Annotated in this window: 53 protein-coding genes and 7 tRNA genes (2 of these 60 cut by a window edge); 43 read left to right on the plus strand and 17 right to left on the minus strand. The window is 64.1% G+C overall.

The features are described from left to right. A protein-coding gene (locus CGLY_RS08025; RefSeq protein ID WP_038548369.1) for a DEAD/DEAH box helicase crosses the window boundary here: on the plus strand, positions 1–1526 show its 3' portion. It extends 205 nt beyond the left edge of the window; 1526 of the gene's 1731 nt are visible here — the last part of the coding sequence; its start codon lies off the left edge, out of view; the stop codon is at positions 1524–1526. A 41-nt stretch (positions 1527–1567) separates the two neighbouring features. Then, entirely contained in the window at positions 1568–1942 is a 375-nt protein-coding gene (locus CGLY_RS08030) for a hypothetical protein (protein WP_038548371.1), read from the plus strand. Positions 1943–2082: 140 nt separating this feature from the next. On the opposite strand, the gene CGLY_RS08035 is transcribed toward CGLY_RS08030, so the two are convergent. Continuing rightward, a complete protein-coding gene (locus tag CGLY_RS08035) occupies positions 2083–3741 on the minus strand; it encodes an RNA polymerase sigma factor (protein WP_038548374.1) in 1659 nt (552 codons plus the stop codon). A gap of 102 nt (positions 3742–3843) precedes the next feature. Then, positions 3844–4632 carry a polyphosphate--glucose phosphotransferase gene (ppgK, locus tag CGLY_RS08040; protein WP_038548378.1) on the minus strand — a complete coding sequence of 263 codons (789 nt, stop codon included), beginning with the start codon at positions 4630–4632 and terminating at the stop codon, positions 3844–3846. A 68-nt stretch (positions 4633–4700) separates the two neighbouring features. On the opposite strand from ppgK, the gene CGLY_RS08045 reads away from it, so the two are divergent. Both CGLY_RS08045 and CGLY_RS08050 read left to right on the plus strand, forming a co-directional pair. Then, positions 4701–5636, plus strand: coding sequence for an inositol monophosphatase family protein (locus CGLY_RS08045; protein ID WP_038552008.1), 936 nt, complete (start codon positions 4701–4703; stop codon positions 5634–5636). Positions 5637–5932: 296 nt separating this feature from the next. Next, complete coding sequence (locus CGLY_RS08050) at positions 5933–6232, plus strand: DUF4193 domain-containing protein (protein ID WP_038548381.1); 300 nt, start codon at positions 5933–5935, stop codon at positions 6230–6232. A 110-nt stretch (positions 6233–6342) separates the two neighbouring features. On the opposite strand, the gene CGLY_RS08055 is transcribed toward CGLY_RS08050, so the two are convergent. After that, positions 6343–6879, minus strand: coding sequence for a DUF3093 domain-containing protein (locus CGLY_RS08055; protein WP_081803834.1), 537 nt, complete (start codon positions 6877–6879; stop codon positions 6343–6345). A 66-nt stretch (positions 6880–6945) separates the two neighbouring features. Between CGLY_RS08055 and dut the strand changes: the two genes are divergently transcribed. From dut to dxs, 5 genes are all read left to right on the plus strand, one after another. Then, entirely contained in the window at positions 6946–7404 is a 459-nt protein-coding gene (gene dut / locus CGLY_RS08060; protein WP_038548384.1) for a dUTP diphosphatase, read from the plus strand. A 79-nt stretch (positions 7405–7483) separates the two neighbouring features. Then, the gene (locus CGLY_RS08065; RefSeq protein ID WP_038552014.1) at positions 7484–8278 is read left to right on the plus strand and encodes a DUF3710 domain-containing protein; all 795 of its coding nucleotides are present in this window, start codon (positions 7484–7486) and stop codon (positions 8276–8278) included. Next, a complete protein-coding gene (locus tag CGLY_RS08070) occupies positions 8275–8916 on the plus strand; it encodes a DUF3159 domain-containing protein (RefSeq protein ID WP_052539891.1) in 642 nt (213 codons plus the stop codon). The genes CGLY_RS08065 and CGLY_RS08070 overlap by 4 nt, the downstream gene beginning before the upstream one ends. Continuing rightward, positions 8913–10208 (plus strand): class I SAM-dependent RNA methyltransferase, encoded by a 1296-nt coding sequence (locus tag CGLY_RS08075; protein ID WP_038548387.1) that lies wholly within the window; start codon positions 8913–8915, stop codon positions 10206–10208. The genes CGLY_RS08070 and CGLY_RS08075 overlap by 4 nt, the downstream gene beginning before the upstream one ends. 199 nt (positions 10209–10407) lie before the next feature. Then, positions 10408–12336: a 1-deoxy-D-xylulose-5-phosphate synthase gene (gene dxs, locus CGLY_RS08080; protein WP_052539894.1), complete on the plus strand. Its 1929-nt coding sequence runs from the start codon at positions 10408–10410 to the stop codon at positions 12334–12336. Here the strand turns inward: dxs and CGLY_RS08085 are convergent, their stop codons facing one another. Together CGLY_RS08085 and CGLY_RS08090 are read right to left on the minus strand one after the other, a co-directional pair. Further along, complete coding sequence (locus tag CGLY_RS08085; RefSeq protein WP_038552021.1) at positions 12337–13629, minus strand: ribonuclease D; 1293 nt, start codon at positions 13627–13629, stop codon at positions 12337–12339. 10 nt (positions 13630–13639) lie between these two features. Then, a complete protein-coding gene (locus CGLY_RS08090; RefSeq protein WP_038548390.1) occupies positions 13640–14311 on the minus strand; it encodes a DUF3000 domain-containing protein in 672 nt (223 codons plus the stop codon). Between the two features lie 78 nt (positions 14312–14389). Here CGLY_RS08090 and hemE point away from each other — a divergent pair, with 78 nt between their 5' ends. From hemE to hemQ, 3 genes are all read left to right on the plus strand, one after another. Further along, on the plus strand, positions 14390–15571 hold the full coding sequence (gene hemE, locus CGLY_RS08095; protein WP_081803835.1) for a uroporphyrinogen decarboxylase: 1182 nt from the start codon (positions 14390–14392) through the stop codon (positions 15569–15571). Positions 15572–15576: 5 nt separating this feature from the next. Next, a complete protein-coding gene (gene hemG / locus CGLY_RS08100) occupies positions 15577–16992 on the plus strand; it encodes a protoporphyrinogen oxidase (protein ID WP_038548392.1) in 1416 nt (471 codons plus the stop codon). A 102-nt stretch (positions 16993–17094) separates the two neighbouring features. After that, entirely contained in the window at positions 17095–17814 is a 720-nt protein-coding gene (gene hemQ / locus CGLY_RS08105; RefSeq protein ID WP_038548395.1) for a hydrogen peroxide-dependent heme synthase, read from the plus strand. Between the two features lie 13 nt (positions 17815–17827). Here hemQ and msrB read toward each other — a convergent pair whose 3' ends face one another. From msrB to CGLY_RS08145, 8 genes are all read right to left on the minus strand, one after another. Next, positions 17828–18259, minus strand: coding sequence for a peptide-methionine (R)-S-oxide reductase MsrB (gene msrB, locus CGLY_RS08110; protein WP_038548398.1), 432 nt, complete (start codon positions 18257–18259; stop codon positions 17828–17830). Between the two features lie 5 nt (positions 18260–18264). Then, positions 18265–19623, minus strand: coding sequence for a glycosyltransferase family 87 protein (locus CGLY_RS08115; RefSeq protein ID WP_227590426.1), 1359 nt, complete (start codon positions 19621–19623; stop codon positions 18265–18267). A 132-nt stretch (positions 19624–19755) separates the two neighbouring features. Next, positions 19756–19831 (minus strand) — tRNA-Gly (locus tag CGLY_RS08120). A 47-nt stretch (positions 19832–19878) separates the two neighbouring features. Next, positions 19879–19950: transfer RNA gene (locus CGLY_RS08125), tRNA-Val, on the minus strand. Positions 19951–19993: 43 nt separating this feature from the next. Continuing rightward, a tRNA-Gly gene (locus CGLY_RS08130) sits at positions 19994–20069 on the minus strand. A gap of 47 nt (positions 20070–20116) precedes the next feature. Then, positions 20117–20188 (minus strand) — tRNA-Val (locus CGLY_RS08135). Positions 20189–20196: 8 nt separating this feature from the next. Next, positions 20197–20268: transfer RNA gene (locus CGLY_RS08140), tRNA-Cys, on the minus strand. Positions 20269–20337: 69 nt separating this feature from the next. Continuing rightward, positions 20338–20410: transfer RNA gene (locus tag CGLY_RS08145), tRNA-Gly, on the minus strand. Between the two features lie 346 nt (positions 20411–20756). Here CGLY_RS08145 and CGLY_RS08150 point away from each other — a divergent pair. The 12 genes from CGLY_RS08150 (at position 20757) to CGLY_RS08205 (ending at position 31178) form a co-directional block, all read left to right on the plus strand. Beyond that, positions 20757–20828: transfer RNA gene (locus tag CGLY_RS08150), tRNA-Val, on the plus strand. A 168-nt stretch (positions 20829–20996) separates the two neighbouring features. Continuing rightward, positions 20997–21653, plus strand: a complete 657-nt coding sequence (locus CGLY_RS08155; protein ID WP_081803836.1) for a copper resistance CopC family protein — start codon at positions 20997–20999, stop codon at positions 21651–21653. A 117-nt stretch (positions 21654–21770) separates the two neighbouring features. After that, positions 21771–23849: a threonine--tRNA ligase gene (thrS, locus tag CGLY_RS08160; protein ID WP_038548400.1), complete on the plus strand. Its 2079-nt coding sequence runs from the start codon at positions 21771–21773 to the stop codon at positions 23847–23849. After that, positions 23809–24384 (plus strand): HIT family protein, encoded by a 576-nt coding sequence (locus CGLY_RS08165; protein WP_052539897.1) that lies wholly within the window; start codon positions 23809–23811, stop codon positions 24382–24384. The genes thrS and CGLY_RS08165 overlap by 41 nt, the downstream gene beginning before the upstream one ends. A 62-nt stretch (positions 24385–24446) precedes the next feature. After that, positions 24447–25205 carry a phosphatidylinositol phosphate synthase gene (gene pgsA, locus CGLY_RS08170; RefSeq protein ID WP_081803837.1) on the plus strand — a complete coding sequence of 253 codons (759 nt, stop codon included), beginning with the start codon at positions 24447–24449 and terminating at the stop codon, positions 25203–25205. Then, complete coding sequence (locus CGLY_RS08175) at positions 25198–26145, plus strand: phosphatidylinositol mannoside acyltransferase (RefSeq protein WP_038548407.1); 948 nt, start codon at positions 25198–25200, stop codon at positions 26143–26145. The genes pgsA and CGLY_RS08175 overlap by 8 nt, the downstream gene beginning before the upstream one ends. Next, positions 26145–27299, plus strand: coding sequence for a glycosyltransferase family 4 protein (locus CGLY_RS08180; RefSeq protein WP_038548410.1), 1155 nt, complete (start codon positions 26145–26147; stop codon positions 27297–27299). The genes CGLY_RS08175 and CGLY_RS08180 overlap by 1 nt, the downstream gene beginning before the upstream one ends. Next, on the plus strand, positions 27296–27772 hold the full coding sequence (locus tag CGLY_RS08185) for a LemA family protein (RefSeq protein WP_038548413.1): 477 nt from the start codon (positions 27296–27298) through the stop codon (positions 27770–27772). The genes CGLY_RS08180 and CGLY_RS08185 overlap by 4 nt, the downstream gene beginning before the upstream one ends. A gap of 102 nt (positions 27773–27874) precedes the next feature. After that, on the plus strand, positions 27875–28783 hold the full coding sequence (gene pdxS / locus CGLY_RS08190; RefSeq protein ID WP_038552034.1) for a pyridoxal 5'-phosphate synthase lyase subunit PdxS: 909 nt from the start codon (positions 27875–27877) through the stop codon (positions 28781–28783). Next, complete coding sequence (locus CGLY_RS08195; RefSeq protein ID WP_081803838.1) at positions 28784–29686, plus strand: acyl-CoA thioesterase; 903 nt, start codon at positions 28784–28786, stop codon at positions 29684–29686. It abuts the gene before it with no gap. A gap of 63 nt (positions 29687–29749) precedes the next feature. Then, positions 29750–30343: a pyridoxal 5'-phosphate synthase glutaminase subunit PdxT gene (gene pdxT, locus CGLY_RS08200; protein WP_052540800.1), complete on the plus strand. Its 594-nt coding sequence runs from the start codon at positions 29750–29752 to the stop codon at positions 30341–30343. 82 nt (positions 30344–30425) lie between these two features. Then, positions 30426–31178 (plus strand): YebC/PmpR family DNA-binding transcriptional regulator, encoded by a 753-nt coding sequence (locus CGLY_RS08205; protein ID WP_038548416.1) that lies wholly within the window; start codon positions 30426–30428, stop codon positions 31176–31178. Positions 31179–31196: 18 nt separating this feature from the next. Here the strand turns inward: CGLY_RS08205 and CGLY_RS08210 are convergent, their stop codons facing one another. Beyond that, on the minus strand, positions 31197–31640 hold the full coding sequence (locus tag CGLY_RS08210) for a DUF3817 domain-containing protein (RefSeq protein WP_038548419.1): 444 nt from the start codon (positions 31638–31640) through the stop codon (positions 31197–31199). A gap of 198 nt (positions 31641–31838) precedes the next feature. Between CGLY_RS08210 and ruvC the strand changes: the two genes are divergently transcribed. The 9 genes from ruvC to CGLY_RS08255 all read left to right on the plus strand — a co-directional run bounded on the left by ruvC (position 31839) and on the right by CGLY_RS08255 (position 42424). Next, on the plus strand, positions 31839–32339 hold the full coding sequence (ruvC, locus tag CGLY_RS08215) for a crossover junction endodeoxyribonuclease RuvC (RefSeq protein WP_052539900.1): 501 nt from the start codon (positions 31839–31841) through the stop codon (positions 32337–32339). Beyond that, positions 32336–32953, plus strand: a complete 618-nt coding sequence (gene ruvA / locus CGLY_RS08220) for a Holliday junction branch migration protein RuvA (protein WP_038548422.1) — start codon at positions 32336–32338, stop codon at positions 32951–32953. The genes ruvC and ruvA overlap by 4 nt, the downstream gene beginning before the upstream one ends. 21 nt (positions 32954–32974) lie before the next feature. Next, complete coding sequence (ruvB, locus tag CGLY_RS08225) at positions 32975–34042, plus strand: Holliday junction branch migration DNA helicase RuvB (RefSeq protein ID WP_038548424.1); 1068 nt, start codon at positions 32975–32977, stop codon at positions 34040–34042. Positions 34043–34070: 28 nt separating this feature from the next. Further along, positions 34071–34505, plus strand: coding sequence for a preprotein translocase subunit YajC (gene yajC, locus CGLY_RS08230; protein ID WP_038548427.1), 435 nt, complete (start codon positions 34071–34073; stop codon positions 34503–34505). 159 nt (positions 34506–34664) lie between these two features. After that, positions 34665–36494: a protein translocase subunit SecD gene (gene secD / locus CGLY_RS08235; RefSeq protein WP_038548431.1), complete on the plus strand. Its 1830-nt coding sequence runs from the start codon at positions 34665–34667 to the stop codon at positions 36492–36494. Positions 36495–36496: 2 nt separating this feature from the next. Next, positions 36497–37738 (plus strand): protein translocase subunit SecF, encoded by a 1242-nt coding sequence (gene secF, locus CGLY_RS08240; protein ID WP_038548434.1) that lies wholly within the window; start codon positions 36497–36499, stop codon positions 37736–37738. A gap of 15 nt (positions 37739–37753) precedes the next feature. Continuing rightward, on the plus strand, positions 37754–39571 hold the full coding sequence (locus tag CGLY_RS16745) for a periplasmic substrate-binding domain-containing protein (protein WP_052539902.1): 1818 nt from the start codon (positions 37754–37756) through the stop codon (positions 39569–39571). Continuing rightward, positions 39568–40110 carry an adenine phosphoribosyltransferase gene (locus tag CGLY_RS08250; protein WP_038548436.1) on the plus strand — a complete coding sequence of 181 codons (543 nt, stop codon included), beginning with the start codon at positions 39568–39570 and terminating at the stop codon, positions 40108–40110. The genes CGLY_RS16745 and CGLY_RS08250 overlap by 4 nt, the downstream gene beginning before the upstream one ends. 43 nt (positions 40111–40153) lie before the next feature. Continuing rightward, a complete protein-coding gene (locus CGLY_RS08255) occupies positions 40154–42424 on the plus strand; it encodes a RelA/SpoT family protein (RefSeq protein ID WP_038548439.1) in 2271 nt (756 codons plus the stop codon). 89 nt (positions 42425–42513) lie between these two features. Here CGLY_RS08255 and CGLY_RS08260 read toward each other — a convergent pair whose 3' ends face one another. Beyond that, on the minus strand, positions 42514–43353 hold the full coding sequence (locus CGLY_RS08260) for a peptidylprolyl isomerase (protein ID WP_038548441.1): 840 nt from the start codon (positions 43351–43353) through the stop codon (positions 42514–42516). A gap of 134 nt (positions 43354–43487) precedes the next feature. Between CGLY_RS08260 and CGLY_RS08265 the strand changes: the two genes are divergently transcribed. The 5 genes from CGLY_RS08265 (at position 43488) to CGLY_RS08285 (ending at position 50815) form a co-directional block, all read left to right on the plus strand. Continuing rightward, entirely contained in the window at positions 43488–44150 is a 663-nt protein-coding gene (locus CGLY_RS08265; RefSeq protein WP_038548444.1) for an MBL fold metallo-hydrolase, read from the plus strand. A gap of 31 nt (positions 44151–44181) precedes the next feature. Beyond that, a complete protein-coding gene (gene hisS, locus CGLY_RS08270) occupies positions 44182–45483 on the plus strand; it encodes a histidine--tRNA ligase (RefSeq protein ID WP_038552049.1) in 1302 nt (433 codons plus the stop codon). A gap of 107 nt (positions 45484–45590) precedes the next feature. Beyond that, on the plus strand, positions 45591–47735 hold the full coding sequence (betT, locus tag CGLY_RS08275; RefSeq protein ID WP_038548447.1) for a choline BCCT transporter BetT: 2145 nt from the start codon (positions 45591–45593) through the stop codon (positions 47733–47735). Then, complete coding sequence (locus CGLY_RS08280) at positions 47732–49213, plus strand: aldehyde dehydrogenase family protein (protein ID WP_038548450.1); 1482 nt, start codon at positions 47732–47734, stop codon at positions 49211–49213. Before betT ends, CGLY_RS08280 begins: the two co-directional genes overlap by 4 nt. A gap of 27 nt (positions 49214–49240) precedes the next feature. After that, on the plus strand, positions 49241–50815 hold the full coding sequence (locus tag CGLY_RS08285; RefSeq protein ID WP_038548453.1) for a GMC family oxidoreductase: 1575 nt from the start codon (positions 49241–49243) through the stop codon (positions 50813–50815). 16 nt (positions 50816–50831) lie between these two features. Here CGLY_RS08285 and ypfJ read toward each other — a convergent pair whose 3' ends face one another. Then, positions 50832–51782 (minus strand): KPN_02809 family neutral zinc metallopeptidase, encoded by a 951-nt coding sequence (ypfJ, locus tag CGLY_RS08290; protein ID WP_038548456.1) that lies wholly within the window; start codon positions 51780–51782, stop codon positions 50832–50834. Between the two features lie 245 nt (positions 51783–52027). Here ypfJ and CGLY_RS17960 point away from each other — a divergent pair, with 245 nt between their 5' ends. Continuing rightward, positions 52028–52159, plus strand: a complete 132-nt coding sequence (locus tag CGLY_RS17960) for a hypothetical protein (protein ID WP_265101944.1) — start codon at positions 52028–52030, stop codon at positions 52157–52159. 34 nt (positions 52160–52193) lie between these two features. Here the strand turns inward: CGLY_RS17960 and CGLY_RS08295 are convergent, their stop codons facing one another. After that, the gene (locus CGLY_RS08295) at positions 52194–52535 is read right to left on the minus strand and encodes a hypothetical protein (protein ID WP_038548459.1); all 342 of its coding nucleotides are present in this window, start codon (positions 52533–52535) and stop codon (positions 52194–52196) included. A 167-nt stretch (positions 52536–52702) separates the two neighbouring features. On the opposite strand from CGLY_RS08295, the gene aspS reads away from it, so the two are divergent. The 4 genes in view from aspS to alaS are tightly spaced (at most 58 nt apart) and all read left to right on the plus strand, a layout consistent with a single transcriptional unit that may run on beyond the window. After that, positions 52703–54487 (plus strand): aspartate--tRNA ligase, encoded by a 1785-nt coding sequence (gene aspS / locus CGLY_RS08300; RefSeq protein ID WP_038548462.1) that lies wholly within the window; start codon positions 52703–52705, stop codon positions 54485–54487. Between the two features lie 41 nt (positions 54488–54528). Further along, the gene (locus tag CGLY_RS08305) at positions 54529–55737 is read left to right on the plus strand and encodes a phosphotransferase (protein WP_038552051.1); all 1209 of its coding nucleotides are present in this window, start codon (positions 54529–54531) and stop codon (positions 55735–55737) included. 14 nt (positions 55738–55751) lie between these two features. After that, a complete protein-coding gene (locus CGLY_RS08310) occupies positions 55752–57122 on the plus strand; it encodes a replication-associated recombination protein A (protein WP_081803839.1) in 1371 nt (456 codons plus the stop codon). A 58-nt stretch (positions 57123–57180) separates the two neighbouring features. Then, positions 57181–57399: the beginning of an alanine--tRNA ligase gene (alaS, locus tag CGLY_RS08315; protein WP_038548465.1), read on the plus strand. Its footprint extends 2469 nt past the window's final position; 219 of the gene's 2688 nt are visible here — the first part of the coding sequence; its start codon is at positions 57181–57183; its stop codon lies beyond the right edge, outside the window.

Genomic DNA, 57399 nt, shown 5'->3' on the forward strand with positions numbered 1-57399 from the left:
AGACCCAGTGGTCCCAGGCCGCCGCGCGCCAGGGCATATCCATTGACGCGGAGTTCACCAACTCCTCAGCGGTGAACAACGCCCACGACGGTGTGGCAGTGACTTACGCCCAGGTCGGGATGAAGCCGACGAAGCACTATCAGGTCGCTACCGCACGCAAGACCCTGGTGATTCTCGACGAGATACACCATGCCGGCGACGCGAAAAGCTGGGGTGACGGCGTACGTTTCGCCTACGCGCAGGCCGAACGCCGGCTCGCTCTGACCGGTACCCCGTTCCGGTCAGACGATTCGGAGATTCCTTTCGTCCAGTACAAGGACGTCGACGGGGCGTTAGTCTCCCAGTCCGATTACACCTACGGATACTCGGATGCACTCGCGGACGGTGTCGTGCGTCCGGTGGTCTTCCTGGCCTACTCGGGTCAGGCCCGGTGGCGTGACAGTGCCGGCGAGGAGTACGAGGCACGCCTGGGCACTCCCTTGAACGCCGAGCAGACTGCACGTGCCTGGAAGACCGCGTTGGATCCCAAGGGCGAGTGGATTCCTGCGGTGCTCAGCGCAGCTCATACCCGCCTGATGCAGCTGCGCGAGTCGATTCCGGACGCAGGTGGCCTGGTTATTGCCACAGACACGACGACAGCACGTGCTTATGCAGCGATACTGGAGAAGATCACCGGCACGAAGGTGACAGTGGTGTTGTCCGACGAGCAGGGTTCCAGTGACCGGATCAAGGCGTTCTCGGACTCCACGGAACAGTGGATGGTCGCCGTACGCATGGTGTCTGAGGGTGTTGACGTCCCACGTCTCGCGGTCGGCGTTTACGCGACATCGGCGTCGACACCGCTTTTCTTCGCTCAGGCCATCGGCCGTTTTGTCCGTTCCCGGCGGCCTGGCGAGTCCGCCAGTGTCTTCCTCCCCAGCGTGCCGGTTCTGCTTGACCTGGCATCCAATATGGAGCGACAGCGAAATCACGTCCTCGGCAAGCCGGATCGTCCCAACGAAGGGTGGGACGATGAGTTGCTGGCACAGGCGAACAAGGAGGAGACGGAACCCGACGAGCCCGGCGGCTACGAGACCCTGGGAGCCGAGGCAGAGCTGGAGAGTCTCATCTTCGACGGCTCCACCTACGGCACCGCTACGATGACGGGCTCTGCAGAGGAACAAGAATACCTCGGGCTCCCTGGGCTTCTTGACGCCGAACAGATGAGGACGCTCCTGCGGGCACGGCAGTCCAGTCAACTGGACAACCGGGAGCGTGAGGTTGAGCAGGCTGCTCAGACCGGGCAGTTGCAGAACACCGGGGCAGGTGCTGGTGACGACACGTCCCCGGACAAGAAGGTCGCCAGTGAGGAGCTCCCAGCGTTACGCAAGAAACTCAATGCGCTCGTCGGTGCGAAGTCTCAGCGCACCGGACGACCACATGGGGCCATCCACAATGAGGTCCGACGTAACTGCGGTGGCCCACCGACAGCCCTGTGTACCGCGGAGCAGCTCCGCGACCGTATCGCTTACCTCCGGGACTGGTGATCGCTTCCGGAACGGGAGATTGCGTCGGTTAAACTGGCCGTATGGTGAAGAAGATACCCGGAGGGCGTCCCGTCAACCCCGGAGCGTCCGTACCGGGCTCTGTGCGTTCCCAGAGCAGGCTGGGCCTGGCGGCTGCGGTCCTGGCGGTACTGGCTCTGCCCGCGGCGTTGTTCGCTTGGCTGGGACTGATCATCAGTGTCGTCGTCCTGTTGGTTTCCCTGGTCGCCCTGATCGTCGCGATGCGTTCGACACACCAGAGCCGTGGTTATCCCATGATCGCGGTGGCGGTCTCCATTGTCGCGGTGGCGTTGGCCGGCGTCGTGACCAACAGCACCGCGCAGTCCCTTCAGGACTGCTCATCGACATCTACTGATGAACTGCGTCAGTGCATGGAGGATCGCCGCAACGACGAGTGAGCGGAGGGTGCGGACGTGACGACACCCCCGTCTTGTGTTGGTCATGCAGGGGGTAGACCAACACAAGACGGGGGTGTCAGGCGCTGAGCGGCGGTGGCGGACGGAAAGAACCCCGGCCGCCGCGCCGGTGAGTGCGGGACTCAGTCCAGGTAGTCGCGCAACACCTGTGAACGGGAGGGATGGCGCAGCTTGGACATGGTCTTCGATTCGATCTGACGGATGCGTTCCCGGGTGACTCCGTAGACCTGCCCGATTTCGTCCAGCGTGCGCGGCATACCGTCGGTGAGTCCGAAGCGTAGCTTGACCACACCTGCCTCGCGCTCGGAGAGGGTGTGCAGTACGTCCTGGAGCTGGTCCTGCAGCAGGGTGAAGCTGACAGCGTCGACGGCGATGACCGCTTCAGAGTCCTCGATGAAGTCGCCGAGCTGGCTGTCGCCTTCATCGCCGATGGTCTGGTCGAGAGAAATCGGCTCTCGGGCATACTGCTGGATCTCCAGCACCTTGTCCACTGTGATGTCCATCTCGCGGGCGAGCTCGTCCGGGGTGGGTTCACGACCGAGATCCTGCAGCAGTTCACGCTGGATTCGGCCCAGTTTGTTGATGACCTCGACCATGTGTACCGGTATACGGATCGTGCGGGCCTGATCAGCCATGGCACGGGTGATCGCCTGGCGGATCCACCAGGTGGCATAGGTGGAGAACTTGTAGCCCTTGGTGTAGTCGAACTTCTCCACCGCGCGGATCAGACCGAGGTTTCCTTCCTGGATCAGGTCCAGGAAGGCCATCCCCCGTCCGGTGTACCGCTTCGCCAGGGAGACCACGAGGCGCAGGTTCGCCTCGAGGAGGTGGTTCTTCGCTTTACGACCGTCCCGTTCGATCTCACGGAAGTCGCGTCGCTGCATGGGCGAGATTTTCTCGCCGCTCTGCTTGAGCTCGTCCATCTTGTGGTGCGCGTACAGGCCAGCCTCGATGCGCTTGGCCAGGGAGACCTCCTGCTCAGCATTGAGTAGTGCGACCTTACCGATCTGCTTAAGGTAGGCACGCACAGAGTCCGCCGATGCGGTCAGCTCCGCATCCTTGCGCGCCTGGCGGAGAGCGGCGGACTCATCCTCATCCCAGACAAAGCTGCCGGACTCCTGTTTGGCGTCATCGTCCTCCTCATCACCGTCGGAGACGGCACCTGCGGGGGTCACGACGGCCGGAGACGTGGTGTCGTCATCCTCGTCATCATCTTCGACCTCATCGACCTCATCGACATCGTCCGCGTCGATTTCCAGGTCGTCGTCCAGTTCGTCGATGTCGTCGAAACCGTCAGTGGACTCGTCCACGTCCTCCCGGTCGTTGACGGCGTCCGAGTCCGCATCCTTCGCCTGGCGCCGGGTCTGCTCGGCGCCATTCGCGACATCGCCGTCATCGGTCACGGCTGACGTGGCCGCGCGTCCCGCAACCCTTTTCGCCGTGGTCTTCTTCGCCGCAGTTTTCTTGGCGGTCTTCTTTGCGGCGGTCTTCTTCGCCGCAGACTTCTGAGTCGTCTTGCGGGCCGCTTTCTTGGCCGCAGCCTGCTTGGGGGCATCCTCGTCTGTGGAGGAGGAGGCAGTAGGCGAGGCAGAGGACGACTCGGATGGTGTCGGCGCTGCGGTCGGGGCCACCGGGGTCGCCGCCTTGCGTGTGGCCGTGCGGACGGCCTTCTTTGCGGTGGTCTTCTTGGCCACCCTTCGACCGGCCGACGATGCCGAAGTGCCGGGGGCGTCGATGCCCTCGGCGTCGTTACCGGAGGTGGAACTGGTGTGGGCCGCCACGAAAGACCTTTCTTGCGGGGTCAGGGGACTTGCAGTGTGTGGTCCTTGGTCAGGAGCACAGTCGACCCCCAATTATAACCCAGTTGCGATGAATTTCAGCGATCAGGGCCGCATCTTGTCGCGGACAGCCACCGCGGCCCCCACGATACCGGCACGGTTGAGAAGTGCCGCCGGCACCACTTCAGCGTCCACGGTGAGCTCAGGGAGCCATTTATGGTGCTTTTTCGAAATGCCGCCGCCGACGATGATTCTGGCAGGATTGAGGATGCGAACGTATTCGTGGAGAACCCGGTCCACCCGCCGTGCCCATTCCTTGTAGCTGAGGTCCTCCCGGTCCCGTACTGCGGATGACGCCCATTTCTCGGCGTCCATGGCAGGAAAGTTCAGATGCCCGAGTTCGGTGTTCGGGAACAGTGAACCGTTGTAAAGCAGGGCGGAACCGATCCCTGTGCCGAACGTCAGGAAGAGCACCGTGCCCTGATCCGTGGATGCGTCACCGTAGGCGGCTTCGGCCATCCCGGCTGCGTCGGCGTCGTTGAGCACGCTGATGGTGCGACGGCGTCCGTCGACAGCCAGGCGCTCGCCGAAAAGTTCCTGGCAGTCGGTGCCGATCCACGCGGGGTCGATATTCGCAGCTGTGACCGCGACCTGATTACGGACCACAGCCGGCACGGTGAGACCGACAGGGCCTGTCCACTCTGCGTCGTTCAACAGCGCAGCGACGGTGTCGGCGACAGCACCAGGAGTGGCGGGTCGGGGAGTGTCTACTCGAATCCGGTCACCGATGAATTCCCCGGTGTCGAGGTTGACGAGAGCCCCCTTGATCCCGCTGCCCCCGATGTCAACCCCGTATCCGATGTTCGCTGACTCCTGCGTGGGTGATTCAGTCATGACAACGCATGCTACCGCAGTCCTGGAGGCCGGGCGCGTCGATGCCGGGTGGTGGAAGAATGTTGGTCATGAGTGAGCTGATTCGCCTTGACCAGGACACAACCGCCACCGACCCTCAGGGGCCGCAGAAGGAGCTCTCGGGCCGTTCGCCGGACGATCTCCGGAACATCGCCGCCACGGTTGCCTCTGAGGCTGCCGACCATGTGCGGGGCGAACGGGCGTTCGCGGTCGGCTCCTCCGGACGCCTCGATGTGGAGGACACGAAGTCTTCCGACGTTGACCCGGTCACTGCGATCGACCGGTCGAGTGAGAATCTGATCCGGATACGTCTCCATGAGCTCACAGACCGCGGGGCAGGTCCAGATCCTATTCTGGGTGAAGAAGACGGAGGGGCGCTGGCAGACAGTGGAGTGACCTGGGTGGTCGACCCCGTGGACGGCACGGTCAATCTGGTGTACGGAATTCCCGCCAGCGCCGTAAGTATCGCGGCCTGTGTGGACGGCGTTCCGGTCGCTGGCGCGGTAGCCGACATCTTCCACGGCACCGTTTACTCGGCATGCGCGGGTGGAGATGTGGTGACAAGGGTGGACGGCGACGAGCGCGTGATCGAGGGGACCGTGCAGACATCATTGCAGCAGCTTTCCATGGCCCTGGTGGGTACAGGATTCTCCTATGTGTCCTCCCGTCGACGTGCGCAGGCGGACCTCCTCGTGGATCTGCTCCCGGAGATCCGTGACATACGACGGATGGGCTCCGCCGCGCTTGACCTGTGTGCCGTGGCTACAGGACGTCTCGACGCCTACTACGAGCACGGGCTGGGCCCGTGGGACTATGCTGCGGGCACCCTCATCGCAGCACGTTCGGGTGCGGTGGTGTTCATGCCCTCGCTGGTTTCCGGTCAGGACGAAGGTGTGGGCATCCTCGCAGCTGCTCCAGGCATCACTGATGAGCTCGCAGAGAAGGTGCTTGCCGTCACTCTTCCCTTATCCAAGGGGCACCCGTGACGGACCGGATTTTTGCTGGTCGGACGACTGGGTCGGCTATCGGTGGCGACGGTGACCGTCCGGTGAAGTGACAATGGTTCGTCGCTGCTTTACTATGCGCGTCAAACGCCGGGAATATCCGCCGCTGACGCTTCGTTACTGGCAGGGTGTTCCACGGTCGTTGCGTGAGGGCTTCCGGTGACTCGACGGGCCCCGGCCCTCGCTGATACGTGACCACACCTGCATATCTGTAACTTCACATCCTTATTCGGCATGGGGACCGTCCCGGCCGGATAACGGAACCAAGGAGCATCATCATGGCGACTGACTACGATTCCCCCCGTACCCGCCCCGAAGACGAGATCGAGACCGACTCCCTCGAGGGCCTGAAGGCCGCCGAGAAGGCCGAGCCCGCTGTTGACGACACCGACGACGGCGACATCGTTGAACCCATTGACGTCCCAATGGCGGACCTGTCCGGCGAGGAACTCAGCGGTTCGGTGATCCCCCGTCAGACCGACGAGTTCACCTGTTCCGTCTGCTTCCTGGTCCAGCACCGCAGCAGGATTGCGGAAGATGACGGCAAGGGAAATCTGGTCTGCATCGACTGCGAGTGAGCCGGCGGGGGAGTACCACCCCCGAGGTTTGCTCAGCGCGGGCAGTGTCGGCCCTCCAGGCCGACGGCGCCTGCCGGGAGGGGCTGTGCGCGGGCTTGTCTAGACATGGTCTAGACCTGGGGGGTGTCCAGGGCATCCAGCAACTGCTCGGGTTCGCTGGTGGACACCAGCCAGTAGGGGGTGGGGTCGTCGGGGTCCTCCAGCACCAGCATCGCCATGGAGGGGATCCAGGGACGGTGATAGACGAAGGCAGCAGGATCCAATTGGCGGCCCATGGCCGCGCTCCGGGCGGAGGGGGGAACCGGAAGGCTGCGACTGACCACCGAGGTCGGCAGAGAAGCTTCCCCGGCGTGCAGCCAGGTTTCCCCCTCGGCGTCCCGTTCGACGGTCAGCTCATTGCTCGACAGGTGGAGAAGCGCCCAGACCACCGCGGCGAGGACGACAAGCCCGAGTGCGAGCCCCCAGTACCATTCACGGCTCATCTGACCCTGGAAACCGATCAGCGTGCTGACGCCCAGACCGATCAGCCACCAGGACAACGGGACGCGCTGACGCTCGCGGTAGAGAACGGTCGGACCGGTCACGCCGGGCCGGCTCTCTCCGGAATCCTGTGGCACGTCATCTCCTGTCACCTCGGGCTCGCTCACGATCCCTTAGTCTAACCTGCGGGCGCTGCTGTCAGTAACCGGGAGCCGACGGTAGACTCCGAGACCATGACCGACAGCCTCGACACACCGTTGCGTATCGCGCGACTCGACCCTGACCTGCCCTTGCCGTCGCGGGCACACCCAAGTGACGCCGGCCTTGACCTGCACAGTGCGGAGGACGTGACGTTGGCTCCCGGTGAGCGGGCACTGGTGGGGACAGGAATAGCCGTCGGGCTTCCAGTCGGAACCGTCGGGCTGGTTCACCCTCGGAGCGGCCTGGCCTGGAAGAAGGGAATCTCCATTGTGAACGCCCCGGGCACGGTGGACGCGGACTACCGTGGCGAAGTGAAGGTCTGTCTGATCAACCTCGACCCTGCTGTCCCGGCAACGATCAGTCGCGGCGACCGCATCGCCCAGTTCCTGGTTCAGGAGGTCTCGCTCTGCGCCGTGGAGGAAGTGCCTGACATTGCTGGGCTCGGAGACACGGTGCGCGGTGCGGGTGGTTACGGGTCGACGGGCGACTGAGCACGTCCGTCATACTCTGCCACCCTCCACCACCGTTCCCGTCCCGTCCTTTCCCCGAGAATTGAGGAGTAACCCAACCATGTGGCCCTTCAGCAAGAAGAACGACGGCGCTGACGCCGGTACCGGTGAAACCGGCGAGTCGGTGTCATCCCCCTCGACCACCCATGCGCCCGATGCCACTCCGGGTAACGCTGAGGTATCCGACCGACCACAGACCGGGGCCCAGTCGGAGCCGCTGTCTGTTCACGAAACGGCCTCCGCTTATGATCCGGTCAATGGGGATTTCGGTCCTTTTGACGGCGACAGGGTGGACTATTCCACTTTCGACTACTCCGATTTCGCGAAAAGCGGTCTGGATCTCGGATCCCTCCGTGTGCCGGTGCCGCACAACGGCGAGGTCCAGGTGGAGATGGGCCCCAAGGGGCCGCAGATGATCCATATTCTCACCCCCTTCGGTCGGTTGACCCCGGTGGCGCTGGCAGCTCCCCGTTCCGGACGGCAGTGGGAGGACAGCATTCCCGAGATCACCAAGGGAATGAGCGCGGACGGTCTGGAGGTACAGCAGGGGCAGAGTCTCTGGGGAACCGAGCTCGTCGGAACCATGAAGGCCGGCACCATGCGCGTCGTAGGTGTTGACGGGCCACGGTGGATGCTGCGAATGACACTGGCAGGACCTGCGGACAAGGCGGACCAACTGGCAGAACTCGCCTACGAGGTCATCTCGCGCACCTTCGTCTACCGCGGCGATGATCCATTGCCCGCGGGCCAGGCGCTGCCGGTCACGATTCCGGCGGCGATGGCAGAGGAACTGCGTAAGGTCGTCGAGCAGCGGCAGAAGGACGCGGCCACGGCGAAGCCGGAGGACGGGGAGTGACCGACGAGGCCCCACGCTCCTCAGAGTCCGAAGCGGCCGCCGCGCCGACGGTCCTGGAGCAGCTCGGAGGGCTGTCTGGGCTTGTCGCCTCCGTCCTCCCCGTACTGGTCCTGGTGCCGGTGAACTCACGCTGGGGTCTGGGCCTGGCTCTGACCGCCGCTGTCGCCGTGTCGGTGCTGGTGTTCCTCTGGCGTCTGGCCCGTAAAGAGACGCTGATGCCGGCAGTATCGGGGCTGATGGGGGTGGGGCTGTGCGCTCTGATCGCCTGGTTGTTGGGCGACGCGAAGGGGTACTTCGCGTACGGCATCTGGTACTCACTGGTGGCCGGTATCGTCTTCGTGGTGTCCATCGTGGTCAAATGGCCTCTCGTGGCCGTGATCTGGCACGGTATCAACGGCTCCGGCCACCGTTGGCGGAGTAACCGGACTGCAGTGCGGGCCTACAGTCTGGCGACGTTCGCGTGGGCCGTCGTCTTCTTCGGGCGTTTCGTCGTCCAGCAGTGGCTCTACGTCCAGGATGATGCTGTCGGCGCCCTCGGTGTCGCACGGATCATCATGGGTCTGCCGTTGACCGCCGTTGTGGTTCTGGTGACGGTATGGGCGGTCCGGAAGGCCAATGCTTCTGAGCGTGCGGCATGACGGGCCCGGTCACGACCGTTGACATCCTCGGTCCTGCTCACGGGGGAACCGGCGTGGCACGCGTGGACGGACAGGTGGTTTTTGTTCGTGGTGCCCTGCCCGGTGAGAAAGGGGTACCGATTCACGTCGACGACGGAAAGGCAGGCAAGCGTTTTCTCACTGCCACCGTGACGGATGCCCAGGCCATCGGAGACGCTTCTCCTCATCGAGTACCGGCCGTATGCCCGGCAGCCGCGGCGGGAGCGGGATGCTGTGACCTGGACTTCGTGGACCAGGACGGTTCGCTGGCCATCAAACGCCAGGTCGTCATCGAGCAGTTCCAGCGCATCGGCGGCATCGACCTGAGTGCGCTGCCGGACGGCACGGTCCCGGAGACCGTGTCACCGGACCCGTTCACCGGTTACCGCACCCGGGTACGTCTCGGAGTGGACTCGGTAGGACGTGCCGGTCTCCGCCAAAGAAGCAGCGCCGGGGTGATCCCCCTCGACAGCACGTCGGTGCAGTGTGCCCAGTGGGCTCCGGCACTGGCCGAAGGGCTGCCCACCGAACTCACTGCATACAGTCTCACGCCCGGGGCGGAGGTATGCGTGGCCTTAGGAGACGATGGTGCCCGCAGCATCGTCGAGGTTCCACCGATGCCCCGCCCACACCGCCGCGGACAACGGCGCCGAGCCCAGAATCGTCCTCGCAGTACGGTGCGGCGCCGTGTGCTCAGTGGGACCGGGGACGTGGTGCGTTCCGTCGGAGGACGCTCTTGGCGCGTTCCGGCCGAAGCGTTCTGGCAGGCCCATCACGCCGTCGCCGGGATGTATTCGGAATGGGCGACCGCGCACACCCCGGTGGGCAGTGAACTGGGCTGGGACCTCTACGGCGGGGCCGGCGTTTTCGCTGCCGCACTCGGCGATGCGGTGCCGGATATCGCCGTCGACTGCGTGGATATCGCCTCGCCTGCCACCGCGGCAGGTCGTGACACCTTGGTGGACCGCGACGTCCGGTTCGTCACAGGGGATGTCGCCGGATGCATCGACACCCTGCGTGGGGCGGCTCCCGGTGCCACGCCTCCGTCAGTGGTTGTTCTGGACCCGCCACGCACCGGTGCCGGCCGGAAAGTCATCGAGGCCGTTGCCGGGCGTGACCCCTCCGCCGTTCTCCATGTCGGCTGCGATCCGGCGACGGCGGCCCGTGATGCCGCGCTTCTCGCCGAACATGGTTATCGTCCAGATGCCGTCACCGTCGTCGATGCTTTCGGACTGACCCATCACGTCGAGGTGCTCGTACGTTATGTTCGTTAGCTCGAGCCGGAAGATCCTGGGTCAGACGCAATAGTGAGGTCCGATGATGTGAACACGGCCCGTGCCCGTAAGATGGACGAAGTGCCTGTGACTCAGGCAGCAAGATTGAAGCGTAGGTTGTCGACCGTCGACTCCGGGCGCCCCGGAACCATGGGGCACGAGGGCTGGCGACGACAGGGACGGAGAAGAGAGAACGGGTATGTCGATTCTTGAAAAGGTATCGTCACCGGCGGACCTCCGGACGCTGACTCCAGGACAGCTGGAGACCCTCGCTGGCGAGATCCGGGAGTTTCTCATCGAGAAGGTCTCCGCCACGGGCGGGCACCTGGGACCGAACCTCGGGGTCGTGGAACTGACGATCGCACTGCACCGGGTATTCGACTCACCGGTGGATCCGATCATCTTCGACACCGGCCACCAGTCCTACGTCCACAAGATTCTCACCGGCCGCAGGAACCTCTTCGACACCCTCCGTCAGCGTGACGGGCTGTCGGGATACCCCGACCGTGCGGAGAGCCCCCATGACTGGACCGAGTCCTCCCACGCCTCTGCCTCCCTCTCCTACGCCGATGGCCTCGCCAAGGCGTTTGAGTTGACCGGCCAGACCGAACGGCGCGTCGCTGCAGTCATCGGTGACGGTGCCCTCACCGGGGGAATGGCCTGGGAGGCACTGAACAATATTGCCGAGGGCAAGGACCGTCCCTTGACGGTGATCGTCAACGACAACGGCAGGTCCTATTCCCCGACGATCGGCGGGCTGGCACACAGCCTCGCCGGCATGCGGATGCAGCCGGCCTATGACAAGGTCATGGAGCAGGGGAAGAATTCCCTCGGCCGACTCGGCGCTGTCGGTGAACATGCGTTCAAACTGCTCCACAGCTTCAAGGAAGGCGTCAAGCATGCCGTTATCCCGCAGGAGCTGTTCAGCAACCTGGGCTTGAAGTACGTCGGTCCTGTGGACGGACATGATGTGCGTGCCGTGGAAGCGGCGCTGTCCTACGCCCGCGACTACGGCGGTCCGATCATCGTCCACATCGTCACCAAGAAGGGCAACGGTTACGCCCCGGCTGAGAACGACGAAGCTGACCAGATGCATTCCACCGGAGTCATCGACCCGCTTACGGGCAGGGCTGTCCAGGTCAGTGCGCGTGGCTGGACCGACGTCTTCGCCGACGAACTCATCGAGATCGGACGTCGCCGGGACGACGTCGTCGCGATTACCGCAGCGATGGCCGGTCCGACCGGTCTCTCGCATTTTGCTGAGGTGTTCCCGGAACGGACCTTTGATGTCGGGATCGCCGAGCAGCACGCGGTGACGTCGGCAGCCGGGCTTGCCCTCGGCGGTCTTCACCCTGTCGTCGCGGTGTACTCGACGTTCCTCAACCGGGCATTCGACCAGTTGCTCATGGATGTGGCGTTGCTGCACATGCCGGTGACGTTTGTTCTTGACCGTGCCGGTATCACCGGCTCCGACGGCGCCAGCCACAACGGCATGTGGGACCTGTCGATCACAGGTATCGTCCCGGGCATCCGGGTAGCGGCCCCGCGGGACGGCACACGCCTGGTCGAAGCGCTCAACCGTTCCGTCTCCGTTTCAGACGGCCCCTCCGTGGTCCGGTTCTCAAAGGGGGCGGTCCCTCCCGATGTGCCGGCCGTGGATTCCTGCGCGGACTACGACGTCCTCATCGCAGCGGAGGAGGGTCACCTCGGCGCCGTCGACTCCCTGAAGGTGCTGGTGGTCAATTACGGTCCGTTGACGGCACAGTCTGCTGCGGCCGCAGAGGCACTTGCCGTCGAGGGGCACGTGGTGACCGTGATCGACCCGGTCTGGGTGACACCGGTGTCACCGGATGTCGTTGAACTCGCCAGGAACACCGACCTGGTGATCACGGTGGAGGATAACGGGGTCCACGGTGGCGCCGGGCAGATGCTCGCACGCGCGGCGTCCGAAGCCTCGGTGTCGACGCCGGTCCGCTACCTTGGCGTTGACCAGCGATTTCTCGCACACGGTTCGAGGGGAGAGGTGCTCGCCGAGGTGGGTCTTGACAACGATTCCGTGGTGGAGCAGGTCTGCGGGTGGGCTACGGACGAGGTCCGGCGCCGTGCAGAGGCCTCTGACGTCAGCTGACTAGTTGACCTGGTCGGCGACGACGGGGGCAAAAGCGTCGATGAGCAGATCTACCTGCCATCGTCGGCACTGCTGGTCCTCGAGCGCCTGCCCCAGCATGTTCTCCAACTCACTCACCGGATCGTTCGGCGCATTCCCGGAGAGTGACGGGCCTGTCGCACCGGCCGGGACGAGGAGACAGGAGACGTCCCAGGCCACCGACCGGAGGGCACGGACGGTGAGAAGGTCTTCGGTCCTGATCCCGGTACAGTCGGATACCACCGAGAGTGCATCGCGGAAATCAGTCGACAGACGGTAGGCCAGTGGGTGGTCGCGTTCCCATGTGCGGTGGTCGGGTCGTCCTCCCGACGACGTAGGCCGGTCAGGAAGGCTTGCCGGGTCCGCAGAAATCGCCTGCCGTAATGCAGAAGACAGGACCGCTGTCAGCTCGCGGGCGAATCCTGACCCCCGTGAGGTCCGCGCGAGACGGGACGCGCCGGACACCTCGCGGCTCAGCTGGCGGTCAGCACGCCCCGGCTGTTGAGCGAGGTCCAGAATCGACGAGCCGCGCAGCACGTGTTCCGGCGGCACGTCCCTGTCCCGGGCGACTGAGGTCCGGGCGTCGATCAGACGGCGGACGATCTCGAGTCCGCGGGCGTCCCGGACGTGGCCGATGCCCCGGAGCTTGCGCCAGTCGGGTTCCGGGACGGGGAAAGACCACCCCCTGCTGACGTGGTCGCATTCCTGCCGGTACCAGTCTCCTCGGCCGAGGTCGCGGAGTCGGGACAACGTGACGTCGCGCAACTCGATGAGCAGCTCCACATCAAGGGCGGCGTAGGACAGCATGGCGTCAGGGATCGGACGGGCCGACCAGTCTTCACGTCCCTTGTCCTTGGCTACTGTCACCCCGAGAAATTCCTCGAGCATGCCGGCCAGCCCGATCTGGCCGTAGCCGAGCAACCGCCCGGCGATCTGGGTGTCGTGGAGCTCCGGTGTGCGCCACCCGAGCGAGGTCAGTGCCGGGAGGTCGCTGTGGGCGGCGTGCAGGATCCACGGCGTTGTGTCCATGACCGGGGCGAGAATCTCGCCGGCCTGCGGCACCGCGGCGGGGTCTACCAGATGTGTGCCGGCGCCGTCCCGTCGCAACTGCACGAGGAATGCCCGGTCGTCGAACCGGAAACCGGACGCACGTTCCGTATCCACGGCGACGGGACCGCGCCCGCGGGAGAGGGACTCGGAGACGGTCTGTACCGACTCCGGCGTGTCGGACAGGGCGGGGACGCCATCGCGGGGGGAGGAGAGGTGTTCAGCCACAGCTGTCACCTTACCGACCACTGATTGAGGTCACCCCTTCGGGAGGAAGACCGGCGACGTTGGCGAGGACCTTGGAGAACGCGGTGACGTGCCCGGAGAGATCGGTACCGGCGGCGCTCCATGATGCACGCATCTCGATCTGGAATGCATTGGCGGGGCCGCCGATGTCCCCGAAACGGCTGGAAGCGGTGGCGGTGACGGTGCCTCCGAGGTCGCTGAAGGAATTACCGTCCAACCCTTCGGTCAGCCAGTCCCAGGCGACCTCGGGAAGAAGCGGGTCCTCGGCGACCGCTGAATCGAGGTCGGCCTGGATGTAGGCCACGAGCTTCATCATCCCGGGTCCCTCTGACCCTCTGGGGTCGTGGAGCAGGATGAGTCTGCCGAACGCGTCACCGTCGGAATCTGTGGGCACGGCGGCTTCCCCACCGTCGCGCCCGGCCGTCCCGACGGCGTCGGTCCTTCCCGGTAATCGCTCGACTTCGAGGCCGATCGCATGGCTGTAGGGTGCGAGTTTCCGCGGGGGACGGATGTCGGTCACAGTGATGCCACTGCGGACCGGCGCAGCATGCATGGAGGTGACCGCCTCCCGGAACGGGCCGGGGACAGCCTCCGTGGCATCGGCCGTCGCGGCCTGACCCGGGTTACCTGTCGTCTCTGAATCAACGCTCACAGGGGTCAACATAACCGGCGGAAATCGGGATGTGGTGCAGGCGCGCCGTCGGTGCTCCACTTCGCCGTGGAACTGGCATAATCTGGAGACATGGTTGACCAGAATTCGTCCCCGGTCGGCGTCGCCGATCTCCGTCCGACTGAAGAGGCGATTGGCACGGCCCGGTCCGCTCGTCGTGCCTCTCCAGACGCTCCACTGCTGGCGGCCGTCCGGGGGGAGACTCCCTCCCGCCGCCCGATGTGGATGATGCGTCAGGCCGGGCGTTCCCTGCCCGAGTACCGCGAGATCCGTAAGGACGTCGGCATGCTCGACTCCTGTTTCCGTCCGGACCTGCTCGCCGAGATCACCCTGCAGCCGGTGCGTCGCCATGACGCCGATGCGGCGATCCTCTTCTCGGACATCGTCGTACCGCTGAAGGCCGCAGGGGTGGGTGTCGACATCGTCGCGGGACGCGGACCGGTACTGGAATCTCCGGTGCGTACGGCGGACGCGGTCGAAGCCCTGCCGGTCGTCGATCCCTCGCAGCTCGAGGCGGTTGTCGAGGGGATCGGCGGGATCCTTGACGAGTTGCGGGACGACCAGGTGCTCATCGGGTTCGCCGGTGCGCCGTTCACTCTGGCGTCTTACCTGATCGAGGGAGGGCCGTCGAAGAACCATGGGGTGACGAAGGCGATGATGTACTCGCAGCCGCAGTTGTGGCACGCGTTGATGGACAAGCTCGCCCCGACAGTGGTCCGCTTTCTCCAGGTTCAGATCGAGGCCGGGGCCGATGCGGTTCAGCTCTTCGATTCCTGGGCAGGGTTCCTCAGTCTGCGCGACTACCGCGAGTTCGTCGCCCCCTATTCGCAGAAGATTATCGAGGCCGTGCGCCCGTACGATGTCCCTGTAATCCACTTCGGGGTGAACACCGGAGAGCTGCTCGGGGAGATGGCCGCAGTGGGGCCGGACGTGATCGGCATTGACTGGAAGACACCTCTCGATGTCGCTGCACAGCGCGTTACCGCATCTTTGACCGCTGCCCATGAGGCCGGTGATCTCCGCGTCTCCGCTGAGCGACGCGTCCGTGCGATCCAGGGAAATCTGGACCCGGCAATCCTTCTGGCCGGGCCTGAGGTGATCGGTGAACAGGTCCGCCGTGTCTGTCGTGAGGCTGATCGGGCCGTCGCTGCCGGTGACGCCCGTGGCCACATTTTCAATCTCGGCCATGGTGTTCTCCCGGAAACTGATCCGGATGCGATCACCCGGGCCTTCGCGGAGATGCATGGACAGTGACGGAAATGAGTAACGTCCCCGGGCCGCGTGTCGCCGTCGTTGGTGGTGGTGTCAGTGGACTGTTCGCCGCGTGGGAACTGAGGCGTCGGCTGGGGCCCGGCGCCCAGATTCTCGTCCTCGAGGCGTACAGCAGACTCGGCGGGAAGCTGAAGACCGTCGATTTCGCCGCCGGACCGGTGGACATGGGTGCCGAGGCATTCCTGACCAGGCACACCGGGATGGCGCAGCTTGTCGAGGATCTCGGGCTCGGGGAGGAGCTCCGGGTGCCCTCTGGCGCCCGCAGTGCATTCCTCGTCGACGGCGAGCTCGTGGATATCCCGCCTGCCACGGTCATGGGGGTTCCGGCGAAAGGTTCGGATGTCGCTGGCGTGCTCAGCCCGCGTGCACAGGCGGCGGTGGATTCCGAACGCGACGGTGCTGCGCTGCCGTGGATCGTCGGGGATGACGTGAACGTCGGCGAACTGGTACGCCGACGGTACTGCGACGAGGTTGTCGACCGGCTGGTGTCCCCCATGCTCGGTGGGGTGTACTCGTGCTCGGCAGACGATCTCGGGCTGCGAGCCACGGTACCCCAGATTGCGGAGGCGATGGACGACATCGCGGCGCGGGGAGATGATGTCTACCTCTCCACCGCTGTCGCCGAAGCACTGGCGCTGCGTGCGTCAGCCGCCACGGCCGCGGCTGGACCTGCGTTCAACTCCCTGGCGACGGGGTACCGGACACTGATCACCAGACTCGCGGAGCTCTCCGATGCGGACATCCATGTTGACACGCAGGTGGAAGAGATCGGCCGATACAACGGGCGGATCTACCTTGAGCCGGTAGGGACCGTTGACGCCGTCATCGTGGCGACGCCGGCTCCCACGGCGTCGGTTCTGCTCGAGGACCTGATTCCGGATGCCGCGGAGATCCTCGGTGGTGTCGATCTGGCAGGCTCAGCAGTCGTCGGTCTCAGCTACGACGGTGCCGACGGCGATGCGGGGATTCCCGACCGGTCGGGAATCCTCATCGGAGCGGACGGTCCCACACACGCCAAGGCGTTCACGTTCTCCTCCCGCAAATGGCCCCATATCGGTGAGCGCCACGGTGGGGGCGGCGGTTTCGTGCGTGCCAGCTTCGGGACATTCCGGGACGGGGGTCTTCTCGACGCCGATGACGACACTCTCGTGGAATACGCCGTTGACGACCTGGCACGAGTCGCCGGTGTCACCAGCCGCCCCACCGAGACGTTCGTGCAGCGGTGGTGGGGTGGGCTTCCTGTTTACGGTGTGGGGCACACCGAACTCATGGGTATCGCCGAGTCCGCGATCAATGATGTTCCCAGAATTGCCGTGGCCGGGGCGTACCTCCACGGGGTCGGGGTGCCGGCATGCGCAGAGACGGGACGGGCAGCGGCGCGCAAGATCGCCGACGAACTCTGATAACTACCCGTGCTCCCGGTAGCCGGGGGCGCGGTGCACAGTGGCTAAGATCAGCCAGGACACATTCAACAGGTCGATGAACAGGACGGGTGGTTGAGAACCATGGCGAAACTTGATTTCAGGGAACTCAATGAGAAGCTGCAGTACACGATGTGGTCGGTGTTCACGGTCCGCAACGGAGAGCTGCCGGACGATGATGAGGCACGGGCTGCGGTGGCAGCGGACCTGGAATCTTTCCTCGCCTCCTTCGACGACGAGGAACTGACCGTCCGCGGTGTCTACGACCTCACCGGACAGCGGGCGGAGGCGGATATCATGATCTGGTGGCACGCCGAGAAGTTCGAGGACTTGCAGCGTGCATACCGTCGGTTCCTCAGGGAGACCACACTCGGTCGCGCCTGCGACGGGTACTGGTCGAACTCCGCCCTGCACCGCCCGGCGGAGTTCAACAAGTCCCACCTTCCCTCGTTCATCATGGGGGAGGACCCGGGGGACTGGATCGCGGTCTACCCGTTCGTCCGTTCCTATGAGTGGTATCTGCTGCCGGACAAGGAGCGCCGTACGATCCTGGCCGAACACGGTATGGCGGCACGGGGTTACGACGAGGTCCGCGCGAACACGGTCCCCGCCTTCGCCCTGGGCGACTATGAGTGGATCCTCGCTTTCGAGAGCCCGACTCTGGATCGTATCGTCGACCTGATGTACAAAATGCGGTACACGGAGGCGCGGCGCCATGTCCGTGAGGAAGTCCCCTTCTTCACGGGACGCCGGGTCAACGGCGATGCCGACGAGCTCGCCGGATTCGTCTCCGAGCTTCCCTGAACGAACGGGGGCGTCAGCTCTCCTGAAGACGCAGAGCAATCCCGTTGATGCAGTAACGCAGGTCTGTGGGCGTGTCGTAGCCTTCCCCCTCGAAAACATGGCCGAGGTGCCCGCCGCAGGTGGCGCAGACGACCTCGGTCCTCCGAGTCCCCAGTGAGTCGTCGATGCGGGTCTCCACCGCATCGGAGTCCGCCGGGTCGAAGAAGGACGGCCAGCCGCAGTGGGAGTGGAACTTCTCGGTGGAACGGAAGAGTTCTGCGCCGCATCCGCGGCACAGGTAGACGCCTTCTGTCTCTGCATCGGTGTACTCACTGGTGTAGGGACGCTCCGTCGCCGAGTTCCGTAGCACCTGGAACTCATCAGGGGACAGGCGCTCGCGCCACTGCGCATCAGTGAGTGTGGAGAAGTCCTCGAGTGGGCGGATGTCGGGCCGATTCTCGGTCATCGCTGTTACCTCTGTTCGGGTCGGGGTTCCTCGGTTGTGCCCGGTGCCGCCGTGGAGTCACGGTCGTGATTCTGCCGACGCCAGTCGGTGGCGAGCCAGACGACGACGGATGTCGCCGCCGCGAGGATGATCAGACCCCAGCCGACGGTACCGCGTGTGTACTCAACGATACGCCCGGGCCACTCCCAGCGGTCGGAGTTCCATGAGTCGCCGGACATACACCAGTAGATACCGATCCAGGTGACAGGATTGTGCATCACCGACAACCGGCAGAAAACGGTGAAGATCATCGGCAGCAGCATCATCGAGTAGTACATCTGCCCCAGGGAACTCACCAGGAATACACCGGTCATCAGAATGCCTGTGGTGGTTGATGCCCACATCAACGGGTCAGAGTTCCGCCAGCGCAGTAGGCCGAAAACAGTGACTGCAACGCCGAGGGCGAAGATCACACGCAGGGCCATGATGAACCAGTCATCCATGCCGAAATAAACTCCGACGCCCGATAGCGACGAATTGGCGTAATCGCGGACCTCGCTCAGATAAGGCATGAGCTTGTCGAGGTAGTCGGAGGGCTGCGTCATCAGCGGCCAGGCGGCCAGATTGAACACCACGGGCATGGCGATGCCCGATACAAGTGCCCACCATTGGCGTTTGGCGAGCGGAAGGAAGAGCAGGACTGCGAACTGCGGCTTCACCGTGATGGCCAGGCCTACCGCAATGCCCGCGAGCACCGTGGCGAGGGTGTTGCGTGTTCCGGTGCCGGGCCCGAATCTCCAGGAGACGTCGCCCGACCCGACCAGGAGCCACCAGAGGAAAACAACCTCGACGGCCAGTAGAATCCCGTTGACGTTCGAGAACAGAAGAGTGTTGGTCACGGACTCGCTCGCGAAGACCAGAAGCGCCGCCACGGGGAGAACCGGCCCGGTGAGAGGACGGCGGGCCAGCTTCGTCAACACGGCGAGCGCGACGAGGACGGCTAAGCCGTTGGCGAAGATGAAGAGAATACGACCGATGTCCCAGGACGGCAGGAGAGCCAGGGGGCTGAGCAGGAGGGTGCCGCCGGGGGAGTAGAGGTAGTGGGGGTCGACGAAGCTGTAGTTCTCGTCGTAGACCGGTACACCGTCGATGAACCGGTGCAGAGCGTTCCAGACGGTGGTGAAGTCGTCGGTGGGGTGGTTGTTCTGCGGATTGAGGAACACCCGGTGGATGATCGTGAAGATAGCCAGCGGCCAGGCGGCCATGGTGAACGCGCCGGCCGGCGTCCGGAGATAACTACGCAGCGCACCGGATCGGTCTGTGTGGGTGCTGTCGGTGTCTCCGTTACCGCCAGCGGCATCGGCTGGGGTCATCTGTGCAGTCACTGTGCGAATTCTAGTGCCTGCACCGCTCACGCCCGGGACCGCCACGCGTCGAACCCCTGGCGTAGACCCGGAAAGCAGGGAGCGGTACAGATACCGAAGGCCCGCCGACGGGGGTCGGCGGGCCTTCAATGGTGGAGCGGATGACGAGACTCGAACTCGCGACCCTAACCTTGGCAAGGTTATGCGCTACCAACTGCGCTACATCCGCATTTTCTAGCAATCGTACTGATGAGCAGGCCCGTGAGGGACTGTTCGTGCGCGATACTGGGATCGAACCAGTGACCTCTTCCGTGTCAGGGAAGCGCTCTCCCGCTGAGCTAAACGCGCGGGCTCCATCCTCGCGGCACCCGATGGGTGCTGCCCGGGGGAGTGGAGCGGATGACGAGACTCGAACTCGCGACCCTAACCTTGGCAAGGTTATGCGCTACCAACTGCGCTACATCCGCATTTTCTAGCAATCGTACTGATGAGCAGGCCCGTGAGGGACTGTTCGTGCGCGATACTGGGATCGAACCAGTGACCTCTTCCGTGTCAGGGAAGCGCTCTCCCGCTGAGCTAAACGCGCGTGGTGCGAGGTGGAAACGGGAATCGAACCCGTGTACACGGTTTTGCAGACCGTTGCCTAAGCCACTCAGCCATTCCACCGTGGCGTCGCCGCCTCGTGCCGGATCTCGACCCTACCGGTTGGGGACCGGAAGGGAAAATGAGAACCTGAGCGGATGACGAGACTCGAACTCGCGACCCTAACCTTGGCAAGGTTATGCGCTACCAACTGCGCTACATCCGCAAGCACCGTGAAGTACCGGTGCGACCCAGAACTCTATAGGTTTCGTCGAGCGCACACAAACAGCCAGGTAGGCGCACCTATCGCAGGAACAGCACCAGCGGCTCGAACATCACGCGTGTCATTTGTCGGTGGCGCGCGGCTCAGCGGCACCGCATTTTCCCGGCCACATGGGGCTGGCTCCGAGATCCGCGACGACAGTCAGCCCCGTTTCGGCTATTCCACTGTGCTGATCCTGTGTCTCGCGCCTTCTGCACGGCCTCGTGGTCGCGAGGGCTTGTTGCTGCTGTGACGTGCGAAGTTGCGTGCTTCCCTGTGGAGGATGATAGATTACCTCTCGTTCCACCGAGGTCCCATGGCTCAGTGGAAGAGCGTTCCGTTCACACCGGAAAGGTCGCTGGTTCGATCCCAGCTGGGACCACGTCTTACGCCCTCGACAGGCAGTGCTTCACACTGGCGGTCGGGGGTTTTCGCGTGTCCGGGGTGGTGCATCACACCAGGGGTCTTTCACATGGAAGTGCAGTTAGGATGGGTGTCCTACACCTGTGGACATACCTTCCCCGGTGTCAGTCGAAGGAAAGGACCGTCAATGTTCCGTCTCCCGTCCCGCCGTCACTCCCGGCCGTCCTCACTACAGGCGACCAGTGGTGTCGGCCTGTTCGTCGTGCCGGGAGTGGCACTTGCCCTGGCCGCTGCGCCGGTCGTTGTCGGAGCGGGTCCTTCTCTCGGGCTCCCGGAGGCGTCCGCCCACGACGTGATGGTTGGATCAACCCCAGAACAGGACAGCACCATCAGTGATGCTCCTGACGCGATTGAACTCGAGTTCTCCGGCATCCCCCGAGACGACTTCAACACCGTCGCCTTGTCGCGCGACGGTGAGGTGCTGGTAACCGACGAGCCAACGATTGACGGCCACAGTCTCACACTGGATGTTCCGGACGATGTGGAGATGTCCGACGGTGAGTACACCGTCGGCTACCAAATCACCTCGTCTGACGGACACGCGACCCGTGGTAGCTACGTTTTCACTCTCGCCGCAGACGGTGGCGCCGCCGAGTCCGAGACGTCCCAGGGGGCAGGTGAGGCCGACGACGATGCCGGGATGCCGTCCTGGGCCGGGCCCGCACTCGGTATCGCCGGCGTGATCGTCGTTCTGGGGGCCCTCGTCGTGGCGATCGCCCGCTTCCGGTCTATGTCGTCCGACGAATCGGGCGAGCCCGGGGCGGATGATCGCCGGGACTCCTGAACCTCGTACGGACCGGGTGGCCGCCCGACGCGTGGCGGCAGGTAAGGTAGTGCTCGACTTCTGACTGTCACCAGGTATGTGACCGTCATCATCTGCCGTGTAAGGAGCACACCACCCGTGAGTGAATCAGCACTGGACGTCGCACAGGAATCCGCCGCGAAGGCCCCTGTGACTTTCACCGTCCCAGCCGGAGAATCGGCAGGGGCCGCCATGCGTCCGTTGGAACTGCCGAACAAAGGGACCGGTGCCATTGTCTGCGTCAAGGACACCGAAGGGTCCCTGAGGGACCTGGCTTTTGTTCCGGAGACCGATACCGAGGTCACTGCTGTTGCCGCGAACACCGACGATGGTCGTGCCGTGATCCGGCACTCCTGTGCCCATGTCCTGGCACAGGCGGTCCAGAAGGAGTTTCCCGGGACGAAGCTCGGCATCGGTCCTGCGATCGAGAACGGCTTCTACTACGACTTCCAGGTCGATGAGCCTTTCACCCCGGAGGATCTCAAGACGCTCGAGAAGCGTATGAAGAAGATCATCAAGTCAGGGCAGCGTTTCGAGCGGCGTGTCTATGACTCGGTGGACTCCGCGGCCGCGGAACTTGCCGCCGAGCCGTTCAAACTCGAGCTCATCCAGGACAAGGGTAATGTTGATCCGGATTCGGATGAGGCCACCGAAGTCGGTTCCGGGGAGCTCACCGCCTATGACAACGTCAACCCGCGCACCAGTGAGGTGGAATGGTCGGACCTGTGCCGTGGACCGCACATTCCGACGACCCGCTACATTCCCGCCTTCGCGCTCACGCGGTCGTCGGCGGCTTACTGGCGTGGGGACCAGTCCCGCGAGGACCTGCAGCGTATCTACGGTACGGCCTGGGAATCCAAGGAAGCCCTCGAGGAGCACCAGCACATGCTGGCGGAGGCAGAGAAGCGAGACCACCGGCGTCTCGGCCAGGAGCTCGACCTGTTCAGCTTCCCGGACGATCTCGGCTCGGGCCTTCCCGTCTTCCATCCGGACGGAGGCATCGTCCGGCTGGAGATGGAGGAACACTCGCGACGTCGCCACATCGAAGCCGGGTATTCCTTCGTCAATACGCCGCACATCACCAAGGGCGACTTGTATGAGCGCTCCGGCCACCTGGGCTTCTACAAGGACGCGATGTTCCCGCCGATGCAGGCCGACGGCGAGTGGGACGAGGACGGCAACTGCACCAAGCAACCGCAGGACTACTACCTCAAACCCATGAACTGCCCGATGCACAACCTGGTCTTCGACTCGCGCGGCAGGTCGTACCGCGAATTGCCGTTGCGGCTGTTCGAGTTCGGTACGGTGTACCGCTACGAGAAGTCCGGGGTGATCCAGGGACTGACTCGGGCCCGCGGTTTCACGCAGGACGACGCACACATCTACTGCACGGAGGATCAGCTCGAGGAAGAGCTGACCACCGTACTCGAGTTCGTCATCTCGTTGCTGCGGGACTACGGCCTGGACGACTTCTACCTGGAGCTTTCCACCCGTGACCCGAAGAAGTCCGTGGGCTCGGACGAGATCTGGGAGCGTTCCACCGAGACGCTGCGTCGCGTAGCCACGCAGTCAGGTCTCGAGCTTGTGCCGGATCCGGAAGGCGCCGCGTTCTACGGTCCGAAGATCTCCGTACAGGCTCGCGACGCCATCGGACGGACGTGGCAGATGTCCACGGTGCAGCTGGACTTCAACATGCCGGAGCGATTCAACCTCGAATACACCGCCTCCGACGGCACCAAGAAGCAACCGATCATGGTGCACCGCGCCCTCTTCGGCTCGATCGAGCGTTTCTTCGGCGTCTTGTTGGAGCACTACGCAGGTGCGTTCCCTGCATGGTTGGCACCGCACCAGGTCACTGGTATCCCCGTGGCCGACGAGTTCGTCGGCTATCTGGAGGACATCACCGCTGACCTGCGGAGTCAGGGTATTCGTGCCGCGGTGGACACCTCTGATGACCGTATGCAGAAGAAGATCCGCAACCACACCACCGGCAAGGTTCCTTTCATGCTGCTGGCCGGCGGACGCGATGTCGAGGCAGGCGCCGTCAGCTTCCGCTTCCTGGACGGCAGCCAGGTCAACGGGGTGCCGCGGGCTGATGCGGTCCGCATCATCACCGACTGGGTCCGTGGGCGCCGCAATGAGCAGCCGAGTGGAGAGAACATTGGCGAGCTCAGCTGACGTCGCGCCGGACGGCCTCGCCCGCCTGTGGGCACCGTACCGGTCCGCGTATCTCGGAGAGCAGGGTGCCAGCGGCGGTGACGCCGGGGACAGCGGGTCTGCCGATCCAGAGGATCCGTTCTCCTCACTGCCTGGGAAGTCAGACGAGGACGCGTTGATCGTCGCCCGCGGGGACGAGGTTTTCTGCATACTGAACCTCTACCCTTACAACCCCGGCCACATGATGGTGCTGCCGTACCGCAAGGTTGCGTCGTATGAAGACCTTACGGATTCGGAGACCCGGGAGCTGGCCGTGTTTACGAAGAAGGCGATCCGCGTCCTCCGTGCGGTATCAGGGCCGGACGCGCTGAATGTCGGGATGAATCTCGGCCGAGCATCCGGAGGGTCGGTGCCGGGCCACCTTCACCAACACATCGTTCCCCGGTGGCAGGGCGACACCAGTTTCATGACCGTTCTGTCGGGCTCCAAGGTGCTTATCCAGCTCCTCGGGGAGACCCGTGAGCTCCTCGCGACGGCGTGGCAACAACTCGACTGACACGGAACTGAGAGAATATCGGCGAAGATGAAGTCAGAAAGCACGGCAAGGAGACCTGAGACATGTTGAGCGTTCGTGGACGCCGGCCGGCGGCGGTCGTCATCGAGCCGATCGCCCGACGGTTGGTTAACTGGGGGGTCACCCCCAACGCAGTGACGGTCACCTCCACTGCGGTTGCCGTGGTCCTGGCCGTGGCCTTGATCCCGACCGGCCATCATTTCCTCGCCGGGATCCTGTTGGGCATTACCGTGGCGACCGACATGATCGATGGCACGATGGCGCGGATGCTCGGCGGCGGCACGAGATTCGGCGCCACCCTTGACGCCACCTGCGACCGGATCACCGATGGTGTGCTCTTCGGGGCGATTGCCTGGTGGATGGCTTTCCAGCACGACCACGAACCCTACAAGGGCCTTTTCGCAGCAGCGCTGGTAATCATGATCGCAAGCCAGGTGACCTCGTACGTCAAGGCACGTGCCGAAGCCTCCCAGATCAAGGTCGACGGTGGACTGATCGAACGTCCCGAGAGACTGATCATCGGGCTGGTTTCTCTCGGGCTGTCGGGGCTCGGAGTGCCTTACATCCTGGGCGCCGGCCTCATCCTTCTCGCTGCCGGGTCGGTGTACACCGTGTTTGAACGCCTCGTGATTGTCTCTCGGTCGGATGTCGCTTCGGAACGGATCGCGCCGCCCGCAGGGGCCAAGAGTTTCGGCGACGGCGGCAATGACGGCAATGACGGCAATGACGGCAATGACGGCAGCGCGGAACACGCTGACAGGGCAGGGGACACCGACAGTGAGGAAAGCAGGAGCCATGAATGATTCGAGCACTCTCACCGAACGACTGAGCTCCTTCGGTTACCAGGCTGGGTGGGCACTGACACGACGCCTTCCGACGTCGGTTGCCGACCGGTTGTTCACCTGGGTGGCGGACAAGATCTCGGACCGTGGCCGCGGTCCAGAGCAGTTGCGTGCCAACCTCGGGCGCGTCGTCGGTGACGCGAACGTCACCCGCGAGCTCGTTCGGGACTCGATGCGTTCCTACATGCGGTACTGGCGTGAAGCTTTTCAGTTGCCCAGTATCGCGGGACCAGAGTTGGCGGCGCAGATTCACTCCGGCTTCGGTACCGCCGATGTCCGGCGACTCGATGAGGCGATCGCTCGCGGCAGGGGAGTCGTCCTGAGCCTGCCGCATTCAGGGAACTGGGACATGGCGGGCGTGTGGCTCGTTGACTACTTCGGTCAGTTCGCCACGGTCGCTGAACGGCTCAAACCAGAGAGCCTGTTCGAGGCTTTCGTCGAGTACCGCGAATCGCTCGGATTCGAGGTGCTGGCGCTGTCGGGCGGCGAGACGCCTCCCTTCGCACGGCTACGGGAGGTACTCGACGACGGCGGGATCGTATGCTTGCTGGGCGAACGGGACTTGTCTGGTCGGGGGGTGGAGGTGTCATTCTTCGGGGAACGTACCTCGATGCCCGCCGGGGCAGCACGCCTGGCACAGGAGACCGGGGCGGCTCTGATGGTCTACCATTCGTCATACGTGGACGGCGGATGGGTATCCAGTATCAGCGAAGAGCTGGACACCAGCGTGCCGTTGCCGGACATCGTCCAGCAGCAGGCTGATATCTTCGCACGCAACATCTCCGCCGCACCGGCTGACTGGCACATGCTCCAGCCCCTGTGGTTCTCGGACCTGTCGGCGTCACGGCGTCGACGCCTGGGACTGGACACCGACGAACCCGGACGCGGAGCTGGTTCCTGATGAAGATCGGTATGGTCTGCCCGTACTCCTTCGATGAACCCGGCGGCGTCCAGATCCACGCTCTCGACCTGTGTACGGAACTGATTCGTCGGGGACACGAGGTGAGTTTGATCGGACCGGGGGGAGAGAACGCCGACGTTCCGGATTTCGTGGAGCTGGGTGGCGGCGCAATCCCGATCCCCTACAACGGCTCGGTCGCGCGGCTGGCCTTCGGCCCGTCCACGTGGCGTCATCTCGGCGACTGGATCGACCGTCATGATTTTGATGTGGTCCATATCCACGAACCAAACTCTCCGAGTTACTCGATGATCACCCTGGCCAAGGCTGACGGGCCTATCGTGGCGACCTATCATGCGTCGGCGAGCGAGTCGCTGATCCTGCGGATTTTCCTGCCGGTGCTCCGACCGTTCCTGGAGCGTATCCAGGGAGGGATCGCGGTGTCTGAGGAGGCACGTCGGTGGCAGGTCGAGATGCTGTCGGGCGACCCGGTGCTCATTCCCAACGGTGTTGACACGGCGACCTACCGTGGGGCGGAACCGATGCCGGCACTGGACTCCGCACGGCCCCGGATCATGTTCCTCGGCAGATTCACTGAGTCACGGAAAGGTTTTCCGCTGCTGATGCGGGCGTTGCCCGCGATTGTCCGGGACATACCGCGGGTCGAGGTCGTCGTCGTCGGGGGTGGAGACACGGGAGAACTCACGCAGTCCCTCCGGAAGGCCGGGGTGAGCTACGTGGAGGGCGTCGGAGAGTCGGATGCCACCGTCCGACTGCTCGGACGACTCAGCGAGGCTGACAAGGCCGCGGCTCTGGCCGCGTCGGACGTTTACGTCGCACCGAACACGGGCGGTGAGAGTTTCGGGATCGTGCTGGTGGAGGCGATGGCTGCCGGAGCGGCGGTCGTCGCCAGTGACATCCCGGCATTCGCTGCGGTCACGGATCACGGCCACGCGGGACGCCTGTTCTCCAACGGCTCGAGGCGAGAGCTGGCGCGTGCTGTCACCGCCGTTCTCACGGACAGTGACGCCCGTGAACTGCTCGTGGAGCGCGGCTACGAGCGCAGCCGTGACTTCGACTGGGACCGTGTGACCACGCAGGTGGAGCGTGTCTATGAAACCGTGGTCACCGATGGACGAAAGGTACGGCGAGCATGATTCCCCTGTGGGCGCTGCTTCTGGTCATTGTTCTGGCGGTTGCCGCGCTGCTGGGACTGTGGCTGTCATTGACAGCTTCCCGTCTCAACCGGCTGCACATCCGTACCGATGCGGCGCGGCTCAGTCTGGAGGGCGCGCTTCAGGCCCGTTCTGCCGTGGTGTCGGCGATCCACCCGGACCTCGTCCGCGCGGCAGGACGCACGACCGCCGTCGCTTTGAAGGCATCGGACATGGACGCGCGTTCTGATGCTGAAAACATGCTCCTGCGCCAGCTTCGTGACGAGGACGTGACCAATCCCGCGTTCGTCGAAGCGTCGGTCAAAGTGGACATCGCCGCGCGTTTCTACAACGATGCCGTCGGCGATACCCGTGACCTCCGCAAACGTCCGGTCGTCCGGGCATTTCGCTTGGCCGGTTCAGCACCGTTGCCGGCCTTCTACGAGGCGATGTCACTGGGAGACGGCACGGTCTGAGCGGCAGCGCCGACCCTGTGGACCGCATTGTCTGTCGTGCCCGGTAGAATGCGCGTTGATCACCGTTAGGCTACCGAGGTCACTCGAGAATCAGAGGTCATGATGACGCAGAACAGTGCCGACACCGTCGGCGCCAGGGGAACCGGTCGCGTGAAGCGCGGTCTTGCCGACATGCTTAAGGGGGGTGTGATCATGGACGTGGTCACTCCTGAGCAGGCGAAGATCGCCGAGGACGCCGGCGCGACCGCCGTGATGGCTCTGGAACGTGTGCCTGCCGACATCCGTGCCGAGGGCGGCGTCTCCCGTATGTCGGACCCCGACATGATCGAGGGCATCATCGAGGCCGTGACCATCCCGGTCATGGCGAAGGCCCGGATCGGCCACTTCGTCGAGGCACAGGTGTTGGAGAGCCTCGGTGTCGACTTCATTGACGAGTCCGAGGTCCTTACCCCTGCGGACTACTCGAACCACATCGACAAGTTCGGTTTCACCGTGCCGTTCGTCTGTGGCGCGACGAACCTGGGCGAGGCACTCCGCCGTATCAACGAGGGTGCGGCGATGATCAGGTCGAAGGGGGAGGCCGGTACCGGTGACGTCTCCAATGCGGTGACCCACATGCGTACCATCCGTGCCGAGATCAACCGGCTGACCTCCATGGCCCCCGACGAACTCTACGTCGCGGCCAAGGAACTCCAGGCCCCCTATGAACTGGTCCGTGAAGTTGCCGAGAACGGCAAGCTCCCGGTGGTTCTGTTCACCGCAGGTGGCATCGCCACCCCGGCTGACGCCGCAATGATGATGCAGCTCGGCGCCGAAGGCGTCTTTGTGGGCTCAGGGATCTTCAAGTCCGGTGACCCGGAGAAGCGTGCACGCGCCATCGTCCAGGCCACCCTGAACTACGAGGACGCTGCCACGGTGGCTTCGGTGTCCCGAGGCCTCGGCGAGGCCATGGTGGGCCTCAACGTCGACGAGATTCCCGAACCGCACCGTCTGGCAGAGCGGGGCTGGTAAATGTCCTCCGGTCTTGAAGGGCAGACCGCCCACCGGCGTCGACCACGTATCACCGACGTTCTTGACCTGGAGCAGATCGAACCAGGGATCTTCCGTGGTCAGGTGATTCCGTCGGCGCTGTCACGAACGTTCGGGGGACAGGTTGCGGCCCAGTCCCTGGTCGCGGCAACCAGGACCGTGGGAATGGAGTACCGCGTGCATTCCCTGCACGGTTATTTCGTCGGCCCGGGGAATTCGGACCGTCCGACGGTGTATCTCGTCGATGAGGTGCGCAATGGTCGCTCATTCCGGGTGCGGTCGGTGCGTGCCGTGCAGGACGGGCGGACACTGTTCATCATGCAGGCGAGTTTCCACATCCGGGACGATGAAGGCCCGGAGCACTCCGACATGGTCCGGCGCGTCCCGCCACCCGAGGAGATCGATCCACACGGTGGTCGGGGACGCCCGCTCGGACGCGCCTTCGCCAAGGACTGGGAGGACTGGGACATTCGGATCGTGCCGCCGGACATGTGGGAGCAGAGTCCCGGGGCGGCGTCACAGCAGGTGGTCTGGTTCAAATCCAAGGTCCCGTTGCCCGATGACGAGAAGTTCCATATCTGCACGCTGGCCTATATGTCGGACATGACGCTTCTCGGTTCGGCGCTGGTCCCGCACAAGGATGAACCTGTGCAGGAGGCGTCGCTCGACCACGCCATGTGGTTCATGCGTCCATTCCGCGCCGACGAGTGGCTGCTCTACGACCAGTCGTCTCCCTCCGCGCACGGCGGTCGCGCGCTGACAACGGGCAGGATCTTCAACCAGAGTGGAGACCTGGTGGCCTCGGTCACCCAGGAGGGGCTGACCAGGACGTTGGCGGAGGGGAAGCAGTCAGTGCCCATCAAGACGGATCTGCAGGGGCAGTAAGTGAACGGTAGTCCACTGATCGGAGTCCTAGCCCTGCAGGGAGGGGTCATCGAACACGTCAGGATGCTTGAGCAGAGTGGCGCGAAGACCCGGCTCGTCCGCCGACCCGAGCATCTGGCAGGGCTGGACGGTCTCGTCTTCCCCGGCGGGGAGTCGACGACGATGTCGAAGCTTCTTGAGCTGGGAGGGATGCTGGAGCCGCTCCATGCCCTCATCGACGCCGGTGTGCCGTGTTACGGCACATGTGCCGGGCTGATCCTGCTGGCCACCGATATCCTCGACACCAGGTCAGATGCACATAGTCTGGGCGCGCTCGATGTCACCGTGCGACGCAATGCGTTCGGCCGCCAGGTCGACTCCTTCGAGACCGATCTCACCGTTGACGGTGTCACAGGTTCCTCGGGCGGAGGTACGGAGCCGGCAGAGGACGTACCTGTCCACGCGGTCTTCATCCGTGCACCGTGGGTGGAAGAGGTTGGTCCAGGTGTACAGGTGCTGTCGCGTGTCAGTGACGGTGGTCCTGCTGACGGCGCGGTGGTGGCCGTCCGGCAGGGTGCGGTTCTGGGACTGTCATTCCATCCGGAGCTCACCGGCGACGACAGGTTGCACCGTTACTTCCTCCGCATGGTGGCGGAACGTCGTGGAAAACCGGCCTGATACGGTGCGGTGACCCGGCGGATCGTCCTGGTGCACTATTATGGGTTCGTCAAGCACCCGACCAAGGGAGATCAGGTAGACGATGAGCGGCCACTCGAAATGGGCGACAACCAAGCACAAGAAAGCTGCGAATGACGCCAAGCGCGGCAAAGAGTTCGCCAAACTGATCAAGAACATTGAGGTGGCGGCTCGGACCGGTGGTGGAGACCCCTCCGCCAACCCGACCCTCGATGACATGATCAAGAAGGCCAAGAAGGCCTCGGTGCCCAACGACAACATCGAACGCGCCCGGAAGCGTGGTTCCGGTGAAGAAGCCGGTGGTGCGGACTGGGAAACCATCGTCTACGAGGGTTACGGACCTAACGGCGTCGCGGTCCTTATCGAATGTCTCACCGACAACCGCAACCGGGCGACGACGGATGTCCGCACCGCGATGAACAAGAACGGCGGCAACATGGCGGACGCCGGCTCAGTGTCCTACCTCTTCAACCGCAAGGGCGTTGTCGTTCTGGACAAGGGTGAGAACACCGAGGATGATCTCCTCATGGCGGTACTGGACGCAGGCGCCGAGGAAGTCAACGACCTCGGGGAGAAGTTCGAGGTTGTCTGCGAGCTCTCCGACCTGACCAAGGTTCGTGAGGCATTGGACGAGAACGGTATCGAATACGATTCCGCAGACCCTGACTACCGGGCCGATGTCGACGTTCCGTTGGACGCGGACGGTGCGAAGAAGATCTTCCGTCTCATCGATGCTCTCGAAGAGTCGGACGACGTACAGGACGTCTTCACCAACATGGACGTGTCAGACGAGGTACTGGCAGAACTCGACGCCTGATCGGTGCCGGACGGAGGCTCAGCCGAACGGCGGGCCGACGACCAGGAGGGTGCCGAACACGACGAGCACCGCTACGGCGAGAACTCCGGCCGAGGCGTAGGGGCGACCCACGAGAACCGCGAGGATGCGGTCGCGTACCGGGGCATCGGCACCGACGTCGGTTCTCCAGCCGCCGTCCAGCCCGCCCCGCCGTGCAACAGCCTGCTCGAAGGGAACAGTGGCGAAGGGGATCACCGCGGAAAAGAGGCCAAGCAGCCCCTGACCCGCGCTCCACCTGTTGTTCATCCACACCAGGATGGTCACGACGACGAAAGCCAGGAATGCGAGTCCATGGACAGGTCCGGCTGCGGAGACTCCCGACTCGGTGACGCCGGTGTACTTGAGAACCATCCCGAGGATCAGAAGTCCCCAGGTCACGGCCTCGATAATTGCGGTGGTCCGGTATATTTTCAGAGGTGTCATCGACACCTGAGGATACCTGAACCGGCTGCATAAGTACTAAGTCCCGGAGATCGACGCCGGGCGTGACCCATCTGACCGTTCGCACATGTGTGCTATATTCATGGCCTGCGGGTATGTGTGTGGCACACGCAGGGCACGACAGTGACGAGGAGGCGCCGGAGAGTGACAGGACGACCACAGACCGACGACTCTCTTGTGATGGGTATCGATCCAGGCCTCACCCGGTGTGGCCTGTCTGTTGTGCGCGCGGGCCAGGGACGTTCGGTCGTTCCGGTGGCTGTCGGTGTCGTGCGCACCCCGGCAGATGAGGCTCTCCCGTTGCGTCTGCGACGTCTTTCGGACGCGGTGGAGAGCTGGATGGACGACTATCGCCCGGATGTCGTCGCCATTGAACGGGTCTTCGAACGGGGCAATGTGTCCACCGTGATGAATACCGCGCACGCGGTGGGGGTGCTGATGCTCAGTGCAGCGCGACGCGATCTTCCAGTCCACCAGTACACTCCCAGTGAAGTGAAGAAGGCGGTCTCCGGAAACGGTCGGGCCGACAAGCGCCAGATGACCAACATGATCACCCGTATCCTCGGGTTGTCGGAACCGCCGAAACCGGCGGACGCGGCAGATGCGCTGGCCCTGGCTGTGTGCCACTGCTGGCGGTCCCCGTTTTCTACGCTGGTCTCAGAGAGGAAAAGTTCACTGTGATTGCTTCGTTGAGGGGCACCGTCATCGACAAAGGGCTCGATTCTGTCGTGATCGAGTGCGCCGGTGTCGGCTACCTGTGTCAGGCCACCGCGCCGACGTTGGCCACACTTCCGCGCGGTGAGGAGGTATTCGTGCTCACCACGATGGTTGTGCGCGAGGATTCTCAGACATTGTTCGCTTTCCCGGACGCCGCCTCACGCGAGGTTTTCGGACTTCTTCAGTCTGTGTCCGGAGTGGGCGCAAGGCTGGCGATGGGTGTGATGTCTGTGTTGAGCCCGGCAGAGCTTTCCCGTGCCGTGGCGGACGGTGACGTCAAGGCTCTTCAGCGTGCCCCCGGAGTCGGCAAGAGGCTCGCCGAGAGAATGGCGGTTGACCTCAAGGGCAAGCTCGACGGATTCGCGGATGCGCTTGTAGGGGGAGTTGTCTCCCCGGAGGACGGACAGCGGACACCTGCCCACGGGGAATCGACCCAACAGGTGGTCGAGGCATTGACGGGCCTCGGTTTTCCTGAACGTGATGCGGAGAAGGCCCTGCTTGAACTGGGTGATACCGACGGACTCGACACGGCGGCGGTGCTGCGCCAGGCCCTGGCACGGCTCGGTGGGCGACGGTAACGGCGAGGAGGCAAGGGCACTATGAGTGATATCGAGCGCACCGAATTCGATACCGGTCCCGCGCCGTCAGTACAGGCGCAGGGCCTCCCCGGGGGCGACCTTTCGCCGACCCCGCAGCCAGGGGAGGGGGATGCAGAGCTGTCGCTTCGGCCCCGTTCGCTCCATGAGTTCATCGGTCAGCCCAAGGTGCGCAGTCAGCTCGAGCTGGTTCTCGGTGGTGCCAAGGCACGCGGCGTATCACCGGATCACGTCCTTCTGGCAGGTCCTCCAGGGCTGGGCAAGACCACCATGGCGATGATCATCGCCCAGGAACTCGGTTCTTCGGTCAGGATGACGTCGGGACCGGCGCTGGAACGTGCCGGCGACCTGGCGGCGATGCTGTCCAACCTCATCGAGGGTGACGTCCTGTTCATCGATGAGATTCACCGGATGGCGCGCCCGGCCGAAGAAATGCTCTATATGGCGATGGAGGACTTCCGGATCGACGTGATTGTCGGTAAAGGCCCCGGAGCGACGTCGATACCCATCGAATTGCCGCAGTTCACTCTCGTGGGGGCGACAACAAGGGCGGGGATGCTCACCGGGCCGCTGCGTGACCGTTTCGGGTTCACCGCACAGATGGAATTCTACGACACCCCTGATCTCACCCGCGTCGTGACGCGTGCCGCGGGAATCCTCGGTGTGTCCGTCACCGACGACGCAGCGGTCGAGATCGCCTCCCGTTCCCGGGGAACGCCGCGTATCGCCAACCGCCTGCTGAGACGCGTGCGGGACTACGCGGAGGTTGAGGGGGACGGCATCATCACGGTGGAGGTCGCGCGGTCGGCCTTGGAGATTTTCGACGTCGATGAACGAGGTCTCGACAGACTCGACCGCGCGGTCCTTGACGCGCTGGTGCGGGGCCACAACGGAGGCCCAGTGGGCGTCAACACCTTGGCGGTTGCCGTAGGAGAGGAACCGTCCACCGTCGAGGAGGTGTGCGAACCCTACCTCGTCCGGGCGGGAATGGTCTCCCGGACGCCGCGTGGACGGACCGCTACCCCTGCTGCCTGGCAGCACCTCGGCCTCGAGCAACCGGCTGATAGGTGACAAAAACCCAGTATGGCAGACTGGCGGCATGGAAATTTTCCTTCTCATTCTCATCGTCGTGGTCTTTCTCGGTCTGCCGGTCATGTCGATGCGCAAGCAGTCCAAGCAGATCAACGAGATCAAGTCGTTTCAGTCGCAGCTTGAGCCCGGCATGATCGTTCAGATGACCTCCGGCATCCACGCGCGTATCGCTGAGGTGGGTACCACGACGGTCGACGTAGAGCTGGCGCCCGGTGTCACGACGACATGGGACCGTAGCGCAGTGTTGAAGCTGGTGGAGACCCCCGACACCGTCGACGCGGACGATACGGAGGGCGCCGACGCCGCGGAGCAGGTCGACGAGTCGACCTTCGAGGATTTCGACACCGTCGCACCGTTTGAAGACCAGGCCGAAGGGACCCGCGACGAGCGCGACAGCGGAGATGCTGACCGGCCGGATTCCGGGGACACGCCGAGGTCCTGACGCTGTAGCGTCCCCCGTCCCCAGCATTTTTCGTCCCGACAGGGCACCGCCGAGACCCTTGTTGCCAGGCAGAGGGTCTAGACTCATTCGTCGACACGGCGGTGGTTCTTTTCTCATGCCTACATCGCCGATATCCCCGAGACTTCAGGAGTAACTCGAGTGAGTTCACAGGGCTCAACGGCCGCGCGGGCCAGAACGTGGCCGAAGAAGGCACTTCTGCTCTTCATCGCCGTCGTGGTCATCATCTACGGCCTCGTTTTCCTCACCGGAGACAAGAGCCCCACGCCGAAGCTGGGCATTGATCTCCAGGGAGGCACCCGTGTCACCCTGGTTCCTCAGGGTGAGCAACCCACCAGTGACCAGCTCAACCAGGCTCGTCGGATTCTGGAGAACCGCGTCAACGGCATGGGCGTGAGCGGTGCACAGGTGGTTTCTGACGGTGACACGCTGGTCATCAGCGTCCCCGGCGAGGATTCCTCGGAAGCCCGGACGCTGGGCCAGACCTCGCAACTGCTGTTCCGCCCGGTGATGGAGGGCGGAATGCCCGAGGACGGTCTCGAGGATGTCCTCACCGAGATGGCCGACCGTTGGGTGAGCACGGGCATCCTCACCACGGAGGAAGCGAACGGCAAGCTGGACGACGCTGCTGCCACGCTCGAGCAGATGGGGATGGATCCCGCTGGCGATGACCTGAGTGTCAGCACAGATGAGCCGGCAGAACCGGCGAACTCGATCGAGGAGGCTGACCGTCGTCAAGAGACCACAGACGTTCTCCGTGAGGACCGGCAGTCCGAGGACACCAACACCCAGATCGCCGCGTCGTTCCTGATGACGTGTTCCGACGGCGTCGACCCCCTCGCGGGCGCCGATGACCCGGCTCGTCCACTGGTCAGTTGCAGCGAGGGGCAGCCGATCCTGCTGGAACCGGCACCGTTGCTCAACGGCCAGGAGGATGAGGAGAACGGGACGCGCCTGACCGGCGATATGATTGACACCGATTCCCAGATCTTCGGCGGGCTCGATTCGGAGTCCGGCCAGATCAAAATCACCTTCCGCTTCAAGACGGGGGAGGCAACCCCGGGTGGTGAGACCTGGCAGCGCATCGGTCAGGAGTACGCACAGAAGCAGGTCGCGATCACCCTCGACAGCCAGGTTCTTTCCGCACCAGTGATGCAGTCGCCGACGCCTCCTGGCCGTGACTCCGAGATCACCGGTGACTTCACCGAGAGTGAAGCCTCTGATCTCGCCAACAACCTGCGCTACGGTGCCCTCCCGTTGAGCTTCACCGGCGAAAACGGCGAGCAGGGCGGCACGGCCGAGACCATTTCGCCGACAATGGGCACCGCTTCGCTTCAGGCCGGACTGATCGCCGGGCTTGTCGGCCTGATCCTCGTGGCGATCTGGTCACTGATCTACTACCGGGGATTCGGTGTGGTCGCGGTGTTCTCCCTGGTGGCTTCAGGGTTGCTGATCTACGGGGCGTTGATCCTGCTCGGCCGATGGATCGACTACAGCCTGGATCTGGCTGGTATCGCCGGCCTGATCATCGGTATCGGTACCACCGCAGACTCGTTTGTCGTGTACTTCGAGCGAATAAAGGATGTCATCCAGCAGGGTCACAGTTTCCGGTCTGCGGTCCCGAGGGCGTGGAAGCGCGCCCGGACGACGATCATCACCGGTAACGTCGTGTCGATCGTCGCCTCGCTGGTCCTGTACTTCGTCGCAGTGGGCGATGTCAAGGGCTTCGCCTTCACACTGGGGCTGTCCACCGTCTTCGACGTAGTCATCGCCTTCCTGGTGACGGCGCCGCTGGTGATCCTGATGTCTCGTTCGGAGAAGTTCGCATCTCCCAAACTGAACGGCCTGCGCTCGGCCTTCCGCTCCGCGGAACGTCGTCGTGCCGACGAGCATGCCACGGCAGGTTCCTTGCCGGAGAGCAACCCCGAGGGCGGCATCTCGCCCTCCACTGACACCGGAAAGGACCAGTGAGCATGAACGCGACGACCGAATCAAAGCCCGCCGGCTTCTTCGAGAAGATGTACAACGGCGAAAGCAACTTCGCCTTCGTGGCCAAACGCCGCCGTTGGTACTGGATCTATGCGCTGTTGACCTTGCTGTGTTTCCTGGTCATCGCCCTGAAGGGCTTCACCCTGGGGATCGACCTCGAGGGCGGCACCAAACTGACGATGCCTCCGGCGAACGGAGCAACCGAGACGTCGGTTACCCAGGTGGTCGAGGACGCCACGGGGATCACCCCACAGTCGGTGCAGACGGTGGGAACCGGCAATAGCCAGAACATCGAAGTCGCCTCGGAGCGGTTGTCGGACGACCAGATCCGCGAAGCCCGTGTTGCCCTCTACGACGAATTCCAGCCGGCCGATCAGACGGGGCAACCCAGCCCGGACGCGATCAGTGACTCCACCGTCTCGGAATCGTGGGGCCAGTCGGTCACTCAGCGCATGATCATCGGCATGGGGGTGTTCCTGCTCATCGTGTTCGTGTACATCACGATTCGTATGGAGCGGGACATGGCGATCTCCGCCATCGTCACCCTGTTGTTGGACGGTGTCTTCGTCGCTGGTATCTATTCGCTGGTCGGTTTCGAGGTGTCGCCGGCAACGATCATCGGTCTGTTGACGATCCTGGCGTACTCCCTGTACGACACAGTGATCGTGTTTGACAAGGTCCACGAGAATACCCAGGACGTCTTGAGTTCGACGCGGTCAACGTACGGCGAACAGGTCAATCTCGCGGTCAATCAGACCGTGATGAGGTCGCTGAATACCTCACTGTTCTCCGTGGTCCCCATTGCCTCGCTGCTTGTCGTAGCCGTCTGGCTGATGGGCGTCGGTACTCTCAAGGACCTCGCACTGGTGCAGTTCGTCGGCGTGATCGCCGGAACATTCAGCTCCATCTACTTCTCCGCACCGTTGCTCGTCACCCTGAAGAGTCGACAGAAGAAGATGGTCGAGCACGACCGCAAGGTCGCCCGCGCACGAGAGCTCGCCAGCGACAGAGGAACCACGCCGACGGCTCCCGAGGGCACTGAGGGTCCTGCAGAGAGTCTCGCGACCGATTCCGCGATCGACAGTGACGGTTCTGAGCGACGGACGGTGACGTTGCCCCGACGCACCCGGGATTCCGACGGAGAGCACAACGGTGCCTACGGTCCAGACGGCGTAAACGGTGTCAACGGCGAGGACAGGGGCCGCACCTGGCGGCCCGGTATGTAGAGGAAGTCAGGAACGATGACGCATCGATTCCGCCGTCCGGCGGTCTTGCTCACAGCGACGGCACTCACTTTCGGGGTGGTCGCCTGCACCTCTGACGACGGAGCGGAGGACGCGGCCGACCCCTTGTTCGGGTACGCCCTTCCTCGCCCGATCGTCACCCTGAATGCCGCAAGTGCGTTGGGGGCGGCAACGGATGCTGCGAAGGTGTCTGCGCGCCTCTACCCGGGTGCCTACCTCACCGGTCCCGACGGTCGTCTGCTGCCGAACACCGACCTGGTAACCGCGACTCCGTCCGCGGACAACGGTGATGTCGTCGACTACCGCATCAGCGAGTCGGCCACCTATTCGGACGGCGCCCCGGTGGTATGTGATGATTTCCTGTTGACCTGGGTCGCTGCCAAGTACCCCGCCCTGTTCTCGTCGGACCTCGGTCTCACGGAACGGGTAAAGGACATTAACTGTGATGCTGGCGACCGTGACTTCAGCATCGAATTCGACCGGGGGATGGGGAGCCGCTACCGGGAGCTCTTCAGCGTGGGTGAGGTCCTTCCTTCACACACCGTCGGTCAACGTGCCGGGGTGGACAATGTCGTGGAGGCGATCGATTCGGGTAACTCCGACCAGCTGGCTGCTCTCGGACAGGCGTGGTCGTCCACATTCACCGTCGCCGAGACTGACCCTGCCGAGGTCCCCACGTACGGCCCGTTCCGCGTGTCGTCACGAGGGGAAGACGGGTCGCTGGTCCTGACCGTCAACCCGGAGTGGGCAGGCGTGCGCCCGGGGCTGGACGAGGTCGTGATGTGGTCAGGACCGGGCGCCGGCATCGACGGGCCGGACTTCGAACAACTCGCGGCCGACTACCAGCTGTATGTCGCCGACATCCCCCCGGAAACCGATCCGGTGGCAGCAGGGCTTGCAGTGCCGTCGGATACATCGGGCTCGCCGGGCTCATCGGGTTCGTCGGACACCCCGTCGGACACCGAAACAACGGAACCGTCCGACACGTCCGACAGCCCCAACAGCGGCGACGCTGACGACGAAGGAATCCGGGCAGGAGCGGATGAAACCGCTCCGGACCTGTCTGATGCCGACGACGTGTCGGGCCGTTTTGCCGTCACCCGGGACTCCGGGACACGCGTGGACAGCTTGACTCTCGCCGACTCCGGGATCTTCGAATCACCTGAGAACCGGCAGGCGTTCGCCCGCTGCGTTGACCGTCAGGCAATGGCGCAGGCTGTCGAATCCGAGTCAGGCATCGCGGTCGATCAGGCTCCGTTCCGCACCATCGCTCCCGGAGCACAGACAGGGGAGAACCTGGGTGATGTCGCGGCACGCAACAACAACACCGACACCGCGCCGACCTCCGAGAGGCTCGGTGGATCGACGATCAGGGTGGGATACTTTGCCGATGTTGCGCGGTACGCCGCCATGGTGGACACCTTGGTCGACTCATGCGCTGCCGCCGACGTGACCGTGGAACCGGTGCCCCTGACCGTCGACGACTTCGGAGAACTCGGCTCCGACTATGACATCCTCCTGGAGACCCGGTCTGCTTTCGGGCAGAATCCCGAGGTCTCATTCCCCGCATCGTCGGGCGCATCGGGGACAGCGACGGTCAGGCAACTCCGCGACGCCGAAAACACCTTGGCAGACGCCACCTCCACCGTGCCGTTGACCGCTGAACCGCGGTCCGTTGCCGTGGATCGGGGGCTGTCCAACGTCGTTGACAATCCGGGCGAGACCGGAATGAGCTGGAACATGGACCGGTGGGTGTCCCCGGATTTCCCGACGTCCACCGCACCGTCCGCGACTACCGCAGAGGACACACCATGAGCGCGTACCCCGATGCCCGGTCTGCGTTGGCAGCGAAAACCCGACTGGTTCCGGATTTTCCGAGTGACGGCATCATGTTCCAGGACCTCACACCGGTGCTGGCCGACGGTGAGGCGTTCCGGACGATCGTGACCGAAATGGCGGAGGTCTGCCATACTCTCGACGTCGACGTCGTCGCAGGTCTGGACGCCCGCGGGTTTCTTCTGGGATCTGCGGTGGCCTTGGAACTCGGTGTCGGCGTTCTGGCGCTACGGAAAGCAGGCAAGTTGCCGCCACCGGTGATCCGGCAGGAATACGACCTGGAGTACGGCACCGCTGCACTGGAGATACCCTCCGAGGGGCTTGATCTCCATGAACGACGGGTCCTCCTCGTCGACGACGTGCTGGCCACCGGCGGTACCCTGGTGGCCGCACGGGCCCTCCTGGAGAATGCGGGAGCGCGGGTTGTGGGCGTCGCCGTAGCCCTGGAAGTGCAGGAACTTGAGGGAGCGAAACGTTTGGGGGACCTCCCGTTGTACGTGGTTTCCCGCGGACAGTAGGCTTGTCGTTCACACGCTGCACACAGTAGGGAAACGGTGAGGCATGACGAACGAGAAGAACTCGCTGTGGATGGCCGCGCGTATTGCGCGCAGTCTCACCGGCAAGAGCAAGATCAATCCGGTCCTCGGCCCGTTGATCGCCGTGCACCGGCGTTACCACCCGAAAGCGGACGTCGAGATCCTGAATCAGGCGTACACGACGGCTGAGCGTCTGCATGCCGGAGTCGTACGCAAGTCCGGGGAGCCGTACATCACCCACCCGTTGGCGGTCGCGACCATCGCGGCCGAGATCGGCATGGACACCACCACGCTGGTGGCAGCGCTGCTTCACGATACCGTCGAGGACACTGACTATTCCCTGGATGACCTCACCCGGGACTTCGGCGCCGAGGTCACGCTGCTGGTTGACGGTGTCACCAAACTGGACAAGGTCGCTCTCGGCTCTGCGGCCGAGGCGGAGACCATCCGCAAGATGATCGTCGCCATGGCCCATGACCCGCGGGTCCTGGTGATCAAGGTTGCTGACCGTCTGCACAATATGCGCACGATGCGTTTTCTCCCGCCTGAGAAGCAGGCGAAGAAGGCGCGGCAGACCCTGGAGGTCATCGCCCCGCTCGCTCACCGGCTGGGCATGGCGACAATCAAGTGGGAGCTCGAGGATCTGTCTTTCGCGATCCTCTACCCGAAGAAGTACGAGGAGATCGTCCGTCTCGTCGCTGACCGTGCCCCGAAGCGCGACCAGTATCTGGCCAAGGTCATCAACGAGATCCAGTCCACGTTGCGTGATTCGCATATCACCGCCGAAGTTGTGGGGCGTCCGAAACACTACTGGTCGATCTACCAGAAGATGATCGTGCGTGGCCGCGACTTCGACGAGATCTTCGACCTCGTGGGTATCCGCATCCTTGTCGATGAGATCCGGGACTGCTACGCGGCCGTCGGTGCTGTCCATTCCCAGTACCAGCCGATGCCGGGCAGGTTCAAGGACTACATCTCCCAGCCTCGTTTCGATGTCTACCGGTCACTGCACACCACAGTGATCGGGCCGGACGCCAAGGTTCTTGAGGTGCAGATCCGCACCCATGAGATGCACTACCAGGCTGAGTACGGCATCGCGGCACACTGGCGCTACAAGGAGACCAAGGGGTCCCACAAGGGCGATGCCGCTGAGGTCGATCAGATGGCCTGGATGCGGCAGTTGTTGGACTGGCAGAAGGAGGCCGCGGACCCCAACGAGTTCCTTGATTCCCTGCGCTACGACCTGTCGACCAACCAGATCTTCGTGTTCACGCCCCGTGGCGACGCAGTGACCCTTCCGACAGACGCCACACCGGTCGACTTCGCCTACGCGGTGCACACCGAGGTCGGGCATCGCTGCATCGGTGCCAAGGTCAACGGTAAGTTGGTTGCGCTGGAGTCCCCGTTGAAGACGGGGGACAAGGTGGAGATCTTTACGTCGAAGGACGCCGCCGCCGGCCCGTCCAAGGACTGGGAGAAGTTCGTTGTGTCGCCGCGGGCACGCAACAGGATCCGTGCGTGGTTCAACAAGGAACGCCGCGAGGAGACCCTGGAGAAGGGCAAGGACGCGCTGGCCGCGGAGGCGCAACGCACCGGCATCCCGTTGCAGAGGCTCGTGACGGCATCGGCCCTGCGGACTGTCGCGACCCAGTTGTCACGGGACTCGGTGGATGACCTCTACGACGCGATCGGCAAGGGGGGTGTCACCGCCGGGCACGTCGTGCACATGCTGCAGGACATCTACCAGGGAGACGCGGACGAGGACGACTCGCCGGTCACACCCGCACCGGCGGTACGCCGCACCACACCCCAGCAGTCGGTGCAGTCCGGTCGAGGTGACGGCTCGGGCATCCTGGTGCAGGGGAACTCGGACTTCTCGGCGAAACTGGCCAAGTGCTGTACTCCGGTGCCCGGCGACGAAATCTTCGGTTTCATCACCAAGGGTGGCGGGGTGTCGGTGCACCGCACGGACTGCACCAACGCTGAGAAGCTGCACTCCGAGCCCGACCGGCTCATTGACGTGGCCTGGGCCTCCGACGTCCGCGATGCGGTATTCGTGGTCACGTTGCAGATCGAGGGGCTTGACCGTACTGGATTGCTCAGTGAGGTTACCCGGGTGGTCAGCGAGCAGAAGGTTCCGATCATCGCGACGAGTACCCACGTCGCCGAGGACCGGGTGGCCATGTGCCGGTTCACCTTCGAGGTCTCCGACACCAAGCAGCTGGGCTATCTGATGAACCAACTGCGCAATGTAGAGGGCGTCTATGACGTTTACCGGGTCACGACAGGGGGCTGACACCCCCACCCCAGGTTGATCGGATTACCGGAAACCACCGCAGAGTGGGGGTCTCACAGCACCGACGGCGGAGCAGGCGCGGGGGAGAGTCAGGCGTCGACCGTCGCGGTCTCGATGCGGACCTCGTCGACCGGTGCGCCGTCACCGTTGTTGTCCTGGTTCTCGCCCTCGTTCTCCTCGATGATGGAGTCCAGGGTGGACAGCCCGTCCTCGGAGATGGTGCCGAAGATCGTGTAGTCGTTGGGCAGCTGGGTCTCGTCGTCGACGAGGAAGAACTGCGATCCGTTGGTGTTCTCTCCACCATTGGCCATCGCCAGTACGCCGCGTGTGTACAGGCCCTCGTCCTCGACCTTTTCCCCGTCCTCGTTCCAGACGGGGTACTCGTCGGGGAAGGTGTAGCCGGGCCCGCCGGCACCGTCGCCGGAGGGGTCACCGCACTGCAGGATCTTCATGCCGTCGTTGACCACCACGCGGTGGCAGACGGTGTCGTTGTAGTAGTCCTGTGAGGCGAGGTTCTCGAAGTTGTTGGCGGCACACGGAGCCTGGGCGTAGTCCACCGTGACGGTGATGTCGCCCTTGTTTGTGGCCAGGGTGACGTCCGAGGTGCCGTCTTCACGGAGATTCTCGGCGTCGGGGGCAGAGGCTTCACGGGCTGCTTCCCCGGACTCGGTGTACGCGCACTCCTGGGGACCCTGGGGTTCCTCAGGCGCAGTGGTCTCCTCGTTGAGGGCGTCATCGGCGAGAGTGTCCGTCTCATCGTCGCCGCCACGGGTGGCGGCGTACCAGATCCCACCGACCAGGCCGACAAGGACCACCAACGTGGCCAGTGTGACGCCGAGGGGACGCATCTTCTCGCGGCGAGACCGCGACTTCAGTTCCTTGTCGAGATTCTTGAGTGCCGCATCGCGGCGGGAGGAGTTGTCGGACAAAGCTCTGGGGCCTTTCCCTCGAGGGTGGTCGTAGATCAACGGCCCCATTGTTCCACCCCGGGGCCTCGGACTCCACCACCGAGGCCTCCTGGTTGCTGTGTGTTCACCGTGGGTTTCTCGGTAGGGTGGCTGCCATGGCGAACCTGACTGTGGAAGTCCTGCCCACCGGCCCTTTCGAGATGAACTGTCTGCTGCTGCATGACGGGGCTGAGGCGACCGTTGTCGACCCCGGGATGGGGGCTGAGACGCTCATCGCACAGATAGTGGCACAGAAGGGACTGCGTATCACCCAGATCGTGCTCACTCACGGGCACATTGACCACGTCCGCGATCTACCCGCTGTTCAGGCCTCGTACGGCGTGGTGGCGTACATGCACCCTGCGGACAACGTTTTCCTGCAGCGCGAGGTACTCGACGGAATGGGGCCGTCGGGCGAGGCTCATCATGTCGCCACGATGGACACCCCTGACACGCCTATCCCGGTCCGGGACGGGGACGTCCTGACAATCTGCGGAGTGGAGTTCATCGCCCACCATATGCCGGGTCACTCTCCGGGGTCTGTCATGTTCCGGGGCATCGTGGACGGTCAGGGGTTGATTCTCGGGGGCGATGTCCTGTTCCGCGGCGGCGTCGGACGTACTGACCTGCCGTTCTCCGAGCCGGCCGCGATGGTGGAGAGCCTGCGACGCCTGGTGACGACCTTCGAAGAGGACGACACCGTCATGCCCGGTCACGGACCCGCGACGACCATCGGTACCGAAAAGCAGCAGAACGGGTTCCTGCAGGGGGTGGTGTGAGCGTACCGGCGGGTCGCTATAGTTGGACTCCGTGAGTGACACCAGCAGCACCGGTTCCACCGGACAGGTCCAGACGTTCGCCGGCCCCAAGGGGGTGCCGGACTACGTACCGCCGGCATCTGCGGCATTCCATGCTGTGCGCAGTACTTTCGAGGACGTCATCCACAAGTCCGGATACGGCCACATCGAGCTGCCGGTGTTCGAGGACACCGCTCTGTTCGCCCGTGGGGTCGGTGAGTCCACCGACGTCGTCTCCAAGGAGATGTACACCTTCGAGGACCGGGGTGGTCGTTCGGTCACATTGCGCCCGGAGGGCACCGCGGGAGTGATGCGCTCGGTCATCGAGCACAATCTGGACCGGGGACAGTTGCCGGTGAAGCTGACCTACTCCGGACCGTTCTTCCGGTACGAGCGGCCCCAGGCCGGCCGGTACCGTCAGCTCCAGCAGGTTGGTGTCGAGGCGATCGGTGTGGACGACCCGACGTTGGATGCCGAGGTCGTCGCCATGGCCGACCGGTGTTACCGCGCACTGGGGTTGTCGGGATTCCGGCTCGAACTCTCGACCCTCGGTGACGAGACCTGTCGGCCGCAGTACCGCGCGAAACTCCAGGAATTCCTGTTCTCGCTGCCGCTGGACGAGGAGACGCGTCGACGGGCGGAGATCAATCCGCTGCGCGTGCTCGATGACAAGCGCCCGGACGTCAGGGAGATGATGGCTGACGCCCCGCTGATGCCGGATAACCTCTCCGCCTCGGCACGCGAACATTTCGAGACGGTCACCGGCACGCTGGATGACATGGGTGTCGCGTACACCCTCAACCCGAGACTTGTCCGGGGGCTGGACTACTACACCAAGACCTGTTTCGAGTTCGTCCACGACGGGCTCGGTGCGCAGTCGGGAATCGGCGGCGGTGGGCGCTACGACGGTCTGATGGCCCAGCTCGGTGGCCAGGATCTCTCCGGGATCGGCTTCGGACTCGGTGTCGACCGGACCGTGCTCGCGCTGGAGGCCGAGGGCGTGTCTCCCACCACGGGGCGGCGCGTCGATGTCTACGGGGTCCCGATGGGTGCTGATGCCAAGCGCCGCATGGCAGTGATCGTGGACCGCCTGCGTCGGGCCGGCCTCAGCGTGGACATGTCCTACGGCGACCGGGGCCTCAAGGGAGCGATGAAAGGTGCGGACCGCGCGGGGGCTCTCTTCGCCCTCGTCCTCGGTGAGAGCGAGCTGGACAAGGGCACCGTCGTCCTGAGGGATCTGTCGACCCGCCAGCAGGAGGAAGTCACCGTCGAGGACGTGGAACTCGTGGTGAAAAAGGCCGTGGGGGAGGCCTGACGCGAACCTGGGGAGAGTTTTCTGCTCCTGTACGCTAGCCTGGTTTCTGAATCCTGAAAGTTCTATTCATGACAGAGATCTGAAACTGAGCTCATAGGAGTGATTTTATGGCTGAATCTTATTCTTCCGAGAATGAGGAGTCTTCACACGCAGGGAAAAGTTCCGCCGTCAACTGGCCCGTGTTCGCAGTGTCTGCCGGGCTGATGACGGCGTTCGTCATCTGGGCCTGGCTGGCACCCGACCAGGCGGACACCGTGATCAACACGGTGAAGGACTGGGTGTCCACCAACCTGGGCTGGTACTACATACTCACCGCCGGCGTTGTCGTGGTGTTCGTCCTGATCATCGCCTTCCGTCGGGTCGGTAACACCAAGATCGGCCCCGACCACTCACAACCCCGCTTCGGCTTGTTCACCTGGGGCGCGATGCTCTTCGCTGCAGGCATCGGGGTCGATCTGATGTTCTTCGGCGTCTCGGGGCCGGCGACGAATTTCCTCACCCCGCCGGAGACCGCCGAACTCTCTGACGAGGCAGCACGTATGGCGCCCTTGTGGACCATGTTCCACTACGGGGTCCCGGGGTGGGCGATGTACGCCCTGATGGGTATGGCCTTCGGGCTCTTCGCGTACCGCTACCACATGCCGCTGAGTATCCGTTCCGCCCTGGCACCGGTGTTCGGCAGGCGTATCCACGGCGCTGTCGGACACAGCGTCGACATCGCCGCGGCCATCGGGACCGCGTTCGGCATCGCGGTGTCCCTGGGGATCGGAGTGGTGTTCCTTAACTACGGGCTCTCCGAGATCTTCGGGATACCAACGAACACGGGAGTTCAGATCGCACTGATCGGACTGTCAGTCCTGATTACAGTGATTTCGACGGTGTCGGGTGTCGACAAGGGGATCCGTCGGCTTTCCGAGCTCAACGTCTGGCTCGCCCTGGTTCTGATGGTGTGGATCGTGGTGATGGGAAAGACCGCGGACCTGCTCAATGCTCTGGTGCAGAACATCGGTGACTTCGTCTCCAGGTTCCCCTCGATGATCCTGAACACTTTCGCCTACAGTGATGGTGCCGCCGATCTACCCGCTGACCAGTGGCAGTCGGATTGGACGTTGTTCTTCTGGGCCTGGTGGATCGCCTGGGCCCCGTTCGTCGGGTTGTTCCTGGCCAGAATCTCCCGTGGGCGCACTCTGCGTCAGTTCATTCTGGGGGTGCTGGTCATCCCCTTTACCTTCATTGCGGTCTGGATCTCGATCTTCGGCAACGCCGCCCTCGGATTCTTCCGTGACGGCGACGAGGAATTCCTCGAGACAGCGGTGAACACGCCCGAGTCCGGATTCTTCCTCTTGCTGCAGCAGTATCCCGGGGCGACCTTCGCCGTCGCACTTGCTGTGGTCACCGGCCTACTCTTCTACGTCACTTCTGCGGATTCGGGCTCACTGGTGATGGCCAATATCACCTCGAAGCCGAGCGTGGAGGACTCGGACGGCCCGCCATGGCTCCGCATCGTGTGGGCGGTGCTAACCGGTGCGCTGACTCTGGTGATGCTGCTCATCGGCGGCGTGTACACCCTCCAGGCGGCGACCGTGCTCATCGGCCTGCCCTTCTCGGTGATCATGTACCTGCTGATGTTCAGTATCTGGCGTGTCCTCGGGGCAGAGGCCCACTGGCTGCAGTCCCGCTCGCTGTCCCTTCCCGGTGCGCTGTCAGACCGGACGGGAACTCCTCAACCGCGGTTGGCCTGGAGAAACAGGCTCAAACGCCGCATGAGTTTCCCCTCGGCAGCGGAGACACAGGCATATGTCGACAACACTGCCGCGCCTGCTATCGGCGAAGTCGCTGAGGAACTCCGGGAGCTTGGGCTGGATGTCACTCTCACCCGGGACTCGCATCCCGAGTACCCGATCGACTTCATCAATCTCCTGGTGAGTTTCCCCGGGCAGGACGACTTCAAGTACCAGGCGTACCCGGTTCCGGGCCAGGTCCCGAACTTCGCGGTGAATCTCAACGTGGATCACGACGTGTACTTCACCCTCGAAATCTTCTCCGCCACGGGGTCCCGGGGGCACAACATTCTCGGGTACTCCAAAGACCAGGTGATCGCGGATGTACTGGACGCCTACGATATGCATGTGGAGTACATGTCCCTGACCGGTGACAGAGGTACTCCGACCGCCGATGTCCACGGCACGGCACCGGCATTCTGGACAGACGACGACAACGACTCTGAAAAGACAGGAAGTGAGCACACATGACTGACACACCACAGACGCTCTACATTGACGGACAGTGGGTGGGCGCGACCGACGGCGGCACACGCACGGTCACCTGCCCGGCGGACGGCACGGTCGTCGCCGAGGTATCCGAGGCAACCGCAGCGGACACGGAAAAGGCCATCGCGGCCGCCCGACGCACGTTCGACTCGGGCGAGTGGTCTGCCACGTCGGCCGCCTACCGTGGCGACCTGCTCCTGAAGGTCGCCGATGCAATGGGAGAACGTAAGGATGAGTTCGCCCGCGCCGAGGCCCTGGACACCGGTAAACGTCTGGTCGAAGCCGAAGGCGACATGGACGACATCATGAACTGCTTCCGGTTCTTCGGCAAGATCGCCGACCAGCATCCGGGCCGTCTCGTCGACGCCGGAGACGCGTCGGTGATCTCGCGTGTCGTCTACGAACCGATCGGTGTCTGCGGCATGATCACCCCGTGGAATTTCCCGCTGCTGCAGGCCAGCTGGAAGATCGCCCCGGCGATTGCTGCCGGCAACACCTTCGTCCTCAAGCCTGCCGAGCTGACACCGCACACCGCCATGCTGATCATCGATGTGCTCGACAAGCTCGGTGTACCGGCGGGTGTCGCCAACCTGGTGCTGGGTGCCGGTGCCGAAGCGGGCGCGCCACTGTCGTCGCATCCCGATGTCGACATGGTCTCCTTCACCGGTGGTCTGGTCACCGGGCGTCGGATCGCCGCAGCCGCGGCGCCGACGGTAAAGAAGGTTGCGCTTGAGCTCGGCGGGAAGAACCCGAACGTGGTCTTCGCCGACGCCGACTTCGACGCAGCGGTGGATAATGCCCTGAACGCCGGATTCCTCGACTCCGGACTGGTGTGTTCAGCAGGTACGCGTCTGATCGTCGAGGAAAGCATCAAGGAGAAATTCGTCGACGAGCTGGTCCGCCGTGCCGAGGGCATCGTCATGGGGGGTCCCTTCGACGAGAAGGCTGAGACCGGCCCGCTGATCTCCGCGGAGCACCGTGACAAGGTCACCGACTACGTCCAGCGTGGCATCGATGCCGGCGCGACGCTGCGCTGCGGTGGTCATTGGGGTGGCCCGGAACACGAGAAGGGCTGCTTCTACGCCCCGACCGTGCTGGACGACTGCACGTCGGAGAACCCTGCCGTCATTGAGGAAGGGTTCGGCCCGGTCATCACCGTGGAGACCTTCACGACGGAGGCCGAGGCGATCGCCACCGCCAACGACACCGAGTACGGTCTGGCCGGTGCGGTGTGGACCTCCAACCGTGGTGTGGCCAACCGGGTGTCTCGGGCACTTCGCCACGGCACCGTGTGGATCAATGACTACCACCCTTATGTCCCGCAGGCGGAGTGGGGCGGTTTCAAGTCCTCTGGCACCGGGCGTGAACTCGGGCTGGCCGGCCTGGAGGAGTACCGCGAGGCCAAGCACATCTACGAGAACACCGAACCGGCCGCGAGTGGCTGGTTCCCCCAGAAGTAGCACCCGCACATACGAGAAGGAGAAGATATGCGAGACAACTACGACTACATCGTCGTCGGAGCCGGTTCCTCGGGCGCCGTGGTCGCGTCCCGTCTGAGCGAAGACCCCGCCGTGACTGTCGCGCTGGTTGAAGCGGGACCCACGGACGTGGACAAGCCGGAGATCCTGAACCTCGCGGAATGGCCCGGTCTGCTGGAGTCCGGCTACGACTGGGACTACCCCGTGGAGCCCCAGGAGAAGGGGAACTCTCACATGCGCCACGCGCGGGCGAAGGTGCTCGGTGGCTGCTCGTCGCACAACTCGTGCATTGCTTTCCACACTCCGGCGCAGGACCTCGATCACTGGGTCTCCCTGGGCGCCTCCGGCTGGGACTCGGAGACCGTCCTTCCGCTGATCAAACGCCTGGAGAATAACGACCGCGACGGTGACCACCACGGTCACGACGGTCCCGTCCGGTTGCGCTCGGTGCCGCACCAGGATCCCGTGGGCGCGGCGATCATCGATGCCTGTGAACAGCAGGGGCTTCCCAACACCCCGTTCAACGAGGGGGCCACGGTCAATCACGGTGCAGACTGGTTCCAGATCAACGCCACGGACGAGAACGTCCGGTCGTCATCGTCCGTGTCCTACCTGCACCCTGTCCTTGACCGGGAGAACCTCGACATCCTCACAGACCGTCAAGTCTCCCGCGTGACCTTCACCGAGGACGCCGAGGGCGCGCCGAGGGCCTCCGGCATCGAGTACCTCGACAACCCCTTCGGCCGACTCAAGACCCTACCGGCCAATCGCGAGGTCATCGTCTCCGCCGGTGCGATCGACAGCCCGAAGCTCCTCATGCTGTCGGGCATCGGACCGACCGCGCACCTCGCCGAGGTCGGCGTGGAGACCCTCGTTGACGCGCCCGGTGTCGGTGAACACCTCCAGGACCATCCTGAAGCGGTGATCTCCTGGGAGTCGAAAGTGCCGATGACCCGCGACGCCACGCAGTGGTGGGAGATCGGGATCTTCGAGATGGTCGACGAGGGTGGTGCCGATGGTCTCGGCCTGCCGGACCTGATGATGCACTACGGGTCAATGCCCTTTGACATGCACACCCGGCGTCAGGGGTATCCCACCGCCGACGAATCATTCTGTCTGACCCCGAACATCACCCATGCCAAGGGTCGCGGTACGGTACGGCTGCGTTCCTGCGACTTCCGGGACAAGCCGAGGGTCGATCCGCGCTACTTCACTGACGAGGACGGGTACGACATGCGGATCGCAGTGGAAGGCATCAAACTCGCCCGGAAGATCGTCGCGCAGCCCGCCATGGCGGAGTACGCAGGACGGGAACTGTTCCCGGGAACAGATGTCCAGTCCGACGACGATATCGCCGACTACGTGTCCAGAACGCACAACACCGTGTACCACCCCGCGGGCACCGTGCGCATGGGCGCGGCCGATGACCCGATGGCTCCGTTGGACCCGGAGTTGCGGGTCAAGGGTGTCACGGGCCTGCGGGTCGTCGATGCCTCGGTGATGCCGCAGTTGGTGGCGGTCAACCCGAATATCACCTGCATGCTGATCGGCGAGCGAGCTGCCGACCTGATCCGCGAAGCCTAGGGGTGCTTCCCGGGTATCAACGGAAGTTCTGCTGGCAGGATGCCATGGTTCCGTTGTCATACCCGGTGGTGAACCAGCGCTGGCGCTGTTCGGACGAACCGTGGGTCCAGGCGTCGGGGGTGACCTGCCCGCCGCCGACACTCTGGATCGCATCATCACCGATCGCCTGGGCGGAGGTGATGGCCTGGTTGACCTGGTCAGGCGTCACCGGGTCCAGGACGGCGTCTTCGCCCTTGTCGGCGTGTGACGCCCAGACCCCGGCATAGCAGTCGGCCTGCAACTCCATCTTCACCGCATTGGAGTCTTCGCCCGGGTCGTCGTAGTCGGACAGGCCCAGGTTCCCCTCGAGATGCTGGATGTGGTGCCCGAACTCGTGCGCCACGACATACATCTGCGCGAACGGGCCGTCCGATCCGCCCATCGACGAAAGCTGGGAGAAGAAGTCGTCGCCGATGTAGACGGTCTCATCGCCCGGGCAGTAGAACGGTCCGGTCTGCGCCGTCGAGGCGGTACCACATCCTGTGTTGACCTGTCCGTCCCCGATGACCAGACCGGGCTCAGAGTAGTTGATCCCGGCCTGGTCGGGCAGCAGTGACGACCACACGGTGTCGAGCGAGATGGCGGTGCCTTCAATCCGGCAGTCGTCGTAGGTGTTGGCGTCTTCGACGGTGGTGCAGTGGTCCAGCCTTCCACCGGCTCCGTCGGCGCCTTGCTCGCTCACTCGGGAGGAGTCTGCTCCGAACATGCCAAGCCCCCCGTTCGCGAAAAACAGCACGACGGCAACGACGAGGATTCCGGGAATGCCGAAGCGTCGGCCGATCCTGCTCATCAGGAGCATACCCAGGATCCCACCGCCGCGGTTGCCACCCTGGCGCCCGCCGCCACCGATTCCGAAACCGCCGCCGCCCGAGCTTCCACCGGAGCGGGCCCGCCCACCCATGCCGGACAGGTTGTTGTTGAAGGACATGGTGGAAGTGTAGCGGGAGGGTCGGGTGCCGGAGGGGTTCCTGGGGCAGGGAGTTCCCTGCCATCACACGGCAGCCCCTGGTCGAGGGGTAACAAATGTGACGTACGGGGCGCATGTGACGCAATGTAGCTGCGTAATGCGTCACAGAAGACTATACTTCGATTCACATCTGCCGTGGTTCTCACGGCGACGATGTTTGATGATGACTGATAGAGACCCCAACGACCCGCAGGAGTACCGGAACAATGGATATCATCGCCCTCGCACAACAGGCCCTCGACGCAGGGGACTGGGCAGCCTACAGCAACTGGGATATTGCGCAGCAGATCTACGACGCGACCCTCGGCCGGATCAACTGGGACGGCGTCGGCGCCTGACGCGTTGCAGCCGTACCCGCCGGCCTGACGGCGGTCAGATGACTCCGGACGATTTCAGGTCGCTCCCCAGCCGTGCCAGCAGAAGGCCGATCACCGACAGCATGCTGATTCCAAGGCATGCCATTCCACTGATCCAGGAACTCTCCGTCCCTGTGGCCAAACCGTAAATGAGAGCAACGGCGGCAATCAGCGTGGAGACAAACAGAACAATCTGGCTGGTCAGCCAGAACAGCCGGTAGGGGTCGCGGGAATCCAGCGGTGTGACCACAGTGTCCTCGACGGTGACCTGGTCGGCGATGCCGTCGGAGTCGGGGTGGCGTTGCCGTCCCCGGGCCTGTACGTCGTCGTCCGGTGTCGGGGAAGCATTCTCTGCCATGATGACCGTCCTTTCATCTCGGTCGACGTTCGACCTCACCCTCCAGCATGCCACCGTTGTTCCCCGTGCGGCGACGGGGTAGTACACTGGGCCGCTGATATCGAGCCACCGACGGCACCATCGTGTCGGCCGGGGTTATACCGAACTATCCGAAAGGACAACGCGACGTGCTGCGGACCCATCTTTGTGGTGACCTTCGCTCCAACCACATCGGCGAGGAGGTAACCCTCACCGGATGGGTCTCCCGTCGACGGGACCACGGTGGAGTGATCTTCATCGACCTGCGTGACCGGTCCGGACTGGCCCAGGTGGTGTTCCGCGAGAATGAGGTCGCCGAACGGGCACATGCACTGCGCAGCGAGTACTGCCTGCGTGTCACCGGAATCGTGGAGGCCCGTCCCGAAGGTTCCGAGAACCCGAACCTGGCGTCGGGTGACATCGAGCTCAACGTCACCGGCCTGGAGATCCTCAATGAGTCCGCGGCACTGCCGTTCCAGATCGACGATTCCGCCAGTGGGGGAGAGGTCGGCGAGGAGACCCGCCTGAAGTACCGCTACCTGGATCTGCGCCGGGACAACCAGGCGCGCGCACTGCGTCTGCGCTCCACGGTGAATGCCGCGGCTCGCAACGTCCTGATCGACCAGGAGTTCACCGAGATCGAGACGCCGACCCTCACCCGCTCCACGCCCGAGGGAGCCCGCGACTTCCTGGTGCCGGCACGTCTGCGCCCCGGAAAATTCTACGCCCTGCCGCAGTCCCCCCAGCTGTTCAAGCAGCTGCTGATGGTCTCGGGCATGGAGCGCTACTTCCAGATCGCACGCTGCTACCGTGACGAGGACTTCCGTGCCGATCGCCAGCCGGAGTTCACCCAGCTGGACGTGGAGATGAGCTTCGTCGACCAGGAAGACGTCATCGCCCTCGCCGAGGAGATCCTGGCTGCCGTATGGAAGCAGATCGGCTACGAGATCTCCGCGCCCATCCCGCGGATCACCTACGCCGATGCGATGCGTCGCTACGGTTCCGACAAGCCCGACCTGCGTTTCGACATCGAGATCACGGAGTGCACCGAGTTCTTCGAGAACACGTCCTTCCGTGTGTTCAGGTCCGACTATGTCGGTGCTGTGGTCATGGACGGCGGCGCGTCGCAGCCTCGTCGTACCCTCGACGCGTGGCAGGACTGGGCCAAGCAGCGCGGTGCCAAAGGACTGGCCTACATCCTCGTCGGCGAAGACGGCACACTGTCGGGCCCGGTGGCCAAGAACATCACCGAGGCCGAGCGTGAGGGCATCGCTGCACATGTCGGAGCGAAACCGGGTGACTGCATCTTCTTCGCCGCGGGCGATGTGAAGTCCTCCCGTGCACTTCTCGGAGCCGCCCGTGGCGAGATCGCCGAGCGTCTCGGACTGATCAAGGACGGCGACTGGGCGTTCACCTGGGTCGTGGACGCCCCGCTGTTCGAGCCCGCCGCTGATGCCACCGCCTCCGGCGATGTCGCACTCGGGAACTCGGCGTGGACCGCCGTCCACCATGCCTTCACCTCTCCGAAGCCCGAGTGGATCGACACGTTCGACGAGAACCCCGGTGAGGCCACCGCCTACGCCTATGACATCGTCTGCAACGGCAATGAGATCGGCGGCGGGTCCATCCGTATCCACCGCCGCGACATCCAGGAGCGGGTCTTCGCCGTCATGGGAATCTCCGAGGAGGAGGCCCGCGAGAAGTTCGGTTTCCTGCTCGACGCCTTCGCTTTCGGAGCCCCGCCCCACGGCGGCATCGCCTTCGGCTGGGACCGCATCGTCTCTCTCCTCGGCGGTTACGACTCCATCCGTGACGTCATCGCGTTCCCGAAGTCCGGTGGCGGCATTGATCCGTTGACCGACGCCCCCGGCGAGATCACCGCGCAGCAGCGCAAGGAGTCCGGGATCGACGCAAAACCCAAGAAGAACGCCTGAGCCCTTCACACATGGAGGGGCGTCCGAGAGAGGACAATGACGTGCTGAGCATCGATGACGCACTGGACAGTGCCGCACACCTGCTGGGGAGCCGTTTTGGCGGAACCCCCGAGCTGACACACCCGGAGAATCTCGGGGGCAGTGGGGATTCCCTGGTCATCCGGGTAAAGGTCTCGCCGAACCCGTTCCTCCAGGAGCGGACGGTCGTCATCAAGCAACTGCCGCCGGTGGCGTCGGGCGACAACGGCGAACGAGGTGACGCGGACGCCGAAGCCATCTCCGCGATGATCCGCGAGGTCGTGGCGTACCAGTACACCAATACCCTCGCGGAGGAACACCGACCCGGGCCGCAGTTGCTCGCCCACGACATCGATGACCGCATCATGGTGCTCTCGGATTCAGGTGACGGACGTAATTACTCCGATATCCTCACGATGGACGATGAGATGGAGCGGGCCGCCGCACTGCGCAAGCTGGGTCGCGCCCTGGGCCGGATGCACGTGGCGACCGCCGACGGCCAGGCTGCCTTCGACACACTCAACCGCCGCCAGCACTCGAGGCACAATCTTCCCGCGTCCCGGGTGACCGACCGCGACGTCGACGTCGTCGCACTGGTTGAGCAGGGCCTTGACCTGCTTCGCCGCAGCGGAGTCACTGTCGATCCCACCGTTGAGGAGTTCGCGCACGAGGCCGGTCAGCGTCAGTCCCGTACCCGGGTGCAGGCATTCACCCCGTTTGACCTGACTCCCGACAACATCATGCTCGCCGACACCGTGGTCTTCCTGGACTACGAGTGGGCGGGGTTCCGCGACATTGTCTCGGACGTCGCCTGCGTGATCGCCGGCTTCCCTCACGACATCACCACTCCGTTGCTGGACTCCGAGGAGCTCCGTGAGTTCATCGAGTCCTGGTCGACTGAGGTATCGGTGGTCTGGCCTGCGGTACGTGAGGAAGGTCGACTGGAGAAGGCATTGATGGCCTCTCTGGTGGGCTGGGCACTGATGAGCCTGTCCCTGCTCTACCACGGCACACTCGCGGTCATCGAGACCTCCGGTTCCGCCGCCGAGGGGGTACGCCGCCTCGACCACATGCCGAGTGAGCATCTCTCCGATCTTGCTACGACGGTGGAGGCGGTGCGTCGTTTCGCTGACCGAAACCAGGTGGACGAGCGGTTCGCCGCGGTCCGCGACTTCGCCGCCGAGCTGCTGACCACCCTGGCCAAGCTCGGGGCCCAGCCGCAGATCCGCTAGAGCCGGCCGGCGTCATGAACGGAGACGACAGCCTCTTCGACGTCCCAGCCGCGGGTGTCGGTGGCGAGCCTATGCCGACCCGGTCGGCGGATTCCTACTTCCACCCGGGGGCGCATGCTCCGCTGGCGGTCCGGATGCGCCCGCGTTCGCTGGACGAGGTCGTCGGCCAGTCCCATGTACTCGGGGACAATTCGCCGTTGCGTCGTCTCATCGACGGCCGCGGCGACTCGTCCGTTATCCTCTACGGCCCTCCCGGGACGGGCAAGACCACAGTGGCCTCGCTGGTGGCCGGTGCGTCCGGCCGCCGGTTCGAGGCGCTGTCCGCCTTAAATGCCGGGGTGAAGGAGGTGCGCTCGGTCATCGACAATGCCCGACGCCTCCTGAGCCACGGGGAGTCGACGGTGCTGTTCATCGACGAGGTGCACCGTTTCTCGAAGACCCAGCAGGACGCGCTGTTGGGGGCAGTGGAGAACAGGACTGTCCTGCTGGTGGCGGCAACCACAGAGAACCCGAGTTTCTCGGTGGTGGCGCCGTTGTTGTCCCGCTCACTTCTGGTCCAGCTCCGACCGTTGCAGGACGAGGACATCGCCATTCTGCTCTCCCGGGCGGCGGCCGATCCCCGAGGTTACGACGGAGCGGTCACTCTCGAGGATGATGCCCGTGCCCTTCTTGCGGCCCTCGCCGCCGGAGACGCCCGACGCGGACTGACCTATCTGGAAGCTGCGGTCGAAGGGATCGGGGACCGTGAGGTTCTCACCGCCGAGGATGTCCGGGCCTCCACCGACCGTGCCGTAGCCCGGTACGACAGGGACGGCGACCAGCACTACGACATCACCAGTGCCTTCGTGAAGTCGTTACGTGGCTCGGACCCCGATGCCGCCCTGCACTACCTGGCACGCATGATCGACGCTGGGGAGGACCCCCGGTTCATTGCCCGCCGACTGGTGATCCACGCGTCCGAGGACGTCGGGATGGCTGATCCGTCGGCGCTGCAGGTAGCTGTCGCCGCCCACCAGGCGGTGAGTTTCATCGGCATGCCGGAAGGGCGGATCCCCCTGGCGCAGGCCGCAGTGCACATCGCCACTGCGGCGAAGTCGAACTCAGTGATCCGGGGCATCGACGCCGCTCTGGCCGATGTCCGTGATGGCCGGGGTTCCGTGGTTCCGCCGCACCTTCGGGACGGTCATTACTCGGGGGCGGAAGCACTGGGTAACGCCGTCGGCTACCGCTACCCGCACGATGACCCCCGGGGGGTCCTCCGGCAGGACTATCTGCCGGACGATCTCGCCGGGGCACGGTACTACGAACCGACCGACCATGGCCGTGAGCACACCCTCAGTGCACGGTTGGAGACCCTTCGCGGGATTGTGCGGGGTAACGGGTAGACTGTTTCCGGTTAAGACACCGTGCCGACGATCCAGCTATCAAGAAGGTTCCGTAACTGTGCAGACTCATGAGATCCGCGAGCGATTCCTCAATCATTTCGTGAAGCAAGGTCACACCGAGGTTCCCAGCGCCTCGCTGATCCTGGACGACCCGAACCTGCTGTTCGTCAACGCCGGCATGGTCCCGTTCAAGCCTTACTTCCTCGGCGAGCAGACGCCGTCGTCGTCGCGGGCGACCTCGATCCAGAAGTGCGTGCGCACCCTGGACATCGAGGAG

This window comes from Corynebacterium glyciniphilum AJ 3170 (assembly GCF_000626675.1).
Lineage (GTDB): Bacteria > Actinomycetota > Actinomycetes > Mycobacteriales > Mycobacteriaceae > Corynebacterium > Corynebacterium glyciniphilum.

Excerpts from the sequence above, each read along its gene's own strand:
- CGLY_RS08030 (WP_038548371.1), top strand. The coding sequence starts at position 1,568 with ATGGTGAAGAAGATACCCGGAGGGCGTCCCGTCAACCCCGGAGCGTCC.
- ppgK (WP_038548378.1), bottom strand. The coding sequence starts at position 4,632 with ATGACTGAATCACCCACGCAGGAGTCAGCGAACATCGGATACGGGGTT.
- CGLY_RS08045 (WP_038552008.1), top strand. The coding sequence starts at position 4,701 with ATGAGTGAGCTGATTCGCCTTGACCAGGACACAACCGCCACCGACCCT.
- CGLY_RS08050 (WP_038548381.1), top strand. The coding sequence starts at position 5,933 with ATGGCGACTGACTACGATTCCCCCCGTACCCGCCCCGAAGACGAGATC.
- dut (WP_038548384.1), top strand. The coding sequence starts at position 6,946 with ATGACCGACAGCCTCGACACACCGTTGCGTATCGCGCGACTCGACCCT.
- CGLY_RS08065 (WP_038552014.1), top strand. The coding sequence starts at position 7,484 with ATGTGGCCCTTCAGCAAGAAGAACGACGGCGCTGACGCCGGTACCGGT.
- CGLY_RS08075 (WP_038548387.1), top strand. The coding sequence starts at position 8,913 with ATGACGGGCCCGGTCACGACCGTTGACATCCTCGGTCCTGCTCACGGG.
- dxs (WP_052539894.1), top strand. The coding sequence starts at position 10,408 with ATGTCGATTCTTGAAAAGGTATCGTCACCGGCGGACCTCCGGACGCTG.
- CGLY_RS08090 (WP_038548390.1), bottom strand. The coding sequence starts at position 14,311 with ATGTTGACCCCTGTGAGCGTTGATTCAGAGACGACAGGTAACCCGGGT.
- hemE (WP_081803835.1), top strand. The coding sequence starts at position 14,390 with ATGGTTGACCAGAATTCGTCCCCGGTCGGCGTCGCCGATCTCCGTCCG.
- hemG (WP_038548392.1), top strand. The coding sequence starts at position 15,577 with ATGAGTAACGTCCCCGGGCCGCGTGTCGCCGTCGTTGGTGGTGGTGTC.
- hemQ (WP_038548395.1), top strand. The coding sequence starts at position 17,095 with ATGGCGAAACTTGATTTCAGGGAACTCAATGAGAAGCTGCAGTACACG.
- msrB (WP_038548398.1), bottom strand. The coding sequence starts at position 18,259 with ATGACCGAGAATCGGCCCGACATCCGCCCACTCGAGGACTTCTCCACA.
- CGLY_RS08155 (WP_081803836.1), top strand. The coding sequence starts at position 20,997 with ATGTTCCGTCTCCCGTCCCGCCGTCACTCCCGGCCGTCCTCACTACAG.
- CGLY_RS08165 (WP_052539897.1), top strand. The coding sequence starts at position 23,809 with ATGAGCAGCCGAGTGGAGAGAACATTGGCGAGCTCAGCTGACGTCGCG.
- pgsA (WP_081803837.1), top strand. The coding sequence starts at position 24,447 with ATGTTGAGCGTTCGTGGACGCCGGCCGGCGGCGGTCGTCATCGAGCCG.
- CGLY_RS08175 (WP_038548407.1), top strand. The coding sequence starts at position 25,198 with ATGAATGATTCGAGCACTCTCACCGAACGACTGAGCTCCTTCGGTTAC.
- CGLY_RS08180 (WP_038548410.1), top strand. The coding sequence starts at position 26,145 with ATGAAGATCGGTATGGTCTGCCCGTACTCCTTCGATGAACCCGGCGGC.
- CGLY_RS08185 (WP_038548413.1), top strand. The coding sequence starts at position 27,296 with ATGATTCCCCTGTGGGCGCTGCTTCTGGTCATTGTTCTGGCGGTTGCC.
- pdxS (WP_038552034.1), top strand. The coding sequence starts at position 27,875 with ATGACGCAGAACAGTGCCGACACCGTCGGCGCCAGGGGAACCGGTCGC.
- CGLY_RS08195 (WP_081803838.1), top strand. The coding sequence starts at position 28,784 with ATGTCCTCCGGTCTTGAAGGGCAGACCGCCCACCGGCGTCGACCACGT.
- pdxT (WP_052540800.1), top strand. The coding sequence starts at position 29,750 with ATGCTTGAGCAGAGTGGCGCGAAGACCCGGCTCGTCCGCCGACCCGAG.
- CGLY_RS08205 (WP_038548416.1), top strand. The coding sequence starts at position 30,426 with ATGAGCGGCCACTCGAAATGGGCGACAACCAAGCACAAGAAAGCTGCG.
- CGLY_RS08210 (WP_038548419.1), bottom strand. The coding sequence starts at position 31,640 with ATGACACCTCTGAAAATATACCGGACCACCGCAATTATCGAGGCCGTG.
- ruvC (WP_052539900.1), top strand. The coding sequence starts at position 31,839 with ATGGGTATCGATCCAGGCCTCACCCGGTGTGGCCTGTCTGTTGTGCGC.
- ruvB (WP_038548424.1), top strand. The coding sequence starts at position 32,975 with ATGAGTGATATCGAGCGCACCGAATTCGATACCGGTCCCGCGCCGTCA.
- yajC (WP_038548427.1), top strand. The coding sequence starts at position 34,071 with ATGGAAATTTTCCTTCTCATTCTCATCGTCGTGGTCTTTCTCGGTCTG.
- secF (WP_038548434.1), top strand. The coding sequence starts at position 36,497 with ATGAACGCGACGACCGAATCAAAGCCCGCCGGCTTCTTCGAGAAGATG.
- CGLY_RS16745 (WP_052539902.1), top strand. The coding sequence starts at position 37,754 with ATGACGCATCGATTCCGCCGTCCGGCGGTCTTGCTCACAGCGACGGCA.
- CGLY_RS08250 (WP_038548436.1), top strand. The coding sequence starts at position 39,568 with ATGAGCGCGTACCCCGATGCCCGGTCTGCGTTGGCAGCGAAAACCCGA.
- CGLY_RS08255 (WP_038548439.1), top strand. The coding sequence starts at position 40,154 with ATGACGAACGAGAAGAACTCGCTGTGGATGGCCGCGCGTATTGCGCGC.
- CGLY_RS08265 (WP_038548444.1), top strand. The coding sequence starts at position 43,488 with ATGGCGAACCTGACTGTGGAAGTCCTGCCCACCGGCCCTTTCGAGATG.
- betT (WP_038548447.1), top strand. The coding sequence starts at position 45,591 with ATGGCTGAATCTTATTCTTCCGAGAATGAGGAGTCTTCACACGCAGGG.
- CGLY_RS08280 (WP_038548450.1), top strand. The coding sequence starts at position 47,732 with ATGACTGACACACCACAGACGCTCTACATTGACGGACAGTGGGTGGGC.
- CGLY_RS08285 (WP_038548453.1), top strand. The coding sequence starts at position 49,241 with ATGCGAGACAACTACGACTACATCGTCGTCGGAGCCGGTTCCTCGGGC.
- ypfJ (WP_038548456.1), bottom strand. The coding sequence starts at position 51,782 with ATGTCCTTCAACAACAACCTGTCCGGCATGGGTGGGCGGGCCCGCTCC.
- CGLY_RS17960 (WP_265101944.1), top strand. The coding sequence starts at position 52,028 with ATGGATATCATCGCCCTCGCACAACAGGCCCTCGACGCAGGGGACTGG.
- CGLY_RS08295 (WP_038548459.1), bottom strand. The coding sequence starts at position 52,535 with ATGGCAGAGAATGCTTCCCCGACACCGGACGACGACGTACAGGCCCGG.
- CGLY_RS08310 (WP_081803839.1), top strand. The coding sequence starts at position 55,752 with ATGAACGGAGACGACAGCCTCTTCGACGTCCCAGCCGCGGGTGTCGGT.